Here is a 56,412-nt window from a genome sequence, read left to right as displayed (position 1 = left end):
GCACAGATTCTACGGCTGGAGGACATCCGGAGGTTGGGCGCGGCGGGCCTGGTGGCCAGCGTGCAGCCCACGCACGCCACCAGCGACATGCCCTGGGCCCAGACACGGCTGGGGCGCGAGCGGCTGAAGGGCGCCTACGCCTGGCGCACGTTGAAGGACGCGGGCGCGCACCTGGCGCTGGGCAGCGACTTCCCCATCGAGAACCCGGACGTGCTCGCGGGGCTCTACGCGGCGCGCACGCGGCAGGACGCGAAGGGCTGGCCGGAGGGCGGTTGGTATCCGGAGGAGCGCCTGAGCGCGGCGGAGGCGCTGGAGGGCTTCACGGTGGGGCCCGCGTGGGCGTCCTTCGAGGAGGCGCGGCGCGGGAGGCTGAAGCCCGGCCTGGACGCGGACTTCGTCGCGCTGTCGGAGGACCCGCTGGAGGGGCCCGCGTCAGCGCTGGTGGACGCGCGCGTGCTGGCCACCGTGGTGGCGGGCGCGGAGGTGTTCCGCGCGGACGGGTGACGGGCTTCAGCCGCCGAAGATGTGCGAGCGCGCGGCCTCGGCGATGGCGACGACGGCGGGGTGGCGCAGGCGGCGCTCCACGGTGATGGCGTAGAAGCACTGCTCGATTTCGTCGGTGTGCCCGATGGCGGTGACGTTGAACTGCCTTTGCACCTCGGCGTCGATGATGGAGGGCATGGCGAAGATGCCGTGCCCCTTCTGACCGAAGGCCTGGAGCAGCGCGCTGTCGTCGAAGTCACCGGCGATGAGCGGCCGGATGCCGAGCCGCTCGAACCACAGGTCCAGCGAGCGGCGCACCGACGACTCCTCCGACGGCAGCAGCATGGGCGCGCCGTCGAGCGAGCGCGGGAAGTCCTTGCGCAGGTGCGCGAGCGGCTGGGCGGCGAAGAACGTCACGCCGCACTTGCCCAGCAGGTGGTTGAAGGACCGGACGCTGACGGGCTCGGAGCCGGGCGCGTCCGCGAGCACCACGTCCAGCTCATGCAGCGCCAACTGTGCGAGCAATTGGGGCAGGGGGCTCTCACGGCAGATGATGCGCAGCGAGGGCCCGGCGTCCAGCGCGGGCTTGAGCAACTGCTCGGCCACGAGCTTGGGGATGACGTCCAGCACGCCCACGTTGAGGCGCAATTGCTGGCCGGTGGGCAGGCCGGAGACGACGTTCTTCAGCTCGTTGCCCAGGCGGAAGATCTCATCCGCGTAGCGCATGACGGTGCGGCCCACGTCGGACAGCACCAGCTTGCGGCCCTTGCGCTCGAAGAGCTGGTGGCCCAGGGACTCCTCGAGAAGCTTGATTTGAGCGCTGATGGTCGGCTGGGCGAGGTGCAGCTCTTCACTTGCCTTGGCGATGCTGCCCGCCCGCGCAACCGTCCAGAAATACAGGAGATGGTGGTAGTTGAGCCACGCCATGACTTAGGAATAACCGAAGGTTTTCATCCAAACTAGCTTATTTTTTAAAGTGTCGCCCCCGCTTATCTCTACGTCCGTCACCGCGCGATGGGAGCGCGGGGGACTGATTGGGGAGGTACGCGTCATGGATGCCATCTGCGAGGAGTTCGAGTCCACGGTGGGGGCGGTGGAGGCCGAGGTGGACTCGGCGGAAGTGGAGATGCGGGTGCGGGGGCACCTGGAGCTGGTCCGCCGGCTGGCCTGGAAGTACCGCTGGACGGGCCTGTCGCTGGAGGAGCTGATGTCGGAGGGCAACGTCGGCCTGGTGGAGGCGGCGCGCCGGTTCGAGGAGCGGGGCGTGCCGTTCGGCGCCTACGCGCAGCAGTGGATCCGCGCGCGCATCCGGGCGTACGTGTCCCGCACGTGGAGTGTGGCGGGGGGCCGCGCGCCGTGGATCGTCTTCCAGCTCCGCCGCGAGCGCGCGCGGCTGGAGGCCCGCTGGGGCGAGGGTCACCCGGAGGTGACGAAGCGGCTGGCCGAGGCGCTGGGCAAGAAGGAGGAGGACGTGGTGCGGGGGACGGACGCGCTGGCGAAGGACGTGTCGTTGAACGCGCCGCTGGGCTGGGAGGGGGACGTGACGCGGCTGGACATGCTGGAGTCGGACGAGGACTCGGCGGAGGAGCAGGCGGACCGGGAGGCCTGGGCGGAGAAGCTGCGCCAGAGCGTGGCGGCGGCCTGGCCGGAGCTGGACGCGCGCGAGCGGGCGCTGGTGAAGGAGCGGATGCTGGTGGAGGACGGGGTGAGCGCGGAGTTCCTGGCGAAGCGCTTCGGGGTGACGGCGGTGCGCATCCGGCAGATCGAGCAGGGGCTGCGCCAGAAGCTGCGCCAGCGACTGACGGCGGGGTGCACGGCCTGGGACAGCGAATCCCCCCGGCTGGCGGCCTGAGTGTCGGGCGAGGAGGAGCGATGGTGGAAAGAGGTTGACGTCGCGGGCCAGTAACCGTAAATCGGCGCTGCCGCTCGCGGTGCGCGGTACGCCCAAGTAGCTCAGTCGGTAGAGCAGGGGACTGAAAATCCCCGTGTCGGTGGTTCGATTCCGCCCTTGGGCACACCAGTACGAAGAATCTGAAGGGCGTCGGACTCCGGTCCGGCGCCCTTTTCTTTTGCCCGCGCTGGCGGGCGGCGTCGTTACGGAGGGCTGATGCGTCCGGGGGCGCCATTGGCGCCGGCCACGGTGTGGCAGGAGCCGCAGGCCCCGGTGCCCTGCGGGCTGTTCATGGCCCACTGGGTGCCGCCGTGGGTGACGCGGGCGGTGTAGGGGAGCGCGAAGCCCTTCGCGTCGTCGGCCTTGAGGAAGAAGTTGCCGGAGGCGTTGGCCGTCAGGGTGTAGGCCTTCTGGTTGGCGTCGGTGATGACGACCTGGGCGCCCTCCAGGCCCGCGCAGTCATCCGCCTCGTGCGCGGTGGCCTGGACGGTCCCCGCCACCACGAACTTGGGCCCCTCGCCCCGCTCTGTATGGCATTGGATGCAGTTGCCACCGGGATGCATGAGGGCGTTGCCGCTGTCGCCGCCCGTCCACTTCATGCCCGTGGAGCACTCGGAGGTGCTCACCGCCTCCAGGCTGCCTCCGCCGCATCCAGTGAAAAGACTACCCGCCGACAGACACAGCATGAGTACCGGGGAGATGCGTTGTGACACGTGTCACCTCTGGGAAGACTGTGTTTCATTCGAGGCCTTCGCCGCCCCGCTGTCAACGGCACTCCTGGTACGTGGCCCCGCGGGGTGGGTTGGGATGACGAGAGGGTCCGGGGTGCACATCCGGGCGCGACGCGGTAGATGGGAGTTCCGGAGGTTCATCAACGCAATGGACGCGAACGTGGTGGCGGAGCTGGAGAAGGCGGGCGTGAAGGTGGAGGACCCCATGCGCCTGTTCATCCCCGTGGAACGGGACGAGCAGGGCCAGGTGAAGCCCGTGGGCGACGAGGTGCCCGTGCGCTTCGGTGACGTCACCGCCCACGTGCGCCTGCAGCCCATCTCCGCGCTGTGGACCGGCAACAAGCAGCCCCCCGACTTCACCCGGCCTCCCTTCCCCGAGTACGAGCCGTTCTTCTTCCTCATCGAGGCCACCGCCGCAGGCTTCTGCCGCGACACCCGCCACGCGGAGGTCGATCAGGAGTTCTCCCAGCTCTACCGGCACCTCGCGCGCCGGCCGGACGGCCACCACAAGAACCCGCTCTTCTCCTACCTGCGCGCCGCCGCCCGCCTGTACCTGTCCCTGCGCGACGTCAGCCAGGCGGAGTTCGAGGCCGTGGCCCAGCGCCTCCACCAGTCCGCCAAGCTGCACGCGGGCCACATCGGCAGCACGAACTACTTCCAGGCCGTGCTGCGGCAGGTGCTGGGCGCATAGCGTCCGCATGCCGGGTCGCCAAGCGCCCTTTCGTGGCGGACTGGCGAGATGACCTGAAGACAGGGCTCGCAGGGAGGCCACCCCATGGGTAGCTTTTCCAGCGGATGCCCTCGTCTACCTCCCCCGTGCCAGATGACTTGCTCCAGCAGCGGCTGACGGTTGACCACCTCCGCGAGCTGGCCGGTGCGCAGGTGTTCGAGCAAGCCCGGCGGTGGCTCGCCCGGAGAGCGGTGGACGTGTGGCCCCCTTCCCTGGGCTGCCTCCGGGGAACCGTCACCGAAGGGCGCGTGAACACTTTCAATGCGGCCATCAGCCCGGACCCCGATTCCGAAGAGCTGCTGCTCGGGTGTGAATGCGACAGGTACTGGAACGAAGGGGTCTGCTCGCACGCGATCGCGGTCGGGCTCGCGTGGATCCGCGCCTCCGCTCCCCGTGAGCGAAAGCGCGCGCCCCGTCCTCGACCCACGCAGCCCGCCTCCCCGCGCCTCGCGAAGGCTCCTTCATTGCCCGCCACGCCCGACGCAATCCAGGCGTGGCTCGTGGAGCATCACGCCGAGCGTGCCAGCACGGTGCCCGTGGCGGTGCTGGCGCCCCTGTTGCCCGGGCCCTTCACCCGACGCTGGCTCCCCTTGCTGCGCAAGGCCACGGTGGTGGATGCGCTGGAGCGCACCTCGAAGCTGCGGCGCTTGAAGGGCGCCAATGAGGACGTCCTCGTGAAGGCCGCCTGGCACTGGGTGCGTGACGAAGCAGGACGCGTCTCGCGGGGACTGACCCGTGAAGCCTCCGCGAAGCCCTTGCCGCCGCTGACGGATGACCGCCTCGCGCCGCTGAGAGATGCGCTGACGCGGACCCGCGCGCGGATCCGCACCCAGGCCCTGCCCCGGCTGCTGTCGCCATCACCCACGGTCACCCTCCAGGAGCGCCCCTTGCGGCTGCTCGTGACGGAGCCGGAGCTGGCGGCCTGGACGCCCTCGGGGCCGCGCGTGTCCGGGGAGGACGGGGAGCACGTGGTGCTCGACCCACGCGCCTTGGTGGAGGGACGTCCCGGACTGTCCTGTCCGTGCTCCCCCAACGAGGCGGAGGCCTCCTGCGTCCACGCCTTGACCGCCGTGGACGCGGCGCTGGCGTTCCTGGTGCCGCCGAAGCACGCCGCGAAGCTGTCGGAGGGGCTGTTCGAAGCGCCGGGCCGTGAGCTGCTGTCCACGCTGGAGGCGTCGCTTCTGGACCGGGCGCTTCACGACACGCCCGCGACCGGGGACTTCGTCACCTTCCGGCTGGAGCCCGAGGCCGCTCGCGGCTGGAGGCTGCGGCCCTACCTGCACGTGCCCGCGAAGAAGGGCGGCCTGTCGCAGGGGCGCGCCGTCACCTGGTACGACCGGGACAAGGCGCTCCGGATGCTTCAGGAGCCGGATGAACGCCATGCCTGGTCGCTCCTCGACACGGAAGAGCGGATGGGCAGCAATGGCATGTACCTGGGAACAGGCTTCGATGCGGCCGCGCCCTACGCGCTGCTGCTCCAGGCCCTGCGCTCGCTCGCGCACAGCCCCCGCCTCCGCCTGGCCGGCGCTCCGGACGCGGCCGTGCGGGTGCGGGAAGCGCCGCTGGGTTTCGCCCTGGAAGAGGACGGAAGGGCCCTGCGCCTGCGGCCGGCGGTGGACGGACGCCCCGTGTCCCCAGAGGCCATGACGCCACCTCCCGATGGGCCGGAGGCTCCCCAGCCCTGGCTGCTCGTGGAGCCCGGCGGGCCGAGCGTCACCCTGGTGTCCGTTCCGCTCGCCGCGGTCCCGCTGCTGGAATCCCTGAAGCTCCACGGTGCCTACGTGTCCGAGCGTCAGCGCGACGCGCTGCTGGGCCACCTCTCCGCGCTGGAGGCGGCCTTCCCCGTGGCGCTGCCTCCGTCCCTGGAGCCCCGCTCCGTGGAGGCCAGCCCGGGCCTGCTGGCGCGGCTGCGCGCGGTGGAGGACTCCGCGCTGGAGGTCTCGCTCCTCGTGAGGCCCCTGCCAGAGGCACCTCCCCAGCCCGTGGGCGAGGGCGCTCCCGTGGTCCGCGGCCTGCGCGACAAGGAGCGCGTCATGGTGCGGCGCGACCTGGACGCGGAGCGGAGGGAGGCGGACGCGCTCCTCTCACGTCTGTCATTGCCGGCCGGGATGTATCACTTCACGCGAGACACCGCCGAGGACGCGCTCCCGTTCCTGGAGGCGCTGGAGCCGCTCACGGGGCCCCGCGTGCGCGTCGAGTGGGCGGAGCAGCCGTGGACGGTGACGCGCCCGGAGACCGCGAACGTGCGGGTCCAGGTCCTGCGGGAGCATGACTGGTTCGGCGCGAAGGGCGGCGTGGAGCTGGAGGGCGCGCGCGTGGAGCTGGCGGTCCTGCTGGACGCCGTGCGCCGCCGCCAGCGCTACGTCCCGCTGGGGAAGGGGCGCTGGATGCGCCTGACGGAGGCGCTGCGCGAGCAGCTCACCCCGCTGGCGGACGTGGCGCACCCGGGGCGCAAGGGGCTGGAGGTGAGCGCCGCGGCGGCGCCCGTGCTGGACACGCTGGAGAAGGCGGGCGCGAGCGTCCAGGCGCCCCCGGACTGGCTCCAACTGGCGAAGCGCATCCGCGCTGCCCACGCGCGCGCGGTGCGCGTGCCCCGGGGCCTGAAGGCGGAGCTGCGCGACTATCAGCGCGAGGGCTTCACCTGGCTCGCGCGGCTGGCCTCGTGGGGCGCGGGCGCGTGCCTCGCGGACGACATGGGCCTGGGCAAGACGCTCCAGGCGCTGGCCCTGCTGCTGTTTCGCGCGGCGGCGGGCCCCGCGCTGGTGGTGGCGCCCACGTCCCTGCGCGGCAACTGGGTGCGTGAGGCCGCCCGCTTCGCGCCCTCGCTGCGCGTGCACGTCTGGCAGGACGCGGACCGGGACGCCCTGCCGGCCCGGCTGGGGCCCCGGGACGTGCTGATCATCAGCTACGGGCTGCTGACCCGGGACGCCGCGAAGCTCGCGGACGTGACGTTCGCCACGCTGGTGGTGGACGAAGCGCAGGCGGTGAAGAACCCGGACACGGCCCGGGCCCGCGCGCTGCGCGGCGTGAAGGCGGACGCCCGCGTGGCCCTCACAGGCACGCCCGTGGAGAACCGCCTGTCCGAGCTGTGGAGCCTCTTCCACCTGCTCTTCCCCGGCCTGCTGGGCGGGCGCGAGTCCTTCCATGCGCGGTTCGCCGTCCCCATCGAGCGGGACCGGAGCGCGGACTCGCGCGCGTCCCTGGCCCGGCTGGTGCGCCCCTTCCTCCTGCGCCGGACCAAGGCCCAGGTGGCGCGTGAGCTGCCCCCGCGCGTGGAGACCGTGGTGCCTGTCACCCTGTCGGACGCGGAGCGGCGCGTGTACGACGACGTGCGGCTCGCGGCCCTGGCCCGGCTGGGCGAGGGGACTCCTGGCGGGGACCAGCGCTTCGAGATGCTGGCCGCGCTCACCCGGCTGCGATTGGCCGCCTGTCATCCCCGCCTGGTGGATCCGGACACGGGGCTGTCCTCCTCCAAGCTGGAGCGCGTGCTGGAGCGGGTGGACGAGCTGCTGGCGGAAGGAGGCCGCGCGCTCGTCTTCAGCCAGTTCGTGCGCCATCTGGCGCTGGTGCGAGACGCGCTGGAGGCCCGGGGCATCTCGTTCCAGTACCTGGACGGGCGGACGCCCGCGGCGGAGCGGCAGGCGCGCGTGGAGGCCTTCCAGCGAGGGGAGGGCGCGCTCTTCCTCATCTCGCTCAAGGCGGGCGGCACCGGCCTCAACCTCACCGGCGCCGACCACGTCCTCCATCTGGATCCATGGTGGAACCCCGCGGTGGAGGACCAGGCCTCCGACCGGGCCCACCGCATCGGGCAGACGCGCCCCGTCACCGTGTCGCGGTTCGTGTCGGAAGGCACCATCGAGGAGGCCATCCTCGCCCTGCACGCGGAGAAGCGGGACCTGGCGGACAGCCTGCTGTCGGAGGCGGACGGCGCCGCCGCGCTGTCGCCGCAGCAACTGCTGGGGCTGCTGCGCTTTGGTGGAAACCGCGAGGATGGAGCCCACCTGGAATAGGGTGCGCTTTCGCCCGTTCCCGGGCGCCGCCGTGGTCCTTCCCCAGGAGCAAGGATGTTCCGTCCGCCGTTGTCGTGGTTCGCCTGTCTGGCCCTCCTGGGTGCGCCCCAGGCCGGGGCCCAGGCCGTCTCCGAGTCCTCCGCGAGGCCCGCCGCCTCCACCCCCGCCGCGAAGCCAGGCTCGGACATCCAGGCCCGCACGCTGAAGAACGGGCTCACCGTCATCGTCTGGCCGGACCACGACATCCCCAACGTGGCGCTCGCCAACTGGTTCCGCGTGGGCAGCCGCAACGAGCGCCCCGGCATCACCGGCCTGTCCCACTTCTTCGAGCACATGATGTTCAACGGCGCGAAGAAGTACGGCCCCGGCGAGTTCGACCGCGTCATGGAGGCCAACGGCGGCGCCAACAACGCCTTCACCTCCGAGGACGTCACCGTCTACCTGGACTGGTTCCCGGCCTCCGCGCTGCCCCTCATCCTGGACCTGGAGCAGGACCGGCTCCAGTCGCTCGCCTTCGACCCCAAGGTCATCGAGTCCGAGCGCGGCGTCGTCTACTCCGAGCGCCGCTCGGGCGTGGACAATGACAACAACGGCGCGCTCCAGGAGCAGCTCCAGGCCACCGCCTTCGTCGCGCACCCGTACCAGATCCCCGTCATCGGCTGGCCGTCCGACATCGAGTCCTGGCGCATGGAGGACCTCCAGCGCTACTTCAAGACGTACTACGCCCCCAACAACGCCACGCTCGTCCTCGCGGGAGACCTGGACCCGGACCGCGTCTTCGAGCAGGTGGAGGCCACGCTGGGCACCATCCCCTCGCAGCCCGCGCCGGAGCCCGTGCGCACCAAGGAGCCCGAGCAGCAGGGCGAGCGGCGCATCGTCGTGAAGAAGCTGGCGCAGTCCCCGCTGCTCCAGGTCGCCTACCACGGCCTCGCCGCCAACGACCCGGACATGGAGACGCTGGAGCTGCTGGGCCTCATCCTCACGTACGGGGACTCGTCGCGCCTGCACCGCAAGCTGGTGGACGAGACGCGCATGGCCATCCGCGTCCGCGGCTCCACCGCCGGGGGCTTCGACCCGTCGCTCGTCTGGCTCGCCGTGGACCTGCCGCCGGGCGGTGACCTGGCCAAGACGGAGGCGCTGCTCACCGCGGAGCTGGCCCGCGTGGTGAAGGACGGCGTCACCGACGCGGAGCTGCGCAAGGCGCGCAACGTGGCGCTGGCCACCTTCTGGCGCAAGCTGGAGACCAACAGCGGCCGCGCCCGCGAGCTGGGCAACGCCGCCACCTTCCGGGGAGACTGGAAGACCCTGTTCGACGCGCCCTCGCGCTACGAGCAGGTCACCCGCGACGGCGTGAAGGCGCTGGCCGCCCGCATCTTCAACCCCGACCACCGCACCGTGGGCTGGCTCGTCCCCACCACGGCCCCCGCCGCTCCCGCCAACAAGGAGGCCGCGCGATGAGTGCTCCCTTCCGCCTGCGTTCCGCCGGTCCCCTGATGATGCGCTCCACGCTCGCCGCGCTGCTGTTCACCTCCGCGTGCGCGACCACGCCGGCGCCCGCTCCCACGCCTTCGTCCACGCCGCCCCCCGCGGCGCCGGAGGCCCCGGCCACGCCCGCGCCCGTCACGCCGCTGTCCACGAAGGGTGTGACGCTGCCGGAGACGGCCTCCGTCACGCTGAAGAACGGCGTGCGGCTGCTGCTCGTGGAGAAGCATGAGCTGCCGCTGGTGTCCTTCAGCGCGTGGCTCAAGGGCGGCGCCGTCACCGACCCCGCCGGCAAGGAGGGCCTGGCCGCGCTCACCGCCGAGCTGCTCCAGAAGGGCGCGGGCTCCCGCAACGCCCAGCAGTTCGCCGACGCCGTGGACGGCGTGGGCGGCGAGCTGGAGGTCGTGCCCGCCCGCGAGGCGCTCGTCCTCAACGGCAGCTTCCAGTCCCGCGACACCGCGCTGATGGTGGAGCTGCTGTCGGACATGCTCGTGCGCCCGCGCTTCGACGCGCAGGAGCTGGAGAAGGCCCGCGCGCTGCGCGTGTCCGAAATCGCCTCCGCCAAGGACGGCGACCCGCGCGCGCTCATCGGCGTGTACTTCAACGCCTTCCACTTCCCCTCGCACCCGTACGGCGGCTCCCCGGTGGGCAGCGAGGCGTCGCTGCCGGGCATCAGCCGGGCCGACGTGCTCGGCTGGGCGAAGGCGAACCTGGGCGGGGATCGGCTCATCCTCTCCGTCGTGGGCGACTTCGACGCGAAGCAGCTCGCCGCGAAGCTGGAGGCCGCGCTGGGCGGATGGGCCCCGGCGGCGCAGCCGCTCGCGGCCGTGCCCCCCACCGCGCCCACGAAGGGCCGCCACGTGCTGCTGGTGGACAAGCCCGACGCCACCCAGACCTACTTCGCCATCGGTAACACCGGCATCCGCCGCACCGACCCGGACCGCGTCGTGGCGGAGCTGGGCAACACCGTGCTGGGCGGCCGCTTCACCTCGCTGCTCAACACCGAGCTGCGCGTGAAGACCGGCCTCACCTACGGCGCGCGCTCCTCGCTGGCCCCGGCCCTCCAGCCCGGCACCGTCGTCCTCACGTCCTATACCCAGACGGACTCCACGGGCCGTGCCATCGACCTGGCACTGGACGTGCTGGCGCGCTACCGCCAGGACGGCATGGACGACGCCACGCTCGCCTCCGCCAAGGCCTACGTGCTGGGGCAGTTCCCCCCGACGCTGGAGACGGGCGAACAGCTCGCCATGAAGCTGTCGGAGCTGGCCTTCTACGGCCTGGACGCACAGGACGTGAACGGGTTCGCGGACGCCGTGTCCGCGGCCACCCGCGGCAGCGTGCACACCGTGCTCCAGCGCGTCCTGCCCGCCCGGGAGGACCTGACGTTCGTCCTCATTGGCAAGGCGGAGGCCCTGCGCGACGTGGCCCGGAAGTACGGCCCCGTCACGGAGATGAAGATCTCCGACAAGCGCTTCGCCCCGCCGGCCGCGCCGGGCCGCTAAAGGCAGAGGCAGGTGGGCGCAAGCCTGGAATTGCGCCCACCAGAATTATCCTCCAAAAAGTAAATAATCAGGAAGTCAGACGCTTCGCGTATAGAAGGCAGCGTCTGGTTTTGGCCGGGATCGGACAATCATTGCGATTGCTTGTCACGAAGGCCCATCATGTCCTTGCGACGTCTGTCGTTGTTGCTCGTCCCCACCTGCGCGGCCTGGCTGGGCTGCGGGGATGCCGCGCCTCCCTCCGAGGAGGTGAACCCTCCCGAAATCGCCATGGACCCCCGCGAGGGGACCGCGGTCATCGCCAACGAGGACATGCTGCCGGGCTGTGGCGAGCCCGACGGGGGCACGGGGCCTTTGGACGCGGGCACGTCCGTGCTGGTGACGGCGGACTCCCGCTTCCACTCCAGCGCCGGGGTGACGGTGGTGCCCCAGAGCCTGGCCGGCCGCGACCTGGAGATATTGGTCCCCAACGGCATCGCCTTCGACCGGTACTCCGGCACGCCGGTGGCGGGGGGCATGCGCTTCGACACCGTTCCGGAAGGTGAGTACTTCCTGCGCTCCGGCCGGAACTACTACCTGACGCGCGAGCGCCACTTCGACCTGGGCGTCAACCGCATTGGCCGGCCGGACGCGGTCTACCTGTCGGCGTTCGTGGATTCCCCCGCGTCGGTGGAGCTCTTCAACCTGGAGCCCTGGCAGGACTATGTGTCCATCTCCGAGCAGGGCAGCTCCGTGCAGCTCAGCAGCGCGGACGTGGACCTGTTCAGCGCGTTGTCCGTGTGGGCCCCGGCCGGCGACACGTCCATCGTCGACCCGTACGCCTCCGCGTACCTCAACAACGGCTACGGGGCCCCTGTCCTGGATGCGTCGAAGGGCGACCGCATCTACGTGAACCAGCTCAACTCCGTGCAGGCCGGGACGCTGCCGAGCGGCGGGACCCTGGCGTACCAGTCGGTGGTGAGCAGCGCGCACCTGCCGTCGTTCTCGTTCACCCCGGACGGCACCACCCCGCTGCCGCTGACGGCCACGCTGCAGCCCGTGAGGCAGACGCCCTTCTCCCTGGAGTGGCGCCTGAGCGAGTTCACCCGCTGGCGCTCGGACGCGAACCCCAGCGGCACGCTCAACTACCCGTCGTTGTCGCTGGTGCCCGCGCCGTTCGGCTACCAGGACGGCTGGGTGGGCTATCAGGGGGAGCTGTTCAACATGTGGCTGCCGCGCGGCGAGGACGGCGTCATCGCGAGCCGGCTCGCCTACGGCAATCCCTATCCGTCCAACTGGGGCGTGGTGGGCACCGCGGGCTATTCGTTCCGGGCCGCGACGCCCGTCGTCATCGGGAGCCGGATCCACTACCCCAGCGGCAACATCTACGTCACCGACCGGCTGGACCGCCTCATCGCCGGTCCCATCCAGCCGCCGGTGTCGCCGCCGCGGGAGCTGCGCATCGACGGCGTGGACGCCTATGTGTCGCGCGTGGTGGGCACCAACCAGCCCGTCATCTCCTGGCGGCCTCCCGTCCTGGGCACGGCCCGGAACTACGTGGTGTCCGTCATCCAGTTGATCAGCACCTACGCCGCCAACCCCACGCTGCGCTTCTATGTGCCCGGTGACCGGACGCATGTCCGCCTGCCGCCGGACCTGCTGCTGCCGGGCACCACCTACTACGTGCGCGTGATGGCGGAGGGCTCGCCGAACTACGAGCCCTCGCGCGCCCCGTACGTCACCGCGGAGCTGCTGCCCATCATCACCGCGGACACGTTCAGCGCCGCCTTCACCACGCCGTAGTCCCGGCGTGGCGGCCCGCTACCGCGCCGGCTGGCGGTGGCGGGCCATGCACTGCTGGTAGCGGGCGTCCACCGACTTCGCGAACCACGCGGTGGAGCGCTCCCCGCTCAGCTTCACGCTCTTGAGCGTCACCTGGGGCAATTGGGCGTAGGCGGGCGCCTGGCCCGTCCGGTTCGCGTACACGCGCTTCACCGCCAGGTACGTGTCCGTCTTCTCGAAGTCCGCCGTCTTCTCCTCCTCCACGTCCCGGCGCACCCGGCGCTCGCTCAGGTCCGGCGCGTAGCGCTGACGGAAGAGGAGCAGCGCCTGGAGGCTCTGGCTGTCCTCGCCGCGCGGCTCACCGTCCTTGTCATAGAGCTGGAGGTCGCCGTCGGCCGCCAGGGGGACGCCGGTGAGCCGGCTGACCTGGGCCTGGAGCGCGGCGTTGCGCGAGCTGTAGACGCCGCTGTTGTAGTCCGCGAAGCGGTAGAGCGGCGCGTCGTACGCGGCCTGGAAGCCCAGAAGCCGCGCGGTGCCGTAGCGCACGCCGCCCGCGCGCGTGTAGAGCGACTCGCGCACCGCCACCGGATCCGCGTCCGGGCCCGCCTTCTCCACCGCGTAGCGCACGCTGACCTGCATGGAGCCCGCGGTGGTGACGGGGTTCTGCCCCGCGAACGAAGACGGACCGAACAGCGAGCTGGCCAGGTCCGCGGCCGCGTACGCCGCCGGGTACTCCGCTTCGTAGTACGCCAGCATGTCCCGGAAGAGCCGGTCCAGGTCCCGCTCCGTGCGCAGGGTGTCCAGCCGCGCCCCGAAGGTGCGCTTCGCCCCCTTCGGCTTCGCCGCGAGGACGTCATCCAGAAGCCGCCGCCCCAGGGGGCCCAGCCGCCCCGCGGTGCTGTCCAGCTTCTGACGCACCATCCTGGGCAGCCCCGGCACCGCGGGGTCCGCCTGGAATCCGGACTCCTGCTCGATGATGGCCAGCACCTGGCACACCTCCGGCGCCGCGGCCGGAATCGCCTCCGCGTCCAGCGCCGCCAGCACGTCGCCCGCCCACCCCTCGCGCTCCGCCGCCCCCTTCACCTTCGCGGGCAGCAGCCGCGCCACCTGCGCCACCGACAACGTGGGCGGCGCTGGCACCTGCGTCACCACCGGGGCTCGGGACGCGCAGGCCGTGAGCGCCAGCAGCACCCCCACGCACAGCCGCTCCGCCCACCGGCGTTCGCCGTTCCGCGTCATGTCAGACCCCTGAGGCATCCTTCCGCCCGTCTCATGAAACATTTTTTGAGACATCCTGGATGCAGGACCGTTGTCTCCTGAGATAAGCTGAAGAACAGCAAGATGGCTCAGGTTCGCTAAAGCTGTAATTCCAGCTATTCATGCTTGTTGTGTAGGGCGCGAGAAAGTGACCAAACGTACTTTCTGCAAAAAGTAGTTGATCTGATGAATTCAAGTGTGTCACGTAGCACCCCGCTGTTTCTTCATGGAGGTATCGCGTTGGCTCATCGACTGTTGAAGACGATTGGCGCGGCCTGGTTGGGCGTGGCTCTGACGGCGTGCGGTACGCAGGGTCCCTCGGGGGAAGAGGCTCAGGCGCCTGAGCAGGAGAGGTCGGGCGAGGACATCCAGAGCACGCTGAACGCGCTCGGCGGCGCCCAGGTGGTGGGCGTGCACGCGGACGGCATCCCGGACAGCATCCAGGGCGAGCTCGGCCGCGTGGAGCGGACGCTCAACACGCTGGACGCGAGCCGCCAGGCGGTGGCGCGCGTGGCGCCGGCGTTCCGGCTGAACGCGGAAGACATGGTGCTGCGCAAGTCGAGCACCGACGAGCAGGGCAACCAGCACCTGCGCTTCACGCAGACGAAGAACGGCCTGGAGGTCGTCGGCGGTGAGCTGGTGGTGCACGTGCGTCCGGACGGCACGGTGTTCCGCGCCAACGGCTCCGCGCGTGACGGCGCGAACGTGTCCGCGCTGCCGCGCATCGCGGCCGCGTCCGCGCGTGAGGCGGCGCTGAGCGCGACGGTGGGCACGGGCCTGGAGGCCCAGGGTGCTCCCCGCCTGGTGTACGTGCGCACCGAGGAAGGCGCGCTGCGCCTGGCGTACGAAGTGACGGTGACGGGTGAGAGCAACCTGATGCCGCTGCGCGACCGCGTGTACGTGTCCGCCCAGGACGGCTCCATCGTGCTGCGCGCGCCGCAGATCCACTCCGCGCTCAACCGCAAGGTGTACAGCGCGAACAACGGCACCTCCACCCCGGGCACGCTCAAGCGCAGCGAGGGCCAGGCGGCCATCGGTGACTCCCATGTCGACACCAACTACGACATGCTGGGCTACACCTACGACTGCTACAAGGTGCTCTTCAACCGCGACTCGCTGAACAACGCGGGCGCCACGCTCATCAGCACGGTGCACTACAGCACCAACTACGTGAACGCCTACTGGGACGGCACCCAGATGGTGTACGGCGATGGCGACGGCGTGAACTCCATCGAGCTGGGCAAGGACGCGGACGTCACCGTCCACGAGCTGACCCACGCGGTGACGGAGTACGAGTCCAACCTCACGTACTCCGGCCAGTCCGGCGGCCTCAACGAGGCGATGTCCGACACGTTCGGCGCCGTCTGCGAGAGCCGCGTGAACAACTGGAGCACGGCGGCGGCCATCTGGATGGTGGGCGAGGACGTCTGGACGCCGGGCACGGCGAACGACGCCTTGCGCTACATGGATGACCCGGCGAAGGACGGCGTGTCCAAGGACTGGGCGCCCAACGTGACGTCCAGCACGGACGTGCACTACAGCTCCGGCGTGCCGAACCTGGCGTTCGCGCTGCTCTCCAAGGGCGGCGTGCACCCGCGCGGCCGCAGCAGCATCAACGTGCCGGCCATCGGCGTCGAGAAGGCCGCCCGCATCTGGTACAAGGCCAACACCGACCTCTTCACGGCGAGCACCACGTTCGCGCAGGCGAAGACCTGGACCATCCAGGCCGCCGCGGACCTGGGCTACGACGCGGCGACGCAGGACGCGGTGAAGGCGGCCTGGGAAGCGGTGGGCGTGGGCGTGACGGTGCCGCCCCCGACCTCCACCCCGCTGTCCAACGGCACCGCGGTGACGGGCCTGAGCGACAGCGCGGGCAACGCCAAGTACTTCTCGCTGGCGGTCCCCACGGGCGCCACGTCCCTGTCGTTCACCACCTCCGGTGGCACGGGTGACGTGGACCTGTACGTGCGCTTCGGCGCCGCGCCGGACTCGGCCACCTACGACTGCCGTCCGTACGCCAGCGGCAACGCGGAGACGTGCACCATCACCAACATCCAGGCGGGCACCTACTACGTGATGCTGAACGCCTACTCGGCGTACTCGGGCGTGTCGCTGACGGGCACGTACACCACCGGCGGTGGCGGCGGCAACGTGCTGCAGAACAACGTGCCGGTGACGGGCATCGCCGGCGCCTCCGGCTCCTTCACCAACGAGTGGATCACCCTGGACGTGCCGGCCGGCCGCTCGGTCACCATCACCACCTCCGGTGGCACGGGTGACGGCGACCTGTACGTGAAGTTCGGCTCCTCGCCGACGACCAGCTCCTACGACTGCCGTCCGTACCTGTCCGGCAACACGGAGACCTGCACCCTCTCCAAGACGACCGCGGGCAAGTACTACGTGAAGATCCGTGGCTACAGCGCCTACTCGGGCGTGACGCTCAAGGCCGTCTGGTAGTCGCATCCGCTTCCAGCCCGGCTCCCTTCGTGTGAGGGGGGCCGGGATGAAGACAGGCACCCGGGGAGCCCTCATGGCTTCCCGGGTGTCGTCGTTTCCGGGCCTAGCGCCGGACCTGCACGTCGCGCGCGACGGTGCGTCCGCCCATGAGGACGAACTGCGCGCGCACCGGGGTGCCCTCCTGGATTTCCTTGAGGGGCACGCGCTGGCCCTGGCGCAGGCCGCGGCTGCGCTGGTCGAGCTGGAGCTCGTAGACGGTGCCTTCACCGTCGCGCACGTGCAGGGTGTTCCTGCCCACGCGCGTCACCCGGCCGCTCACCGTGCTGGACGCGATGATGACCTGCTCCAGCGGCCGGTTGGCGGAGGTGTCCGTCACCGCCGCCTGAGCCGCCTTGGCCGCGCCCTCGTACCAGGCCTCGTCGTCGCTGGCCTGCACGGCCTGGGCGCCAATCATCACCCGGCCCTCGGCGGGGGCCTGCGTCGCGGGCTGCTGCCGCGCGTTCGCCTGGGCCGGGGTGCCCTGTGCGGGCTCGTTGACGCGGGGGCCTGGCAGCGGCCGGGCTCCGGGCGGAGGCGCCGCGTCCGGAGGCACCTGCGCGTTCGCCGTGGGGCTCGCGTCGCCGCCGGGGGCACGGTTTCCGTCCACCGTGCTTCGCGCCAGCGCGGGCGTGGCCGGCACCATCCGTCCGCCGCTCGCGGAGTCCCGGGTCCGCAGCGTCGCCGGTTCCGCCGGCACTGCGTCCACGGTGTCGTGCTCCCAACAGCCGGAAGCGAGCGAGCACAGCCCCACCATCCCCCACCACATCCACCGTCCACCCATCCGCCAACCCTCCCGCAGGCGAACCTGCGGACGACCCCCTGCCGTTGCAAGCGGCCCACGTGCGACGGGGTGTCGGGTTCTGGATGGCGCGGGCTCAGGCGGGGAAGGTGGCGGCCACGGCGCGCACGTGCTCGCGCACCCGCGCCCTGGCGGCGAGCAGCTCCGCCGCATCCGAGGGCGTGTAGCCCAGGCACAGCACCACGTCGTCCTCGGGGGCGGCGCGCGTGCCCAGCGCCGCGTAGTCCAGCGAGCGCGGGGTGGGTTCGCCTTCGGCGTCATGGGCGAAGCGGCCGAACACGGCGGCCTGCCCGTCGCGGCCGGGCGCCGTCTCCTTGAGGGCGAAGAGGCTGCGCACGGCGGCGAGCGAGTCGGGGCGCTCGCGCAGCAGGTCCGGGGACGCGGGGCCTCCCAGCTCCCACTCGAGGAGCTTCAGGCAGCCGCGCACGAACTCCACGTCGGTGATGACCAGCCCGTACAGGTACCAGTCCGCGCACGCGGCCTGGACCAGGCGGGCCTGCGCGTCGGTGAGCCAGCCGAAGGACGGACAGGTGAACGTCTCACAGGTGGTGGCGCGGTAGACGCCGCAGTCGCGCAGGTCCGTGCCGCCCGTCACCAGCGGGTGGCCCAGGCAGCCCACGCGCTGGTGCTCCGCGTCCAGGAAGCCCAGCAGGGGACACACCCGCACGATGGGGAAGAGGGCGGGGGCGTCCCGGTTCGCGGTGAGCTCGCGCGCGGCCTCGCCGTAGGCCTCGGGGGTGTGGGGCGTGCGGGAGAGCCGCTCCGTCTGCGCCGTGAGCCTGCGGGTCAGCGCCGCGCGCGAGTGGTCGCGGAAGTTGTAGAGGCCGCAGCAGGCGCCGCACGACGCGCCCTTGCCGGGCTGGCACAGGTGGAAGGAGACGGACATGTCAGAACCAGTCCGGGCGCATGCGCGCGTACGAGTCCTCGCCCGTGCGGCACAGGTGGGCGAGCAGCGGCACGCGCGGCACCTCCACCGCGAACCAGTACTGCGCGGCGGCGAGCTTGCCCTCGTAGAAGGCGGTGTCCTCCGGTGAGGGCGCGCGCGAGAGCCCCCCCTTCGCGGCGGCGGCCTGCTCGAGCCAGCGCCACGCCACGGCCACCACGCTGAAGAGCTCCAGGAAGTCCGTGCTGTGGCGGAGCATCACGTCCACCTCGCCGGCCATGCCGCGCGCGCCCAGCTCCAGCGTGAGGGTCGTGGCCTGCTGGAGCGCGTCCTCCAGCGCGTCGCTCCACGCGGGCTCCACGCCGGCGGCGCGGGCGCGGGCGGCGGTGGCCCGCACCTCCTCGTCGAGCGCCTGGAGCGCGGCGCCGCCCTCCGCCACCGCCTTGCGCCCGAGCAGGTCCAGGCCCTGGATGCCGGTGGTGCCCTCGTGGATGCTGTTGAGCTTCTGGTCGCGCAGCCACGCCTCCGGGAGGTACTCGCTGGAGTAGCCGTAGCCGCCGTGGATCTGCAGCGCGAGCGCGTTGGCCTCGAAGCCCTTCTCCGCGGGGAACGTCTTGGCGATGGGCGTGAGCAGGTCCAGCAGCAGCCGCGCGCGCCTGCGCGTGGCTTCGTCCGGGGCGTGGTGGGCGAGGTCCGCCTGGGTGGAGGTGGCGAGCAGGAGCGCGAGGCCGCCCTCCACGATGGCCTTCTGGCGCAGCAGCATGCGCCGCACGTCCGCGTGTTCGATGATGGGGGACTGGGCGCGCGCGGTGTCGCGGATGCCGGCGGGGCGGCCCTGGGGGCGCTCGCGCGCGTAGGCGAGCGACTCCTGGTAGGCGACGGCGGCGGTGGACACGCCGTTGAGGCCCACCATGATGCGCGCCTCGTTCATCATCTGGAACATGCACGCGAGCCCGCGTCCGGGCTCGCCCACGAGCCAGCCGTGGCAGTCGTTGTTCTCACCGAAGTTGAGGACGAGGCTGGGCAGGCCGCGCCAGCCAATCTTGTGGATGACGCCGGCCACCTGGACGTCGTTGGGGACGAAGGCGTCGCCCTGGGGCCTCTTCGCGGGCACGGCGAAGAGGGACACGCCGCGCGTGCCGCCCTCCGCGCCCTCGATGCGGGCGAGGGTGAGGTGCACGACGTTGTCGGTGAAGTCCTGGTCGCCGCCGCTGATGAAGATTTTGGAGCCCTGGAGGCGGTAGGCGCCGTCCGGCGCGGGCGTGGCGCGCGTCTTCACGTCCGCGAGGCTGCTGCCGGCCTGGGGCTCGGTGAGGGCCATGGTGCCGGTCCACTCGCCGCTGTAGAGCCGGGCCATGAAGGTGTCGCGCAGGAAGGGCGTGCCGAAGACCTCCAGGAGGTGCGCGGCGCCTATCGTGAGGCCCAGGTAGCCATAGGCGCTCAGGTTGGCGGCCATGAGGTAGGCGCTGGCCACGGCGTGCACGGTGAGCGGGAGCTGCTGGCCGCCGACGTCGGGCGGGCGGGTGGCGGTGAGCAGGCCCAGGTCGACCATGCCGGCGTAGAGCGAGCGCATGGCCGGGTGGACGCGCACGCGGCCGTGTTCGAAGACGGGCGGGGCGGCGTCCATGGGCCGGTAGGTGGGGGCGAGCACCTCGCGGGCGAAGCGGCGGGTGCTGTCCAGCAGGAGCGCGAAGGTGTCGCGCGAGTGCTCCTGGAAGGCGGGCAGCGCGCAGAGGGCGGCGGTGTCCAGCGCTTCGTAGAGCTGGAAGTCCACGTCGCGGTCCGACAGCAGGGGGTTGGGGCGGGGCACGCTCATGCCCGCTTTCCCTACCAGGACGCGATGGGGTCGTCGAAGTCGTCGTGCGGCGGGCATTCACCGCCGGACGTGGGGGGAGCGGCGTCCGGGCGTGGGGGCCGTGGAGGCAGCGGGGGCTTGGGCTTCCAGGTGGGGGGTGGGGGCTTGGGGCGTTGGGTGCCGGTGGTGTCTGGCATTGGCGCACCTCCATGTGGGGTGGTCCCGGCGGCGCTCTGGCAAAGGTGCGTCCCATGTCTGTCCATTGCCAGGCGGGGGGCCCCGGGGTCGCAGACACGGGTGGGGGCGGACAGGGAGACAAGGTCCCGCAGGGCGTGTCGGCTCAGGCCTGCGGGAGGGGCAGGCGCGACGCATCGTTGGGAGGTGGAGGTGGTTCAGATGCTCATCGTCGGCGCGATGGTGGTGGGAATCCTGTTGATGATGCTGGTGATAGGTGGGGTCATCGTGGGGGGGGCGCTCGCGCACAAGAACGCGCGCGAGGATGAGGCGCGGTGGGCCCGGGAGGACGCGGAGCGCGCGGCACGGCGCGACCGGGACCGGTCCGGGCCCGTGGGTGGAGAGCCCGTGCACGCGTGATGCGGTCTCCTCGCGTGGATGCGAGGATTCCGCGCCGTGCGATTCGCGCTGCTGTCATGGCTGGTGTTGCTGGTGGGGTGCGCTGGAGGACCGGGCACCATCGCCGAGGTCGAGCGTGCTCGGGGGCCCTGGTCCGAGGTCCCTGCCGTCGAGATGCCGACGGGTGAGCGGTCCATTCCCATTTCGCTGCTGCGCGACGTGGCGGATGCGCTGCTCCGACTGCCGGGGGCGAAGACGTGCGACCCGGGCACGCGGAGACCCATTCCAGGCCTCTCCACGGAGTACTGCTCGACGGTCTACGTGGCGGGAACGCGTGATTCCTTGTCCTGGCGGGTGACCGAGCCCACACGGGAGCGCCACAACCGATGCACGCCCTTCTTCGCGGTGGAAGATGCGGACCACCCTTCCTCTCGGGTCTGGGTCGTGGGCTACATCCACAACCATCCCTGCGGAGCGGTGCCCTCCTCACCGGACCTGGGGGCCTGGCCCACGGATGCGTTCAGGCCCGCCGTCGCCATGGCGGAGGTCCGATTGATTCCAGGCAACCCCGCACCGGCCCGGTTCCAGGACGCGTTTCTCGAAATGGCCTCGGCCGTGGTCGCGGAGCGACAGGATGGAACCCGCATCTTCCTGCGCTACTTTCCCACGGGTGAGATCGAACAATGGAGCGAGGCCCGGCGGGACTGGGTCCTCCTGGGGCGCTGTGCGCCCGCTCCTGCAGGTGGCCTCAGTGTCGCGCCCCGTTGCGAAGGTGGCGCTCTCCGGTTGCTGCGTGAGTAGGGGACGGTGGATGCGACAGGGACATGGATGGCTGGGGCTCCTGTTGATGCTGTCCGGGTGCAGGCATCCCGCGGCCGCGTGGAAGGGCGTCGTCGAATGGCCGGATGAACGCTCGGCCCGGCCCGTGGAGAGCCCGATGCCCGCGGGCGCGGCACAGGCCGCGGTAGGCGCCGTTCGCGAGTTCGTCAGGACGAACCCGCGCCGGTTGTTTTCCGGCTGCGAACATCCCGAGGACGGCCTCAATGTCTCGCTCTTCACGGGGCCGACGCCCGGGCTCTACTACGTGCTGTTGGATCCCGACTTCGAGCGATGCGCGGGACCGCGCCGCCGCATCCTGGATGGATGGTTCTTCTACGCGGTCACTCCCCAGGGGGACGTGGTCGCGGAATCGCCGGGGCCTCCGGATGAGGGCACACCCGCCCAAGAGGCTCCGGCCCCACCGCCCGCGCCGGAGCCACAGGCTCCGGTTCCTACCGGGGACGCGGCGCGTAGTAGCGGCGCAGCCAGCGGCTGAGGCCGTCCAGGCCGGGGAAGAGGACGCGCTCGGTGATGTTCGCCTGGTCGAGCTTGTCCCTGATTTCCCACTTGAGCTTCGCCGGCACCACCAGCCGGCGCACGCCCTGGTGCTGGTGCCCCAGGAACTCGTTCAGGCTCAGCCCCGGCCCGTTCATCACCGAGAACAGCGCGAACTGATTCACGATGCGCGCGTCCAGCGACGGCGGCTCGAAGAACAACACGAACGGGTGCTCGCCCAACCCGTCGAACGTCGTCAGGTCGCCCGCCACCGTCGCCAGCATCTCCGCCGTGAACACGTCCGCCCCCTCCAACCGCAACTGCTCACGCAGCGGCCGGGGCAACTGCTGGTTCGTCTGGTGATAGTCCACGCACCAGACCGCGCCGTCCTGCTCCAGCAGGTCCACGCGCTCCGTCATGAAGTGCAGCGCCACGTAGGGACTGAACGTCCAGTCCAACAGGCGCGTCGGCATCCCGTGATGCTGCGCCAGCGCCAGCCAGTCCCAGATGGACGTCAGCCGCTCCGTGCCCTCCACGCCTCGCGCGTACTTGCGGAAGGCCCGCAGCAGGTCCCGCTCCAGCCGCACGAACGCGCCCTGGCGGTTGAGCGTCGCCGTCAGGTCCAGCGTCGCGTCCGGGACGCCCCGGAACACGAAGCTCGTCCGGAACCGGCCCAGCGGCTCGTTCCAGGAGCCCGCGAACAGCAGGTCCTGCAGCTCCAACCAGGATGTGACCCGACGCTCCTCCATTCGCTGTCCCCTCGCCGCCTGACAAGGTGGGCCGGGTCCTCCCGGGATGCAGGGGCCGGGCGCCCAGGACGCCCGGCCGGTTCAATCACAGACCCTGAAACACAAGACACCTCAGGGCTGCCCGTAGTTCGCCGGCTGCGTGAAGGCGAACGAGCTGGCGCCCGGCGCCTTGTCCTCACGGAACAGCGGGCACTTGGCGCAGGTGAAGCTCTCCCAGTCCTGACGGACCGCCACGTCGATGCAGCCGCCGTAGAAGCGGCAGTGGACGTTGCGGTGCTCCTCGATGGAGAACGTATCGGCCCGCAGCGGGAGGTGGAACTTGGTGGGACGCGGCTGTGGACAAGGCATTGGATTCTCTCTAGCCCCCCTCGTGGGTGCTGATTCCCTCTACTGACTGGTGCGTCGCGTCATTCCCGGCCGTCCGCCGCCTGGAACCTGAACGCCCGCACCCAGGCTCATCGCTGCCAGCAGAAGACGGTGTGGGTGTGACACATTCAAAAGGCACAACAGCCTAATGACGTCGGGCGCCCCTGGCCCGTCCCGCCAGGATGTCTGCCTTCACGCGGAGCAACCAGCCGGGCGGGCCGCCGGAATCTTCACGCCCGGAGCGCTTTCCCGCGAGAATGCGGCGCGTGAGCTCCCCCGCCCGACCCCCTCGCGATTCCTCCCGCTGGCTGAGCGCCCTGGCCGTGCTGTCGCTCGTGCTGCTCAGCGGCTGTTCCGCCTTCTCCCGCGCGGTGCGCGAGGGCGACGGCGCCGTGAAGGAGCGCCACTGGGCGGAGGCCGAGGCCGCCTACCTGCGCGCCCTGGCCGCGGACCCGGAGGCCTCTGAAATCACCGTGAAGCTGCGCGCGGTGCGCAAGGAGTGGGGCGCGGAGGTGTACCAGGAGGCCGGCGCCGCCCACGCCTCCGGGGACCTGCCGTCCGCCACCAGGCTGCTGGTGCGCGTGCTGGAGCTGGACCCCGACCATGATGGGGCCCGCGCGCTGCTCGCCCAGACGCTGGAGGCGCGCGTGCAGGTGGCCCTGGGGCTGCTCAAGGAGGAGAAGCTCCAGGACGCCCGCGCGGAGCTGGACGCGGTGCTGGCCGTGTCTCCGGAGCACGTGAACGCCCGCAAGGGCGTGGACGCCGTGCAGGTGGCGTGGGCGAAGCGCTTCTTCGCCAGCGCGGAGACGCTGGAGAAGTCCGGCAAGCTGGGCAACGCGCTCGTGGCCTACGTGCGCGCGGACCAGGAGCGCGTGGGCGCCACCGCCGCCCGCGAGCGCGCGGAGGCCGTGCGGCAGCGGCTGCGCGACGAGGTGGCCTTCCTGGTGGTGGCCACGCCCGTGGAGGACAACGCCCAGGCCCCCGACGTCGCCCAGCGGCTGAGCGCGGGCCGGCTGGCGTCCGCGCTGCCCACGAAGCTGCCCCTGAAGGTCGTGACGGAGGCGCCCCCGGGCCGCGTGGGCGTGAAGCTGGATTTGTCCCTGGAGCGCGTGCTGCCGCTCAAGGCGGTGGAGGACTCCCAGCGCAGCCAGCGCTACCTCGCGGGCAACCGCTCCGTGCCCAACCCCAGGCGCGGCGACTACGAGAAGAAGCTGCTGGAGGCCGAGCGCACCCTGGAGGGCGTGGAGCGCAAGCAGGCCGCCGTGCTGCGCGAGTACCTGCGCGCCCAGGTGGAGCTGGGCACGCTGCGCGACGCCGCCGAGCGCTGCCGCGAGCGGGAGAAGCGCGAGTGCCGCGCGGCCATCCAGGAGTGCGGCGAGGAGGCCCGCGACGCGAAGAGCCCGGGCAAGGTGCCTGGCGAGTGCGACCCGGAGCGGTGCTCGGGGCAGTGCACCCAGGACGAGGGCCTGATGTCCCAGAAGGCCAAGGCGACGCGCGTGCTGGAGCTGGCGGTGCAGGCGGCGCTGGAGAAGGCGGAGCTCCAGCGCTCCGAGGTGCAGCGCAACCGCGACGCCGTCTTCCGCGAGCCCATCACCGTGGAGGAGCCCATGTACTCGGACTTCGTCTACGACGTGCAGTTGCACCGGCTCACCGTGACGGCCACCGTGACGTCGGTGATGCGCGACCTCCTGGCGCCCCAGCAGGTGCCCGCGCCCAGCACGCAGGACTACGCGGTGCTGCACGAGGACCTGGCGCACAAGGGCTATGACCGCTACGGCGTGCTCGCGGACCCCGTGCAGCTTCGCAACGAGCTGGAGCTGCGCGTGGACGCGGGCGACAAGGCCGTGGCGGACGTGGCGAAGCACGTGAAGGAGCGCTTCGACCTGTACCGGGGCAAGCGCGTGGAGGACGCCCGGCGCGGCATGGTGCGCCCCGGCGCGGAGGACGTGGTGGAGACCGCCGTGCGCGCGCTGCTGCTGACCGCGGACGCGCCGCCGCAGGACATCCTCCAGCCCGTCGCCCGCGCGCGCGGCCTCACCCGGCCGGAGGCCCTCCTGGGCGTGGGGCAGTAGCCGCCTTCAGTCCAGGCTGGCGCTCATCTCCGGGCGCTCCAGCCGCAGCGTCTCCACCCGGCGTCTGCGCGCGCCCGCGATGGTCAGGTGCCACGCGGCGGCGGCCAGGCCCACGCAGAAGCAGCCCGCCCACAGCGCGGTGGCGCCCACGTGGCCCAGCATCGCGCCGCCCAGCGCCGGGGCGGCGCTGGACGCCAGGCCCCACATCATGTGGTACGCGCCCTGGTAGCTGCCGCGCAGCTCCGCCGGCGCCAGGTCCGCCACCACCGACGGCGCCACCGGCGAGTGGACGATTTCCCCCAGCGTCCACACCGCCACCGCCGCCATCGCGAGCGGCACGGTGGCCGGCAGCGCGTGCAGCCCGAAGCCCACGGCGGTGAGCACGCCCGCCACGGCCAGCGCGGTGGAGCGGCGCACCCGGCCCACGCCTCGCACGACCAGGGGCTGGAGCGCGACGATGAGCACCCCGTTGACGGACATCACCAGCCCGTACTCGGCGGGCGTCAGGCCCTGCTGGGTCAGCGTCACCGGCAGGCTCATGAAGCTCTGGTGGAAGAGCAGGGCCAGCGCGAACACCGGCAGGCAGAAGGCCAGGTACACGCCGTCCCGGAAGGGCGTCAGCACCGCCCCCAGCGGGGAGTGCGCCGCGTGCGCCGCCCGCGCCTCCGGGGGCCGCGTCTCCGGCACGAACGCCCAGACGCAGCAGCCGTAGAGGAACGTGGTCACCGCGTCCGCGATGAAGAGCAGCCGGTAGCCCAGCCCCGCCAGCAGGCCCGCCAGCGGCAGCGCGATGGCGAAGCCCAGGTTGATGACCCAGTAGAGCAGCCCGTACGCGCGCGCCCGGTCCTGGGGCGGCACCAGGTCCGCCACCGCCGCGGACACCGCCGGCCGGTATAAATCCCCCAGGATGCCCAGCAGGAAGGCCGCCACCGCGATGCGGCCCGGCGTCTCCGAGTGGCCGATGAGCAGCATGGCCCCCGACCCCAGCCACAGGCCCCCCGCCAACGTCAGCCGCCGGCCCACCCGGTCCGCGAGCATGCCCCCCAGGGGCGCCGCCAGCACCGCGCCCGCGCCGTTGAGGGCCACGATGAAGCCCGCCTGCTCCACGCTGAAGCCGCGCTCGCGCGTGAGGTAGAGCGCCAGGAACGGCGCGACGAAGGACCCCAGCCGGTTCACGAAGGTGCCCACCCACAGGACCCAGTACGTCCGTGGCAGGCCACCCCCGCCCAGCGCTCTCAACACCGTGGCAACGGGATTCATGGCGTGTGCCCGACGGCCGTGGGGTGGAAGGACTGACCGCGGGCGCCCGTCAGCATGCCCCCGATTCCAGCCGCGCGCGAAACGCGACTTCCCCGGGCGCGCCTTCAAGGCGCTGGACATCGCATCCGGGCTCCTCCAGGTTGCCGCGCCAATCCACACCCAGGAAGGCGGGACGCAAGGCGGGCATGGGGCAGGTCATCGGTCTTTTGGGGGTGTGCCTGGTCCTGGGCGTCCTGGCGCGGCGCAGCGGCCGGTTCCCGGAGGGGACGGCGCCCGCGTTCAACGTCTTCCTGCTCAACGTGTCCCTGCCGGCGCTGGTGCTGCGCGCCATGCACCGGCTGGAGTTCGCGCCGGGGCTGGTGGTGGCCGCCGCGGCGCCGTGGCTGCTCTTCGCGGGCGCGACGCTCTTCATGCGGCTGCTCGGGCCGAGGCTGGGGCTGGCGCGCGAGTCGGTGGCGGCGCTCATCCTCACGGCGGGGCTGGGCAACACGGCCTTCGTGGGCCTGCCCATGGCCGCCGCGCTCCTGGGGCCCCCGGGCGTGCCGGTGGCGGTGGTGGCGGATCAACTGGGCTCGTTCCTGGTGCTGGCGACGCTCGCCACGCTGACGGCGGCGAGGGCCCGTGCCCGGACGGAGCTGTCCGTGCGCACGCTCCTCCGCAAGGTGCTGGGGTTCACCCCGTTCCAGGCGCTGGTGGTGGCGCTGCTCCTGCGCCCAGTTCCCTTCCCGGACTGGCTGGAGTCCGTGCTGCAGCGGCTGGGCGACCTGCTCACGCCGCTGGCGCTGTTCGTCGTGGGCTTCCAGTTGCGGCTGAAGGGGCTGTGGCCGCGCGCGCCGGCGCTGGCGCTGGGGCTGTCCTACAAGCTGGTGCTCGCGCCGCTGGCGGTGATGGGCCTGCTGATGCTCATGCCCGGGCTGGCGCTGGTGGTGAGGCAGGCCACGGTGCTTCAAATCGCCATGGCGCCCATGGTGACGGCGGCCATCCTCGCGGCCGAGCACGACCTGGACGCGGACCTGGCGGTGCTGATGGTGGGCGTGGGCATCCCGCTGTCGTTCTTCACCGCGCCGCTGCTGCTGTCCCTGGTGCACTGACGCCCGTGCGGCGGAGGGGTCGCACGGGCGCTTTCGTCATCGCCGCGCCGGGAAGGAGACGTGCCCCCGGGCGGGCTGTCAGCATGGGGAATGCGCCCGTTGCTTCAGGCGAGCGCCGTGGTCTCGAAGGAGAGCTCGACGCCATTGGGCTTCACGCGCATCTGCGGGCGCGACAGCACATGGCACTGCGGGCAATAGCCGTGGGCACCGGCTGGCGTGGCCCGGATGGAGACCGCGCCGCCACACATCATGCAGCCCTCGGGAAGATCGAAGTCCGCGAACCGCTCTCCGCTCTGGGTCTCGAAGTGGGTCATGCCATTGAGTTAACGCAGGATCCGCCCGACACAAGCAGACCGTCGCCGCGCCGCGAGGACCCGGTGTGGCGCCCTGCCCCACCTTTCAGGGACAGAAGCCCGCCCTCCAGGGCAGCCTGCAAAGGTTACCGGCCGGGCTCCCACTGCTCACCCTTGGACAGCGCAAGCTGTTGGTCGGGCTCGCGGGCGCTGGCACGGGGATTTCATGGCGTACCCCCTCGGACAGCAACGGGACGGGGGAGGCGTGGGATGGGTGCAGGGAACACAGTGAAGGTCATGTGCGACCGGAAGGGCTGGCGCGTGGAGGTGGCGCACGCGGGGGGCGTGCGGCGCTACCGGTACGGCAGCGAGTCCCAGGCGCGCTACTTCGCGGCGGTGTTCGAGCTGGGGCCCAGCGTGCTGCCCCCCAAGAACCATGCGCGAAGGCGGCGGGAGCCCCGCTTGGCTCTACCCAATGAGGTCTCTTTCGGAGAGGCTTGGCTGTATGAGTGATGCTCCCAAGCCCAAGCCCTTCATCCTCCCCAACCGGCAGCACGTCACCAAGGAGCCGGATCCCGGCGGCCGTTGGTCCGCGCAGTTCCCGGACATGATTGGTTACACCAGCCAGGGCGGCGGCAAGGTGCCGGCCGACTTCGGGTGGAACACCAACCCCAAGCAGTGGCAGGAGGAGCTGACGCCGCAGACGCTGGCGGAGCGCTTCGAGGAGCTGCGCATCCTGCCTCCGAAGAAGGACGCCCCCGCGCTGCCCGCGCCGGCCACGCCCGCGAAGCCCTGAGCCGGCCAGCCGTTCGCCTCCTGGGCCCGGTGGCACCCGGGCCTGGTCGAGGCGGGGCTCGCTAGCTGAACGGCAGGCTGGCCAGCCGCTCGCGGAAGCGGGCGAGCAGGTCGCGCGCGCCAGCCTCGTTGAGCCCCGCGGAGGCCTCCTGACGGCCCTTGCGCAGGAACGCGTCGAAGGGCGCCGAGCGGCCCGAGAGCGCGCCCGCCGCGGCCACCGCCTCCTCCAGGACGCGCGCCGCGCCCGGAGAGCCCAGCTCCAGGTGCATCTCCACCTGCTCCAGCCGGACGCCGCTCGCGGCCCACACCTCGCGGTCGTGCACGGTGAGCCACGCGCGGGTCAGCTCCTCCATCGCCTCTTCCAGCAGCGCGAGGAAGGGCTCCACCAGCCCGGGCAGCACGTCCGGCCCCAGCTCGGCGCGCGCGCCCGCTTCGCGCAGCCGGCCTCGCGCCGCGACGATCTCGCGCTTGGTGGGGGTCTTCAGCGCGAGCGACGCGGGCAGGGACACGAACGCGGCCAGGCTCTCCTCGGCCTGCCTCGCCAGCGCGGGCCGCTGGGCGTCCGTGGCCTTCGCGGCGCGCTCCAGCCGTCCTTGCAGTGAGCGGCGCAGGTCCGCCGCCGCGCCCCGCAGGGCCACGCGCGCGCCCACCTGGTTCGCGTAGCCGGGCACCACGTCCTCGCGGCGCACGTCCGCGAAGGCCGCGGCGGTGAGGTACACGAGGTCGCCGATGCGGTTGCGGAAGTCCGCGCGCGACGCGGCCAGCTCCGACATCAGCGTCCAGCGGTCGCTCACCACCTCCGGCCGGCGCATCTGCACGCCCAGCTCCTGCAAGCGCCTGGACAGGCGCTCCGCGCTGGCGTGCAGCACGGCCTCCGCCTCCTGCGACAGGCGCTCGTCGGAGCTCGCGGGCGGCGGGGCCCAGCCGCCGTCGCTGGGCGTGGCGGGGCGCGCGGGCGGCGGGAAGGCGTCGCGGATGGCGGCCACCAGCTTGTTGACGTCCGTCAGCGTCTCGCCGATGGCGGGCGCCATCGTCTCCCAGAGGGACAGGTCCGCGGCGTCGTCGGGCTCGGCGGTGGTGGGCTCGTACTTCACGATGCTCAGGTGCCCCAGCCGGTCGATGGCGACCGCGGCGGCCTGGTAGACCTTGCGCAGCCGCGTCGCGAAGTCGCGGTCCATCAAGGCTTCGAGCAGCGCATCCAGGCGGGGCGGCAGGGCATCCTGCGGGGGGCGGTTCTTCGACACGGCCATGACGCGTCACCCTAGCCCAGCCACCCCACGGATACGTCAACGGGGGGAGGTGGGGACCGGCCCCGCGCTTTCCGGCGTACAGTGGAAAGACGGGGAGAAGACGCATGACAGATGGCATCCAGCGCCGGCGATGGGTGGCCGGAGGGCTCGGGCTGTTGTTCGTGGGGGGAGGCCTGGCCTTCATGGCTTCCGGGCGGTGTCTGTCCGCCTGGATGTTCCAGGGCGTGGAGGTGCCGGCGTGTCCGGACGGCGAGCTCCGCCAGACGGTGAGCGTGTCCACCGGCGCGCTCGCGCGCGGGGTCTCCGGCCGGGTGGATGTGCAGGCGGTGGCGCACGGCGTGGACGCGGAGGGCCGCGAGCTCCGGGCCCCGGTCGGCCGGGGCTCCGCGGCGCTGTTCCTGGTGGACGCGGCCGGCAAGGAGACGCCGCTGCCGCCGGACGCGGAGGGCCGCTGGGAGCGCGAAGGAGACGGCCCCCTGTTCGCGCCGGTGACGCTGCCCGCGGTGCCGGACGGCGACTACCTGCTGCGCGCGCGCGTCACCACGCCGCTGGGCGCCGGCACGGTGGACGCGGCGCTGCCCCTGTACGCGCCCGCGCGGGTGCGCGTGCTGACGGACCGGCCCCTCTACGAGCCCGGGCACCGGGTGCGCTTCCGCGCGGTGGCGCTGCGCGCGAAGGACCTGTCGCCGCTCGACGGGCGGCCGGGGACGTGGAAGGTGACGGACCCCTCCGGCGAGGTGGTGCTGGAGGAGCGCGCGCCCGCGGGCCCCTGGGGCGTGGTGGCGGGGGACTTCCCGCTGGACCGGGGCGCGCCCACGGGCACGTGGACGGTGGCGTGGTCCAGCGGCGGCGCCTCCGGTGACGCGGCCTTCACGGTGGAGCCCTTCACGCTGCCGCGCCTGCGGATGGAGGCGAGGAGCCCCCGGCCCTTCTGGCGCGCCGACGACACGCCGGAGGTGACGGGGCAGGTGTCCTACGCGTCCGGCGCGCCGGTGGCGGACTCGGACGTGACGCTGACGTGGAGCCACGCGGGCGCGTGGCCGCCTCCGACGGAGTGGCTCCGGGGCGAGCTGCCCACGAAGGCGCGCACGGACGCCGCCGGCCGCTTCCGCGTGACGCTGCCGCGCGTGCCCCAGGACCTGCGCGGCCAGGCCACGCTGAGCGCGAGCCTGGAGGCGAAGGACCCCACGGGCGAGCCGGTGCGCGGCGGCGTGTCGCTCCTGTTGTCCGAGGACGCGCTGGCCGTGTCCTCCGTGACGGAGCTGGAGGACGGGCTGGTGGCGGGCTTCAACAACCGCGTCTACCTGCGCGCCACCACCGCGTCGGGCCAGGTGCTGCCGGGCGCGGAGGTGACGGTGACGCGCGCGTGGGACCCGCGCGACCCGGGCGTGAGCGCGGTGGCGGACGAGGACGGCGTGGCCGCCTTCCAGTTGGACCCGGGCCCCGCGGTGAACGTGGTGGTGCCGCCCCTGCCGGTGCGCGCGCAGCCGCGCCCGCCGCCCGTGTCGCTCGTGTCGTCGCGGGACCTGCTGGGCGCGCAGGGAGGGCAGGCGTCGCTGGAGGATCAGCTCGCGCTGGAGCGGCTGCTGCCGGTGCTGCACCCCTGCGCGCGCTTCGTCAGCCCGGCCTCCGGCGCGGCCCTGGCGGAGTTCGCGGTGCGGGTGGGCGCGGCCGGGCAGGTGCTGGACGTGGGCGGCGCGGAAGAGGGGCTGGAGGCGTGCATGGCGGCGGCGCTGCGCGCGAAGGGACTGCCGGCGCGCGCGGAGCGGATGCTCCAGTTGCGCTTCCAGGTCCGGGACCCGGGGCTGCCCTCCTTCCGCTGGGACACGCAGGTCGCCTTCGGGGACGAGCGGGGCGTGAGCGAGGGGCTGACGCTCGCCGCGCTGGACGCGCGCTCGTGCCTGCCGTCCACGCTGGACCGCGCCGTGGCCCTGCCCGGCGCGCTGACGTGGCGGCTGTGGGCGGACAAGCCGGAGCTGGCGCTGTCCTGGGTGGCGGAGCCCGCGCCGGAGGACGCGCTCCCGGCGGCGGCGCTGGCGTGCGTGAAGGAGCGCTTCGCGCGCATCCGCGTCCCGGCCTCGATGCGGGCGGAGCTGCTGGCGGGGCGGCGGTTGCCGGAGGCCATGGGCGTGGTGCGCTTCACCGCGCAGCCCACCTACGGCGGAAGCGGCACGCCCCGGCCGCCGCAGGCCACCACGTTCCTGGGCTACGAGCTGAGGGTCCGGGCGAAGTGGGACGGCCAGGACATGGGGGAGACGAAGTTCGTGCTGCGCCCCGCGAACCTGCGGCCGCTGCGCCTGCGCGCGACGCCGGTGCTGGCGAAGGCGGGCGAGTCCGTGAAGGTGGAGCTGCTGCGCGGCCCCGGCTTCCAGGGCGAGCTGCCCCCGACGCTGGAGCTGGTGGCCGGACAGACGCGGCTGAAGGAGAAGGTGGACCCGGCCACGCGCTCCGCGCGCTTCACGCTGCCCCAGGACTTCGAGGGCTGGGCGCAGGTGGAGGGCGTGCCGGCGACCGCGCGCGTGTACGTGGCGCCCCGCGCGTCGCTGTCCGTGGAGGTGTCTCCGGACAAGCCCGCGTACGCGCCCGGGGAGCTGGCGCACCTCCAGGTCCACACGCGCGTGGACGGCAGGGACGGCGAGGCGGCGGTGGGCCTCTTCGGCGTGGACGAGACGCTGTCCCAGTTGGTGGTGCTGCCGGGCGCGGACGCGCTGGACGGGCTGCGGCCCTCGCCCTCCGTGGCCACGCCGGCCTTCGGCGTGCTGGACGGCCAGGCGCTGGCCATGGGGCGCATCCGGGGCGCGAACGCGGCCGCGGCGGCGCTCCTGCGCGTCACGGCGGTGCCCTCGCTGGAGGACGAGGAGCCGCCCCTGACGGCGAGCGCCACGAGCCCCTTCTCCCCGGACGCGGAGCTGACGGAGCCCTTCTACGCGGTGCTGACGGAGCTGCACGCGCGCACGCGCAAGTGGGAGGAGACCGCGCCCGCGGGTGAGACGTTGGACCCCGCGGGGCTCGCGCGCCTGTGGGCGGAGTCGCTGGCCGCGTGCGAGCAGCGCGGGCAGAAGGTGACGGACGCGTTCGGCCGCAAGCTGCGGCTGTCGCGCCTGCCGCGCGATCTGCTGGCCCTCACGGATCCGCGCGCGGTGGTGGTGAATGGAACGCGGTTGCCGGAGGACGTCGTGAACTGGGACGCGTGGGTCGCCCGGGAGGCGCCATGAAGCAGCGCTCGTGGATGTCCGGGGCCGTGGGCCTCGGGGTGGGGTTCGTGCTGGGCGGAGTCACGCTCGCGCTGGTGGCGGGGGATGTCATCCGCCGCACCATGGGCCAGTCCGCCGCCGCGCTCGCGGGGGAGGACGGCGTCGTCGTCACCATGGCGCAACGCCCCGGCGGTCCGGAGGGCATGAAGCGCAAGGCGATGAAGGGCTTCGGCTCGTCGAACGCCTACGACGAGGCCGTCGGTTCGCGGGGGGGCGGCGGACCGGCCGAGGCTCCGAAGGCCGCGGCGCCCGTGATGGAGATGGCGGCGCCTCCGGAGCCGGAGATGGAGGAGGGGGGCGTCAGCGCGGACAAGGGCGGCGCTGGCGCGCCCACCCGCGCGTGGTTCCCGGAGACGTTCCTCTTCGAGCCCCTGGTGGTGACGGACGCGAGCGGCTTGGCGACGGTGCCGGTGCGCGTGCCGGACCGGCTGACGCAGTGGCGGGTGCTGGCGCTCGCGCACTCGCGCTCCGGCGCGCAGGCGGGGGCGGTGACGTCCTTCGCGGGCACGCTGCCCACGTACGTGGATCCGGTGTCGCCGCCCTTCCTGCGCGCGGGCGACACGGTGCGCCTGCCGGTGCAGGTGGTGAACACCACCGACAAGGCCGTGGAGGCCGCGCTCAAGGTGGACGTGAAGGGCGCGCAGGTGGAGGCCGGCGCGCGCACGGTGCGGGTGCCCGCGCGCGGCAGCGTGGTGGAGTGGGTGACGGTGAAGGCCCGGGGCGCGGGGCCGGTGACGCTGCGGGCGTCGCTGGGGGACACGGACGCGGTGGTGCGCGACTTCGACGTGTGGGCCACCGGCCAGCCCGTGGTCCAGACGCGCGGCGGCTCCCTGGCGGCGCCGCGCACGCTGTCCCTCGCGGTCCCCGCGGACGCGCAGGCCGGCAGCGAGCGGGTGCGCCTGCAGGTGTATCCGGGCGCGCTGGGCATGGTGCGCGCGGAGCTGGCGGCGGTGGAGCGCCGGCCGGTGGACGTGGCGGGGGACGCGTACGCGCTGCTGCTCGCGGGCCAGGCGCCGGAGCTCCTGAGGTCGCTGGGCGAGACGGCGGACCCCGCGGCGCTGAAGGCGCTGTCGCTGGTGGCGACGCAGCGGGTGCTGCGCGCGGCGCGGGCGCCGTCGGTGGAAGTGGCGACGCGGCTCGCGGAGGGCGCGCTGGCCCACCCGGACAACCCGGTGCTCTCGCGGCTGGGCGAGCGGCTGGTGGCGCAGGTGGCCCAGGCGCAGCGGCCGGACGGCACCTGTCTGGGCGGCGAGGGCTGGACGCTCCAGCGCCTGCTGGTGGCGACGGCGGACTGCGCCCGCACGGTGCGCGCGGCGCAGGGCACCCCGGAGGGCAGGCAGCGCGCGGCGGCCTTCACCGTGCGCGCGTCGGGCGTCTTCGAGCGCTACCTGCCGCAGGTGAAGGATGGCTACACGGCGGCGGTGCTGCTGGCGGAGGGCGCCGCGGAGGGCAGCGTGGCGGACGCCCTGCGCGCCCGCGTGCGGGAGGCGCTGAAGTCCGGCGCGGACGGCACCGCGTGGCTGCCGGTGGAGCCGGACACGGTGCGCGCGGACGGGGAGGCGCCCTCGGAGGCGGAGGCCACGGCGATGGCGGTGCTCGCCCTCCAGGGCGATGCGAAGGCGCCGCTCGCGGACCTGGGCGCCTGGCTGCTCGCGCACTACACGCCGGGCCTGGGCTGGGGGGATGGGCAGGCCAACCGCGTGGGGCTGCGCGCCGCGCTGGCCCTCTTCAAGGACCCGCTGCCGGCCCGGGTGCGCGTGACGGTGGCGCGCGACGGACAGGTCGTCACGGAGGGCACCTACGACACGCAGGCGCTGCGCCAGGTGCTGGCGCTGGAGGCCGCAGCGCCGGGCTCGGCGGGCACGCACACGTGGACCGTGCGCGCGGAGCCCGCGGTGCCGGGGCTGGGCTTCTCCCTGGCGCTGTCCGCAGCGGTGCCCTGGAAGCGCGAGGTGAGGGGCGGCCTGCAACTGGCCGTGACGGCGCCGGCGGAGGCGCGCGTGGGGCAACTGACGAACGTGCGCGTCCAGGTGGGTGCGCCGTCCTCGCTGCCGCTGCGCTTCCAGCAGGAGCTGCCCGCGGGCGTGCAGGTGGACCCCGCGAGCCTGGTCGCGCTCGTGGCGTCCGGACAGGTGACGTCCTGGGATGTGCAGGATGGAGCGTTGTCCCTGGACCTTTCTCCCAGGGAGCAGGGCGCGCCGGTGCAGGTGGAGTTCCGCGTGCTGCCCACGCTCGCCGGGACGTTGCAGGCGGGCGCGGCGCGACTGGGCGTGCCTGGCCGGCCGGACATCACCGCGTCGCTGCCGCCCACCACCTGGGCGGTGCGCTGAGGCCCTCCGGCGTCCGTGGGGTCATTCTCCACTCACGGCGCCGGTGCTGGTCCCTTCCGTCCGGCCCCGGAGGCGGGTGGAATGGGCGCCTGGCGCGCGGCAGGGGCCCGTCCCGCCGGGTGCCCCCCGCCCGGTGCAATCGCCGCCCTCATGCGTACACTGCAAGGAGTGCGGCGGAGATGCTTCGTGCGCTGCGGCGAGGAAACCGGATGGAGCTTGAAGGCTCCGAACAGGAGGAACTGACCCACGCCCTCCTGGGCGCGTTCACCTCGGTGGAGGAGCTCCACCGGATGGTCCAGGTGAAATGCGGCCGCAGCCTGGTGCCCCCCGTCGAACGGGAGGGGGCGGCGCGGGCGCGGGCGCTCGTGCGCACCGCGGAGGCGGAGGGGTGGACGGACGTGCTGGTGCGCGGCGCGCACGCGGCGGCGCCGAGCCATCCGCGCATCCGCCGCTTCCTCCAGAGCTACCTGTCCTCCGTGCAGCGCAGCGTGTCCGGCAGCGCCCTGGCGCGCATCGTCCAGCAGTCCCGGCTGGCGCTGACGCCGCAGGTCTGGCGCGACCGGCTGGCCACGTTGTCGCGGCGCGTGTGCCGCGTGGAGCTGGAGGGCGGCCGCGCGCTGGGCACGGGCTTCCTGGTGGCGCCGGACGTGGTGCTGACGAACTCGCACGTCATCGAGCACCGGCTGCTGGAGGCGCTGCGCGTGCGCTTCGACTTGAAGGTGCTGCCGGACCGCATCGCGGTGCACCCCGGCCGGGTGTACGCGGTGAAGGCGTGCCTGGCGCAGAGCCCGCACAGCCCGGCGGACCTGATGCACCCGCGCCCGCGCGAGGCCACGCGCGACGAACTGGACTACGCCTTCCTGCTGATCCACGAGGCCCCCGGCGAGGACCGGCTGGGGGACCAGCGGCGCGGCTTCATCCCGCTGGCCCCTTCGTCGCCCACGGCGTTCGCGCCCGGCGCGCTGGCGCTCGTGGTGCAGCACCCCAAGGGGCGGCCCATGCAGGTGGCGCTGGACACGTTCCAGGCGGTCAACCGCTCCCAGACGCGGGTCACCTACTGCACCAACACGCACCCGGGCTCGTCCGGGTCGCCGTGCTTCACGCCGGACCTGGAGCTGGTCGCGCTGCACCACAGCGGAGACCCGCGCCCCGGCCACGAGTCCGCCGAGGACGACGAGGGCATCCCCCTGGACACCATCCGCGCGAGCCTGTCCGGGAGCGTGCTGCGCCGCCTGGGCTGGGAGTGAAACAAGGCCCCGGTCGAACATGCGGGCGCGGAGGAGGGGGCTGCTATCGTCCGCGCGCATGCGCCTCCCCGCTCGAAGCACCCTGGCCGCGAAGGTCCCGCTCTCCACGGGCGTGACGCTGGCGTGCGCCGTGCTCTGCCTGTGGCCCATGCTCGCGGGCGCGGCGCCGCGCTTCGGCCTCGCGGGCCTGTCCTCCAACAACGAGGTGCGCCTGCGCACGTCCACCGCGCACCTGGAGACGGTGCTGCGCGTGGACCTGCTGCCCACGCCCATGGACGCCTCCCCGGAGTCGCCGCGCGACGCGGGCGCGGAGGCCACGCGGGTGACGGTGCTGGTGGATCCGCTGCTCGCGGCGGACGGCACGCAGGTGCCGGTGGCGGTGCGCGTGGGCGCGGCGGAGGGCGTCGCGGAGGTGCCCATCTCCGTGGGGCAGCCGGTGACGGTGACGCTGTCCGCGGACCTGCCCTCGGCCGGTGACTTCCACGGCCGCGTGGTGCTCCTGGGCGACGGCGTGCGGGAGTCCACCCCGCTCATCGTGCGGCGCGTGGCGGCGGCGCCCACGGTGCAGTTCTATCCGGTGGCCCCCGCGCGCGGTTGGACGCTGGGGCCGTTCTCCGGCAAGGCCACGGTGCGGCTGTCCTTCCGGGAGACGGCGGGCGTGGGCGGCGTGGTGGGGCCCGCGGCGGTGGTGCAACTGGACCGAAAGGCGGGCGGCTCGGGTGACGGCGCCGCGCCCGTGCAGGCGCAGGACGCGACGTGGTCCTTCCGCGGACCGGAGGGCCTCCTGGAGGTGCCCGCCTACGGCACCGGCCTCTTGAGCCTGGACGTGGATGGCCTGCCGGAGTCCGGCGAGTACACCGGCACGGTGCGGCTGCTCGTGCCGGAGGGCGGCGCGGTGGAGCAGGCCTTCACCGTCTGGGTGAAGACGCCCGCGATGTTCGGCGCGTTCCTCATCTTCCTGGGCGTGGTGACGTCCGCGGCGGTGCGCTTCTACGTGCAGCGCGTGCGCCCGCGCGTGAACCTGCGCAGCCGCGCGGAGGCCGCGCGCCAGAAGCTCCAGTCCCTGGTGCCCGCCCGTCCCCTGGAGCGCGAGGCCACCGTGGCCGCGTCGCTGCGCCGCCAGGTGGACGCGCTCCTCGCGGACATCCAGCGGCCCTTGAGCGGGCTCGTCGTGCAGGACTCCGTGCTCGCCCTCTTCGAGGCCCGCCTCCAGTTGTTCTCCCTCTGGTCCGTGCTCCTGCGTCAGTTGGAGGGGCTCAGGGGCGTGGCGCTGCTGGACGCGGAGCGCAAGCTCAAGGCGGTGGAGACGCTGCTCCAGAACGACGAGGCCACGTCCGCGGACTTCAGCGAGCAGGCGCAGATGCTGCGCACGCTCGACCTGGAGGCGGTGGCCCGCGCGGTGCTGGAGGCGCGGCTGACGGAGCTGGAGCAGCAGTCGCGCACGCTGGCCTCCCAGCGCGGGGATGACCCCGTGAGCCGCCGGCTCCAGGGCGAGCTGCCCCTGTACGTGCTGCGCGCGCGCCAGCAGTTGCCGGGGCCCGACCTGGAGGCGTCCCGCCGGCTGGTGGAGACCGCGCGCGAGGCGTTCCTCGAAATCCTCCTGACGGACCTGGAGGACGCCCTCACCGCGAAGGAGCTGCCCGGCGGCTTCACGCAGGAGGAGTGGGCGGCGCTGCGCCTGCGCGTGGGCGAGCAACTGGCCCGGGCGCGGGCCCGCGTGCACGCCAGCGTGGACGAGGCGTACCTCTACTACCAGTCCGCGCACGCGCTGTACCTGCGCGAGCTGGTGGACAACCTGGAGGAGGCGCTGACGCAGCTCCAGGCCCAGGCCGGCGGCGGGCTGAACACCCTGGCGGACGACTGGCGGACCGGGGCGGACGCGCGGCTGGCGGCGGCGCGCGAGCACCTGGACAAGGGCGAGGCGAACCTGGCCGCGGCGGAGTACCGCGCCGCCCGCGAGGACTTCTCGCGCCACGTCACGCTCCCGCCGCCCCCGGTGTCCATGGGCGGCCGGCTGGCCCTGGAGTCCGTCCCCTCCGCCGTGACGCTGGACCCCTTCTCGCAGCCGGCCGCGGAGTCGCCCCCGCCGCCCTCGCCGCTGCCCGGCGGGCCCGCCACCGGGAACCTCTCCCCGCTGCCGCCGTCCTCCACGAAGGCGAGCACCGACGTGCTGGTGCACCTGGACTGGATCCCCCTGCCGCGCTCGCGCGACCTGTGGAAGGTGGAGCTCGCGGTGCTGGGGATGATGTCCATCATCGCGGTGCTGCTGGGGCTCCAGGTGCTGGACGTCTTCGCGCCCACGTGGGGCGGCTCCGGCGCGTGGATGACCGCCTTCCTCTGGGGCTTCGGCCTGCACCAGGTGGGCAACGCCACCTTCGACGGCCTGTGGGGCATGGTGTCGCGGCTGGAGAAGTAGCCTCAGGCCTTCTTGCCACGGATGGCGCGCGCGGCCAGCCGGTCCACCAGCGCGGGCGCCACCAGCTTGAGCACCTGGCCCACGCGGCCGGTGAGCGTCATCACCAGCTCCCGGTCGCGGCGCTCCATGGCGCGCAGGATGAGGGCCACGCAGGTGTCCACGTCCATGGTGGGGCCCGCCTCGTCGCGAGGGCTCTGGCCCAGCGGCCGGCCCTCCGGACCCAGCGCGTGCGCGCGGATGTCCGTGGCCACGAAGCCCGGCGACACCACGAGCACGTCCGTGCCGGTGCCCAACAGCTCGATGCGCAGCGAATCGAAGAAGCCCTGCATGGCGTGCTTGCTGCCGGCGTAGCCGGTGCGCATGGGCACGCCCGTCTTGCCCGTGAGCGACGACACGGCGACGAGCAATCCCTTGCGCGCCTTCACGTGCGGCAGCGCGTGGAAGGTGCAGTGCACCGCGCCCAGGTAGTTGATGCGCATGAGGCGCTCGTAGAGGCCCAGGTCCTTCACGTCCTCGAAGCGCGAGTGCATGGTGATGCCCGCGTTGTTGACGAGCACGTCCACGCCGCCGAACGCCTCCACCGTGCGCTCCACCAGCAGGCGGCACGCCTCCGGGTCGCCCACGTCGGTGGGCACCACCAGCGCCTTGCCGCCCGCGGCCTCGCACTTCGCCTTCACGCGCTCCAGCGCCTGGGCATCCCGCGCCGCCAGCGCCACGTTCGCGCCCCGGCCGGCCAGGGTCACCGCCAGCGCCTCGCCGATGCCCGCGGAGGCACCGGTGACAATCACGGTCTTTGCTTGCATGCCCCCATCCTCTCAGGGGGGCGGCCCTTCAGCCATGGCCTCCCGCGAACCGCTCCGCGAAGTGCAGCCCGCCAATGAGCAGCAGCCCGCACAGGAAGCCCACCACGCGCTGGCGCGTGTCCGGGCCCCGGCGCAGCTCCGGCAGCAGGTCCACCGCGCCGATGTAGAGGAACGAGCCTCCGGCGATGGCCAGCACCGTGCCCTGGAGCGAGGGCAGGTACCGGGTGCCCAGCAGCACGCCCGCCGCGCCCACCGCGGCGGTGAGCTGCACCGCCGCCAGCGCGGCCAGCGACCGCGCGCGAGTCCAGCCCGCGGCGCGCAGGAGCGCGTAGTCGCCCACCTCCTGCGGCAACTCGTGGACGATGACGGCGAACGCGGTGGCGAAGCCCGCCTCCGGCGACACGAGGAAGGCCGCCGCGACTGCCGCGCCGTCACCCACGTTGTGCAGCGCATCCGACGCGAGCAGCGCGCTGGGGAGCGTGGGCGAGCCCGGGTGCCCATGCGCGCCGTGCGCGTGTCCGGCGGCGGCCTCCGCGTCGTGGTGGTGATGGCCCAGGCCCCACTCCAGGAGCGCCAGCGCGACGAAGCTGGCGAAGGCCCACGCGAAGGCGGCGTCGCCCTGGGCCTTCACCGCCTCCGGCAGCACCTCCAGGAACACCGCGCTCAGCAGCGTGCCGGCGGCGAAGGCCACCAGCGCGGGCAGCCTGCGCTGCAGCCACGGCTCGGACAGCACTCCGCCCGCGAGCCCGGCCAGGCCGTCCAGCCCCACCGCGATGAAGACGAGCAGGACGGTGTTCGCATCCATCAGGGCGCCATCAGCCACGCGAGCACGGCCTGGGGACTGTCCACATGCACGAAGTGGCCGGCGTCCGGCAGCAGGGCCACGGGGCAGCCCGCGTCCTCCAGGCGCCGGGCGCTCTCCTCGGGCACGTACCGGCTGCGCCCGCCGCGGATGCAGCGCAGGGGCGGGTGCACGGGGCGCTCCACCGCGGGCCAGAGGTCCTCGCCGTTGACGCGGCGGTGCAGCCGCAGGAGCGCGTCGCGGTCGAAGCGCCAGCGCACGCCGTCACCGTCGGGCGTGAGGTTCATGAGCAGCCAGTCCGACAGCGCCTCCGACAGGCCGTTGCCAATGAGGTTCTCCCGAAGGGCCCTGCGGCTGTCCGCGCGCGGCGGGGCCTTCAGGAGGATGTCCAGGACATAGCCGCTGTCCGACAGGTTCAGCGGCACGGGCCCGGGCGCGATGTCGAGCATCGCCACGCTGCGCACGCGCTCGGAGGCCTCCAGGCTCGCGGCCAGGGACACGCGGCCGCCCAGCGAGTGGCCCACCCAGTCCACGGCGCCGGTGAAGCCCCGCGCCTCCAGCGTGTCCACCACGTCGCGCGCGAGCGTGGTCAGGTCCGCCTCCGGAGGCAGCGCGGGGGAGGTGCCGTGGCCGGTGAGGTCGGGCAGCAGGATGCGGCGGCGCGGGTCGGCCTGCGTCCACGCGACGGCCAGCGAGCGCAGGTTGCGCCCCGTCCCGAGGAAGCCGTGCAGCATCACCGTGGGCACGTCACCCGTGCCCACCTGGAAACTTTCGAGCACCACGCCACCACCGCCTTGTGTCGCATGCCTTGACCTGGGGGCACGCCTGCCGCTTCATACCGCGAACCCCTCTGACGTCGAGGTGAACCCGATGGCATCCGTCTCCTGGTTGTTGCTGGCGCTCGGCGCCAACCCCGTCGCTGCTCCGGCCGCGGCCCAGGCTCCGGCCGACCCCAAGGTCGCGGTGGCCACGGTGCTGGACGACTGGCACCGCGCGGCGGCGGTGGCCAACGAGGCGCGCTACTTCGCCTTCTTCACGCCGGACGCGGTCTTCATGGGCACGGACGGCGAGGAGCGCTGGACGGTGGACCAGTTCCGCGCGTGGTCGAAGCCCTTCTTCTCCAAGGGCAAGGCCTGGTCCTTCAAGTCGGTGTCCCGCAATGTCTTCTTCTCGAAGGACGGCCAGGTCGCCTGGTTCGACGAGGCGCTGGACACGCCCAACCTGGGCCCCGCGCGCGGCAGCGGCGTGCTGGTGAAGGACGCGGCCGGCTGGAAGATCGCCCAGTACAACCTCTCCGTCCCCATCCCCAACGACCTGATGGGCGAGGTGACGAACCGCATCGCCACGTACTCCAAGGCAAAGGCAGCCACACCGCCCGCCCCGGCGAGCAAGCCCGCGCCGAAGCCCTGACGCATGCCTGCCTGCGTCATGGTCCGGGTCCATGACAGAACCATGACAAACGCATGGAGGAGCTGAGGCCCTCCGTCATTTCCCACGCTGTACGTTGGAGTCCTTCGCCGCTCTGTACCGGAGGCCCCAACGCATGCGTGTCATCACCCCCGACCTTCTCGTCGCGGCCGTGACGGAACTCTCCCGGGGATCGAAGCTGGTCCGACTGAAGGACGTCCAGGCGTGGTGTGAGTGGAACGGCGTGGACGCGCAGGGCGACGGTCTGCGGAACCAGGCGCTCTGGGAGGCGGAGCGCGCCGAGGCCCGGGGCCAGCGCCGCCTGCTGAAGTTCAAGAGCGGCGAGTGCAAGCAGTCCCGGCTGGGCTGGGCGCTCATCGCCCACGGGCCCAAGGCGCGCGAGCTGGCCACGGACCTGCGCTGGTGCGAGCAGTCCTGGAACGGCATGGACTGGGAGTGGGTGGGCGGAGTCGCCCCCGTCCCCGAGCGCCGCCCCAACCGCGTGCGCACCGTGGAGGAGGCGCCCGCGTCTCCGTGAGCGTGGGGCGTGCCGGGGCGCGGTTCAGACCGCGTCCTGGATGTTGTCCAGGTACGTGTCGATGCCGTGCTTGCCGTCCACGGCGAAGACCTCGCCGTTGCCGGCGGAGTCGAAGGTGTGGACGGTCGCTCCTTCCGGGTACTGGATGGACGGGCCGCCGTTGAGGATGCCGATGCCCGGGAAGAGGCCGGACACGATGCCGCTGACGATGTCCGTCACCGGGTTGAACGCGTGCGTGCCCAGCCACGTGGGCACGGGGTCCTGCTTGTTCACGTAGAAGGTGTAGTTCGGCCCGTCCGGGAAGGTCTTGCCCGCGCCCGCGAAGGTGGAGACGTTGATGTTGCCGAGCATCGCCTCGCGCTTGTCGCGGTTGCCGTCACCGAGGATGGGCAGGTTCCCCCAGAAGCCGCCCATGTCGTCCTGGATGCGGCGGTCCACCTCGCGCAGCGCGCTCGACACGATGGCGCCACCCTGGCTGTAGCCGGTGACGTTGACCTTCTTGCCGGCCTGCAAGTCATTGTAGATGGCGTCCGCCAGCGTCTGGGCCGCCTTGTTGTCGCCGACACCCAGCCGGTCCAGGCCCGTCTGCGCGACGTCCGCGGGCAGCCCCTCCGTGGCGTTGTAGATGGGCACCACGTTGGTGCCCGTCTCGTTCGCCAGCTTCTGGGCCTCGCCCGTGGCGTTCCCGTCCCCCTGCGGCTGCGTGAGGATGCCGTTGACGTGGTACGTCGTCGGCGTCGGGGAGGCGATGGGCTTCTCCGGCTTGAACGGCGGCACCTCCGAGACGGAGAACTTGTCCGGCGGATAGGCGTAGCCGTCCGAGCCCAGGTACATGCCGTCGTAGAGCTTCGGATCCGCGCTCGGGTCGAGCTTCAGCGCGCCGCGCGCCACCTTCGTCGCCTCATCCAACTGCACCGTGCCGGCCTGCACCGTGCCCGTGTTGGACTGGATGGGCGGCAGGTTCGCGTTGCCCGGGCTGGAGGACGGGGCGCGCTTCGCCTCGAAGACGTCCTTGGAGGCCAGCGGACGCGCGAGCGCGTTCTTCGCCACGGGGCCGGACGGTCCCTCCAGGGGGCGCGGCGCCACCGGCCGGACTCCGCCTCTTCCCACTCCGTCGATGGACATGTCCCGGACCTTCCGTGCTCGCGGTTCGAGAGGGTTATCGGGAGATGAGAAGAAGAGTTGTCCCGGTCAGGGCAGAACGCTGACGTGGATGCCGGGCGTGCGGTGCTCCGCCGCGCGCTCCACCACGCGGCCCAGGCGCAAGAGCAGGTGCTCCTCGTAGGGGCGCCCCATGAGGTGCACGCCCACGGGCAGGCCCGCGCGGTCGAAGCCCGCGGGCACGGAGAGGGCAGGGCAGCCGGTGAGGTTCGCCAGGCGGATGAAGCGCATCAGCGCGTCCACCACCGGCAGGTTCGACTCGCCGGCCGGGAGCGTCTCCTCGGGGATGGCGGGCGCGGTGCTCGCCGTCGTCGGCGTGACGATGACGTCCACGTCCGCCATGAGCGCCAGCAGCTCGCGGGTCAGCCGGTGCCGGTGCCGCAGCGCGTGGATGAGGTCCGTGGCCCGGAAGTGGCGCCCCAGCGCCAGGTTGGTGCGCGAGTCGAGCCCGAACACGGACGCGCCGGCCTTCAGCCGCGGCAGCATCGCCTCCGTCATCTCGCTCAGGATGATGCAACTGTGCGTCCAGAGGATCGTGTTCAGGTCCGGCGCGGGCAGCTCCACCACCGTGGCGCCCGCGTCGGTGAGGGCGCGCACGGCCTCGCGGCAGCGCGCCACCACGTCCGGCTCCGCGTCTTCAAAGTAGGGCGTGCAGATGCCCAGCCGGACGCCCTTCAACGCGCCGTCCTCCAGGCCAGACAGGTGGTGCGCGGGCTGCTGCCGGGAGGCGACGTCGTGTCCGTCCGCTCCCGCGACCAGCGCATACGCCGCCGCGACGTCGTCGACGGTGAGGCCCAGGGGGCCCACGTGCGCCACGTTCCAGCACAGCGGCGGCACGCCCGTCTCCGGGATGCGGCCCCAGGTGGCCTTGAGCCCGACGATGCCGCACAGCGCGGCGGGGATGCGGATGGAGCCGCCCCCGTCCGCGCCAATGCTCACCGGACACAGGCCCGCCGCCACCACGGCCCCGGAGCCGCTGGAGCTGCCGCCGGTGATGTGGCCCCGGTTCCACGGGTTGCGCGCGACGCCGTGGTGCGGGTTCAACCCGATGGGGTTGATGCCAATCTCCTGCATGTTGGCCTTGCCCAGGATGAGCGCGCCCGCGGCCTTCAACCGGGCGGCCACGGTGGAGTCCGTCCGGGCCGGCTCGGTGCGGAACGTGGTGCCCAGCGTCGTGGGGAATCCGGCTACGTCCAGCTCGTCCTTGATGACGACGGGCACGCCGTCGAGCACGCTCAACGGCGCTCCGGCGCGCAGCCGCTCCGCGGACGCCTCCGCCGCGCGCAGCACCTCCTCCGGCTTGCGGGAGATGAAGAGCCCCAGGCGGTCCGCGCCCGAGTCCAGCCGCTCGATCGCCTCGTGGACCTTGCGCGCCACGGCCACCGGATCCGCGCTCCCGTCCCGGTAGGCGCGAGCGAACGCCGCGACCGTCTCCCACTTCGGCGTCACGGGCGACGCGGCGGCGGCGCGGGCGGCCTGCTCCACCGGTGTCTGTGTTTCAGCGGGAGGCGCCCCCGGGGGCAGCGGATACTGGAGGGGCGGAGCATCCCCGGCGGACAGCTCGCGCCACTGCTCGATGCCGCTGTCCCGCATCAGCTTGTCCACCAGCGCCGGGCCCACGCCGCCCCGCTCCAGCGTGTTGACCATGGCCTTGAGGGCCATGCCGGAGAGTCGCGGAGCCTTCACCGGAGCGCGTCGGTAGGTCATGGCCTCCGAGCCTACACCCCGTGCACGTCCACGCAGCAGGTCGTTCCCCGCGCCTGGAACACCCCGTAGATTCGGGTCATGCCCAAGATCGCCAAAGGCACCCGCCCGAAGCGCTTCTCCCATCTGTCCAGGACGGAGAGCCTGGCGAGCGTCGCCACCCTCTCCGAGCGGATCCGCACCGAGTTCGACCAGGTGCTCTGCATCCGCAAGACGCGGCGGGTGGAGGATGAAATCAAATACACCCTCCACCCCAGATACAAATACTACCACCTGGGCATCGACCCGGTGGAGCCCGCGCTGGACAAGAACTACTGGCACGCGGCGTTCACCGTGCTGCGGGGGCTGCCCATCCAGGAGTACGACTCCTTCAAGTGCCCGGGGGTGGTCATCAGCAACCAGGCGGAGCTGGCGGGCTGGGGAAAGACGGACCTGGGGCTGCCCACCAAGAACGTCCTCGAAACCCAGTACCCCGGCGCGTTCCCCCGCACCGCGGCGCCGCAGGCCAACGGGAAGACGCTGGGCACCTGGGACCTGGTCAGCGCGAAGCTCCAGGAGATGCGGGCGCGGGTGAACGGCACCCGGCCCGACGTCAGCTCCAGCGGGAAGGCGCGCGGCGTGGAGCGGATGATCACCCTGGATGACGGTGACTCGTTCCCGAGCGGCGTCATCAAGGCGCCCTACCGGAACGCGGCCTCCATCCCCTACGGCGAGGCCCAGGTGCACTACCTCCCCGAGCACGTCCTGGGCGTCTACGCGGAGCTGCTGAGCCAGCAGCAGATCACCGCGTATCAGCAGGCGGACCACGCGCGCACGGCGGAGCTCGCCCTCCAGGACGCCGTGGAGGCCATCCGGGGGGCGCTGGACCTGCGCTTCTACTTGAAGACCACCTGCAAGCTGGCGGTGCCGCTCGTCGAGTACTCCCTGGGCGCCATCACCCTCCACGCCTCCCCCAAGGCGCTCATGACGGCGGCCGAGGCGAAGTGCCCCGCGGCCGTCATCGAGGCCGTGAAGGCGAAGATCCCCATCGGCATGTACGGCGATGACGCCTGAGCGTCAGGAGTGCTTGGGGGAGGGCGGGATCTCGGTGTCGAAGATCTTGTCCGACCCCGGCTTGCCGTACACCATCGTCTCGTGGGTGGCCGGGAAGGTGACGCCCGGGACGTGCGTGCCGGACGCCTCCCAGTAGTGGCCGAAGGCGTCCGTGGGGAGCACGAGCTTGTCGCCCAGGGTGGCGGAGGCCGCCTGGAGCACCTCGTAGCAGGTCCGGCAGGGCGTCTTCACGCCTCCGATGAAGGCCGGGGACGACGCGCTCAACACCCCCAGCGCGTCCAGGTTCATGAGGATGGGGTAGAACAACTGCTCCGCGTGGATGTCCTTCTTCGTGAAGGTCCCGCGGCCCTGCTCCGGCACGACCAGGTAGATGCGGCCCGCCGTCACCGCGGGCGCCGTCCAGTCCGTGTAGGCGTCGCCGTTCTTCGTGATGGTGAGGACCGAGTGGTTCGGGAAGTCCAGCGCGGCCCGGAGCTGCTTGAAGACGTACTTCCATTGATATTGGAAGTACTCCGAGTAGGCCGACTCGGTGTTCTGGGTGAAGGCGGTCTTGTAGGCCGGAAGGCGCTCGGTGTGGCTCGGCTTCAGGTTGCGCTTGGAGGACTTGATGGAGCCCGCGCCATTGCCAATCTTGATCTGCCCGATGACCTGCTTGAGCGTCCCGTGCGTGGTCAGGGAGTTCTCCAACTCCAGCCCGTAGGAGTAGTTGTTGGAGGAGATGAAGAGCGAGCCGTTCGCCCACAGGGCCTGGAGCTCGATGGGGTTCATCGAGGGGCCGCCGTAGTCGATGGTGTAGAGCAGCGTGCAGAGCCGCCGCATGAAGGAGTTGGGGCCCAGCTCGCGGTAGTCCCAGACGACGTCCCGGCCGACGATCTTCGCGGCGTTCACCACCGTGGGCGCGGACTGGCTCAGGCGGGGGTAGCTGGTGCCGTTGACCGTCTCCCGGTGCTGCAACTGGGCCTCATACTGCTGGAGCGTCACCACGCGGCCCGGATGGGTGGCGGAGGTCAGCGGGTTCTGGTCGTTCTTCAGCGCCCCGAACTTCGTGTCGTAGTCCGTCCGGCGCTTCTTCACCTTCCGGTAGGCCCGCTCGGTGTCGATGCGCGCCTTCGCGCCGTCATCGTCCACGGCCTTCACGCTGAAGGTGGGCTCCTGGTCCTGGAAGCCGTCGTCCATCCGCCGCCGCTTGAGGTTCTTCACCGTCGCTTCAGGGGGGATGTCGAGCGAGCCGGTGACGTCGTGCCGCACCGGGTTGAGCAACCCGGCCTTCCTGCGCTTCTGGGCCTTGGCGGGGCCCGTGGTCAGCGGGACGAAGAAGATGGACTGGTTGTCATTGCAGGTCGGGCAGTCCGGACGGACGGCCTTCTGCTGCGAGTAGGTGCTGGGCGCGGAGTACATCCACTGGCCCTTGCACCGGGAGCAGCCGAAGAAGAAGGCCATCGTCTCCAGCCGGTCGACCTGGCTGCCCCCGTCCTTCGCGCAGTGGTTGCACGTGGGCGTGTCCGACGGCAGCTCGCTCTCCAGGAAGAGGCCGGTGGTGTTCAGGCACTTCTGGCACTTGAAGTAGTAGAGCATCGGCCACCCTGGCTGGGGCGCCCCCGCCGTCCCGCCGGAGCGCCAGGAGTCACATGATACATTACGCGGCGTCATGAGCCCGCGCCGCCGAAGCCTCTCGCTCGTCCTGTGTCTGCTGGCGGCCGTCACCGGCTGCAAGAAGGAGCCGCCCGCCGCGCCGTCCAGGCCCGCCATCGGGCTGGTGTTGGGGCTGGGAGGCCGGGGCGACCACGCCTTCAACGACTCCGCCCTGCGCGGACTGGAGCTGTGGGCCGGAGGCGTGAAGTACGAGAAGGCGGGCTACCAGGAGGCCACCGCGTCCGAGCGGCGGGCCTCGCTGGCCCCGGACCTGGCGCCGCGCGGGGGCGAGCTGATGCCGCTGGGCATCACCCCGGTGGTCCTCCAGAGCCGCGTGGCGGAGGACTACGAGCCGAACCTCCAACTGCTCGCGGAGCAGCGCGTGTCGCTGGCGATGGGCGTGGGCTTCATGCTGGAGAACGCCGTGGAGACGGTGGCCCGGCGCAATCCCTCGCTGCCCTTCCTGCTGGTGGACAGCCCGCTCCTGGACGCGCAGGGCCGGGTCATCACGCTGCCCAACGTGCGCACGGTGGTGTTCCGCGAGGAGGAGGGCTGCTTCCTCGCGGGCGCGCTGGCGGGGCTCGTCACCAGGACGGGCCGGGTGGGCATGGTGGGCGGGATGAAGATTCCCCTGGTGCAGCGCTACGAGGCCGGCTTCCGGGCCGGCGTGGCCGCCACGAACCCGGGCGCCACGGTGCTGGTGAACTACACCGGCAGCTTCACGGACTTCGCCCTGGGCAAGCAGGTGGGGCAGGACCTGCTGCTCAAGAACGCGGACGTCGTCTTCGCGGCGGCCGGCGTGGACGGCCTGGGCGCCATCCAGGCGGTGAAGGAGGCGCGCGAAGCCGGCAAGGCCGTGTCTGTGATTGGCGTGGACTCTGACCCGTCACACCTGGCGCCGGAGGCGGTGCTGTCCGCCGTCGTGAAGCACGTGGACCTGGTGGTCTACGAGGCCATCCGCGAGCAGCGCCAGGGGCGCTTCCAGGGAGGCGATGTCTCGCTCGGCTTGAAGGAGGGAGGCGTGGGGCTCTCGCCCGTGCGGCTGGACTTCCCGGGCAGGGAGGACGCGCTGCGCACGGTGGACGCGCTGCGGGCCCGCATCATCGCGGGCGAGCTGAAGGTGCCCACGCAGCCCGACGCCGCGCGGGCGGCGGAGGCGCGGTAGTCCGTCAAAAGAGCGGCCCGCGCGTCTCCACCTGCAGTTGGCCCTCGTTGATGGCCACGCTGAGCCGGCGCAGCAGGTCCACCTGCTGCTGCTGCGTGAGCAGGGGCACGGACGCCGCCAGCTCGCGCGCCTGGGCATCTCTCCACTGGCGGGCGGAGAGGGCCCGCTCCACCACCTCGTTGCCGCGGGCCCAGGCCTCGGCGTTCCGCGTGTCGGGCGCGGGGGGGCTGCTGGGGGGCCGGGTCCTCCCGTTGCGCGGCGGTGGGCGCCTGGGCCTGGAGCGCGCGGGTCACGGCCTGCTCGATGCGCGCGTCCAGGTCCGAGGGCAGCGCCGGGGCGGGCGCACCGGACAGCGCCACGGCGGGACCCTGGCGCTGCGCGAGCACCTGAGGGGGCCGGTTTTCGAGGAAGGGGGCTCAGCGCGTGTCGCGCTCCTTCCGCGTGAACCATTCAGGGAGCGGGCGGGTCGCTCCACCCAGCCGCGCCACCGCGTCCTCCAGCGCGTCCTGGTTGGCCCAGACGATGTCCGCGTCGCCGTGCCTTCCCACCAGGTCCAGGATGAAGTGGCAGAAGAGGCCGCCATCGCGCGCGGCGGCGAAGCCATACGAGCGGCACGCCAGCGGCCGGTGCGCGTAGACGCGGCACGCCCCCGTCTCCCGGTCCAGCAGCGGGCAGGTGTACGGGCGGGCCTCCTGCCGGGCCATGGCATCGACGCGCTCGCGGATCTCCTCCAGCGCCTCCGGGGAGAGCTGCTGGAGCCCTTCCTCCAGGTAGCTCCACTCCAGTTGTGTCATGGGGAGCGGCGCGGCCAGGTGGCGGCAGCAGTGGTCACACCCCCGGCGGCAGGGCCACCAGTCATGGGAACGGGAGATGTCCGCCGCACGCGCCTCCACGCGTGCGTAGACGGCCTCCAGCGCGCGCCGCGCTTCGTCTGACGTGCTCATCGGCGCGCATTTTTATCGCTCCTCAGGCCCCGGCGGTCCATCCGCCGTCGATGTCGATGACCTGCCCGGTGGCGTACTCGCAGGTGGCGAGGAAGTACGCCGCGTCCGCCATGTCGCGCACGGTGCCCGGCGATGACTACCTCCGCGCCCTCGCTGGCGAAGCCAATGCCTGTCCCACCGCCCGTCACGACCGCGATCTTCCCGTCCAATGCGCCCATGTGCGTGCCTCCCTGCAATGACATACGTACGGCCCGGGCGCGGCGGGTCATGGAGCGCGCCCGGGCCAACATGCGTGACGGCGAGTCTCGTCGCGAGCACCGTTAGGCCGCCATGGCCTGACAGGGCAGCGCCCCTGGGGGAAGCCCGGGCCGTGCGCGGCACCCCCGGACCGGGGTAGACACACGGCATGTCCGCCCTGCTCGACAGCGGCGTGCGTCAGGGCGCGGAGGTTCGCTGCCCCGGATGCATCCGCTTCATCCCCGCTGATGCCGCGTGCCCGCACTGCCTCTGTGGCGCCATCCCGCCGGAGCGCTATGGCTCCGCGCGGGCGTTGGTGAAGTCCGGCGTGGACCGCTTCTCCCTGGCGGCCCGCACCGCCGCGCTGGAGCCCGCCCAGGTGGTGGTGCTGGAGGCGCGCTACGCACGGCAGTGGGGCGCGGTGCGGCGCCTCGCGGAGGACGCCCGGCGCATCGAGTCCCTCCTCATCCAGCGCGGCTTCACGCGGGAGCTGGAGGACGCGTGGGCGGTGATACTGCCCATCGAGGATTCGGCCCTGGAGGAGATGCTCGCGCCCTTCAGCCCCATGCCGGACTCGGTGGAGTGGCTGGCGAACAAATCCCCGGATCCAACCCTGCGCCTGCTGGCCGCGCTCGCCTGCGTGCACCAGGGCTCCGGGATGCGGGACGCACGCTTCTCCGTGAGCAACCAGGTGCTGCACGGGGAGGGGCGCATGGCGGTGGAGGCCATGCTCGCGATGACGCGCTGGCGCAACGGCCTCTCTCCGCGCCTGAGCGCCGAGGAGCGCGAGCGGATCCGCACCCTCGCCCTGGGCGTGCTCCATGTGCCGGAGCTGTCCGCGCGCGCCGCGGTCGCCTGGACGCGGGCCTCGCATGAGCCGGCACCCGCGAACGTCACCGAGGCGCTGCACCGGGGCCTGGATGGCTCCGACCCGGAGGTCCGCTTCGAGTGCGCGCTGTGCCTGCGCGACGAGATGGAGGTCTCCCAGGCGCTGGACTCCTCCGACGCGGACGTCGCCGCCTTCGCGCGGCGCGCGTTGAGCCGGTGGGGTTCGCGCCGGCTGCTCGCGCGCCTGGAGCGGGACGGGGACGCGGCCTTCGCCAGGGAGGTCCTCCGCGAGCTCCCCACCCCTCCGCCCGAGGGCGCCCTGGAGGCGCTGCTCACCGTGTCGCTGCGCACGGTGGGGGCGCTCGCGGACGAGCTGCGCTCCTTCGCGACGCGGCGCCCCTTCCGCGAATGGGGACTGGAGGACCAGCGGCGGTGGTCCCGCTGGGCGCGCTCGGTGCTGCGCGACCTGCCCGCGGAGACCGCGCTCGACTTCTTCGGCTGGGCCGCCACGCCTCCCCGCGACGACCCCGAGCCCCCCGAGGAAGAAGAGTCCGAGGCGATGTGGGCCTTCCTGGAGGAGACCGTGCACGCCATCGACCGGGGCACGACGAAGGACCGCACCGCGTGCTTCGGTGCCCCCGGGTTCGCGCGCTTCCTCCACCACTCGGGCGTGGACGAGCAGCGGCGGCTGAACGACTGGGCCCGCGACGCGTACAGCGGAGAGGCCCTGCTGGAGGCGTTGCTCCTGTTCCCCTCCAGGGCCCGGCACCTGGGCCTCGCTCCGGAGCGCCGGAGCTCGGAGGCGCACCCCGACCCGGGGCACGCGGGCCGGCTGCTGATGGCCGTCTGGGAGGGGCCGGGCCAGTACCTGCTGGTGACGCCGCTGTCCCGCGTGGTGCGCTCCTGGCGCTCCATCACCGGAAGCGAGCTGTTCGTCGAGGCCGTGTGGCGGCGCTTCCAGTCCCACCCCGCCGAGCGCGCGGCCCTGCTCACCGCCTTCGCGGCCTGGCGCGACCGCCTGTGGGAGCACCAGTGCGAAGTGGAGCCGGACGCGCTCGTGCGCTTCCAGACCTGGTGGCGCGTGGATCCAGAAGGGCTCTACCGCCAGACGGAGCAGTTGCTGGACAGCGTCCCGGAGGGGGCGCTGCCCGGGCGGCTGCGCGCCCTCTGGGACGCGGCGGAGGAGCAGGTGGGCACGCGCCCGCGCACGGCGGCCCTCTCCGTGTCGAAGGGCGCCATGGCGCTGCGCAACGGGCTGGAGTCCCGCGACGTCCACGTCCTCGACGTCCTGGACGCGGAGCTGGAGCGCTTCGAGTCGTGGCTCCCCGCCTTCGAGCAGCGCGTGCGCGCCACGCCGTCCCCGCCGGAGGAGTCCAACATCCACCGCGACTTCCTGGACGACACGCACGGCGCGCTGCGGATGATGCGGGAGCGCCGCGAGCGCAGGCGGGAGGACCAGGAGCGCGAGCGGCAGCGAGAAATCGACCGTCAGGTGGCCGAGTCCCGCCGCCGCGACCAGGAGCGCCAGCGAGAGCTCCAGCGCCGCGCCGCGGAGGAGCTCCAGGCCCGGCAGGCCGCGGAGCGCGAACAGCAGGAGACGCTCGCCCGCGTGAAGGCGCAGCGCCTGCTGGTGACGCTCCAGCCCCGCGTGCCGCTGAAAGACGTGGACCGCGAGGTGCTCTTCCCGGAGTCCGCCTTCCCCACGCTCGTGGACTACGCGCGGATGATCAAGGCGATGCAGCAGGGCGGAGACGTGATGAAGCTCTTCGAGACCCTGGGGCTCACCCCCGCCACCTGGGCCGCGCAGGCCACCGCCTGGGGGCAGGCGCTGGTGGGCCGCGTGGAGCTGGGCATGCGCTTCGGAGAGCTGCTGACGGCGCCCTGGGAGTGACGTCCCCGGGCGCTGTCGTGGGGGACTCGCCGCGCTACTGCGCGGTGGCGCCGCCGTCGAGGACCATCTCCGCGCCGGTCATCAGCTTGGACTCGTCCGACGCCAGGTAGACGACGGCGTGGGCCACGTCGTCCGGCTCACCGAAGCGGCCCGCGGGGATGCCCTTGAGCATGCGCGCGCGCGTCTTCTCCGCCTGGCCGCCGGCCTGGGCCAGCGCCTCCACCATGGCGGTCTCCACGTAGCCGGGGTGGATGGAGTTGCAGCGGATGCCATAGCCCTTGTAGGCGCAGTGCAGCGCCACGGACTTGGACAGCATGCGCACGGCGGCCTTGCTGGAGCAGTACGCGGGGAACTGCGGCACGCCCACGAGCCCCGCGATGGAGGAGATGTTGATGATGGAGCCCTGGGACCCGCACTCCCTCATCACGCGGATGCCGTGCTTGCAGCCCAGGAACACGCCGTCCAGGTTGACCGAGTGCACGAACCTCCACTCGTCCAGGGACATCTCCTCCACGTCCTTCACGATGCCCATGCCCGCGTTGTTCACGAGCACGTCCAGCCGCCCGAACGTCTCCACCGTGCGCGCCAGCGCGCTCACCCACTGGTCCTCGCGCGTGACGTCCAGCGGGAGGAAGAGGCCGGAAGCGCCCAGCTCCTCCACCACCGCGCGGGCCTCGCCCTCGCGCCGGTCGGTGACCACCACCTTCGCGCCCTCGCGCGCGAGCATCCGGGCGGACGCGGCGCCCAGGCCCCCCGCGCCGCCGGTCACCAAGGCCACCTTGCCTTCGACTCGCTTCATGGTCGTCGTTCCTTCACGTGAGCGGCGGGTGCTTCACGCCGCGGGGTTGGGGGTGAGCAGGATCTTCCCGTTGCGGCCCGGCTCCAGCGCGCGCTTCACCGCGTCCTGGATGCGCTCCAGCGGATAGGTGCCGTCCACGGGCGCCTGGAGCGTGCCCACGGCCATCAGCTCCGCCATCCGGGCGAGCGTGGCGTTCTGCTCCTCACGGGGCGCGTCGCGCAGCCAGCGCGTCAGCCAGAAGCCGCGCAGGGTGACGTCCTTGAAGATGGTGGCCGCCGCGGACAGTTGGGGGCCCTTGCCGCTCATGGCGCCGTAGTTCACCAGCGTGCCGCCGGTGGACAGACAGTCGCCCACGCGGCGCGCGGACTCGCCGCCCACCGCGTCGATGCCCAGCCGCACCTTCGCGCCGCCGGTGGCCGCGCGCACCTGCTGGGGCAGCTCGTCCGTGTCCAGCAGCACCACGTCCGCGCCCTGGGCCTTGAGCTGGTCGGCCAGCTCCTGGCGGCGCACGACGTTGACGGTCTTCAGGCCCATCACCTGCGCCAGGGTGATGAGGTAGCGGCCCACCGCGGAGTTGGCGGCGTTCTGCGCCACCCACTCGCCGGGCTGGAGCGTCACGAACTGGCGCAGCATCAGATAGGCGGTGGGCGGGTTGATGAGCAGCATGCTCGCCTGGAGCAGGTCCAGTCCCGGCGGCACGGGCAGGAGCTGCGCGGCGGGCGCGGTGAGGTGGGTGCGCCAGGTGCCCGCGCCCAGCGGGAGGAACACCAGGTCCCCCACGGCCACGGCGTCGGTGCCGGACACCTCCACCACGCGGCCCACGCCCTCGTTGCCGGGCGTGGCGGGCAGCTTGGGCAGCACGCCGTATTCGCCGGAGAGGGTGAGCAGGTCGGACGGGTTGATGGGCGTGGCGAGCACGGCCAGCCGCGCCTCGCCGGGCTTCAGCGGCGCGGGGGATTCCTCCACCACCTGGACGACGTCGGGGGGCGGCCCGAAGGCCGAGAAGCGCACTGCTTTCATGGCATTGCTCCCGCGCTGTGAAGGCGCCGCCACCCTAACCGCCTTCCGCCCTGCTGCCGAGCGTGCGCTGGGGTGCCACGCGCGGTGTGCATCCGGTGGTGGATGGATCCGCTCCGCCTGCATTCGTCGCCCCGAGGAAGCGGCGCTCTGTCCACCCCCGGACGCGAGCGGGAGGAGGCTGCCGGCCGGCGACGATCGGGCCTCGCCATGACGGTGGGGGCTGCACAGGTTCTGAAGTGGACCCCTCGGTGGGGCGGGTGGGGACGGGCGAGGAGGGCGAGTGTGAGCAACGTGCACCACGAAGGGGCCCTGGCCGGGCCGGGGGCCGTCGCGGGGGAGGGGCTTTGCGCCTCACCGTGCGCCTGGAGACGCAGGCTGCTGACGGTCCTCAAGCCGGTGTTCGCGATGGGCGGCCTGGGGATGTTGGGGGCCCTGGTGCACAAGGCAGGCGCGGGCGAGCTGAAGACCACGCTCCTGGAGGCGCTGCCGCTGCTCCCCTGGGTGGTGCTCATCGAACTGGGACGGCAGACGTGCGACGCCACGGCGACGCGACTGTCCTATGGCGCGCGCGCGGGGCAGGTGCCGTTGTCGGTGTTGGTACGCGCGCAGTTGATTGGAACCGCGGTGTCGAGCATGGCGCCCGCGGGTCGCGCGGCGGCGGAGGCGACGAAGGCCACGCTGCTGACGCCGTACACGGGGGGCGCGTCCGCGACGGCGGCGGCGGCCACGTCGCAGTCGGCGTCGCTGGGAGCCGGAGGGCTCATCTCCTTTCCGTGCGCGCTGGCGGCCTATCTGATGACGGGGTGGAGCGCGTTCACGGTGGCGATGCTGGTGCACGGCGTCGTGTTGCTGCTCGCGTCGCTGGGCGTGCGCGCGGGGCTGCGGGCGAAGCGGCTGGGCGCGTGGATGCGCAGGCGGTGCGGGAAGTGGGGCGAGCACGCGGAGGCGTTCCAGGCCTCGCTGTGCGCCGGAGGGCTGTGTCCGTGGCGGCCGATGATGGCGTTCCTGGGCAGCCGGGTGTTGCAGGTGATGCAGTACGCGGTGTTGGCGCACGCGGTGGGCATCGACGCGACGGTGGTGCAGGCGCTGTTCACGCAGGGGCTCTACCTGGTGGCGCTGGCGATGGGCTCGCTGGTGCCGGGGCAGGTGGGCGTGACGGACGGGATGTTCTCGCTGGCGGCGGGAGCGATGGGGACGACGGCCGCGAAGGCGATGTCCATCGCGTTGCTCGCGCACACGGTGCAGGCGGTGTTCGTGCTGGTGGGAGCGCTCACGCCGCTGGTGTGGCGCGCGAAGGCGAAGGTGACGGCCGCCGCGCCGGTGGTGCCGCCCGTGCTGCCCGCGCCGGTGTACCGCTAGGTCCTGTTCGTCAGTCGACCAGGGAGGGGAACCCGGCCTCCGAAAGCAGACGCCACGGTGCCGTGGGCCAGCGCCACGCCCCAGGAGCTGGATTCTGTCGCCATGAGAAGGTGAGAACTCTCACAGGGATACCCGGCGGCGGCGAACTCCAGAAACCTGTCGGACAGGAGGTCTGCGCGGAATAGCGAGGCCAGTTGGCCGGCTGCCAAGCGACAAGGGGGACAGGAGCTTCGAGCACA

The 56,412-nt window shown here is 72.5% G+C and carries 47 protein-coding genes and 1 tRNA gene (1 of these 48 only partly in view); 26 read left to right on the top strand and 22 right to left on the bottom strand.

Annotated elements, in window-relative coordinates; genetic code table 11:
• On the top strand, positions 1–504 hold the 3' portion of the coding sequence (locus K8556_RS07475) for an amidohydrolase (RefSeq protein ID WP_223739334.1). The gene continues 1,095 nt to the left of window position 1, outside the view; only the last 504 of its 1,599 coding nucleotides appear in the window; its start codon lies off the left edge, out of view; the stop codon is at positions 502–504.
• 6 nt (positions 505–510) lie between these two features.
• Here the strand turns inward: K8556_RS07475 and nhaR are convergent, their stop codons facing one another.
• Positions 511–1,410 (bottom strand): transcriptional activator NhaR, encoded by a 900-nt coding sequence (gene nhaR, locus K8556_RS07470; RefSeq protein ID WP_014393518.1) that lies wholly within the window; start codon positions 1,408–1,410, stop codon positions 511–513.
• 124 nt (positions 1,411–1,534) lie between these two features.
• On the opposite strand from nhaR, the gene K8556_RS07465 reads away from it, so the two are divergent.
• Together K8556_RS07465 and K8556_RS07460 are read left to right on the top strand one after the other, a co-directional pair.
• A complete protein-coding gene (locus tag K8556_RS07465) occupies positions 1,535–2,335 on the top strand; it encodes a sigma-70 family RNA polymerase sigma factor (RefSeq protein ID WP_223739333.1) in 801 nt (266 codons plus the stop codon).
• Positions 2,336–2,425: 90 nt separating this feature from the next.
• Positions 2,426–2,498 (top strand) — tRNA-Phe (locus K8556_RS07460).
• A 79-nt stretch (positions 2,499–2,577) separates the two neighbouring features.
• Here the strand turns inward: K8556_RS07460 and K8556_RS07455 are convergent.
• Positions 2,578–3,000: a hypothetical protein gene (locus K8556_RS07455; protein ID WP_223739332.1), complete on the bottom strand. Its 423-nt coding sequence runs from the start codon at positions 2,998–3,000 to the stop codon at positions 2,578–2,580.
• A gap of 253 nt (positions 3,001–3,253) precedes the next feature.
• Here K8556_RS07455 and K8556_RS07450 point away from each other — a divergent pair, with 253 nt between their 5' ends.
• The 5 genes from K8556_RS07450 (at position 3,254) to K8556_RS07430 (ending at position 12,611) form a co-directional block, all read left to right on the top strand.
• On the top strand, positions 3,254–3,796 hold the full coding sequence (locus tag K8556_RS07450) for a hypothetical protein (protein ID WP_120551272.1): 543 nt from the start codon (positions 3,254–3,256) through the stop codon (positions 3,794–3,796).
• A gap of 287 nt (positions 3,797–4,083) precedes the next feature.
• Positions 4,084–7,845, top strand: coding sequence for a DEAD/DEAH box helicase (locus K8556_RS07445; protein ID WP_223739331.1), 3,762 nt, complete (start codon positions 4,084–4,086; stop codon positions 7,843–7,845).
• A 54-nt stretch (positions 7,846–7,899) separates the two neighbouring features.
• Positions 7,900–9,303 carry a pitrilysin family protein gene (locus K8556_RS07440; protein ID WP_223739330.1) on the top strand — a complete coding sequence of 468 codons (1,404 nt, stop codon included), beginning with the start codon at positions 7,900–7,902 and terminating at the stop codon, positions 9,301–9,303.
• Positions 9,300–10,832 carry a pitrilysin family protein gene (locus K8556_RS07435; RefSeq protein ID WP_223739329.1) on the top strand — a complete coding sequence of 511 codons (1,533 nt, stop codon included), beginning with the start codon at positions 9,300–9,302 and terminating at the stop codon, positions 10,830–10,832. The genes K8556_RS07440 and K8556_RS07435 overlap by 4 nt, the downstream gene beginning before the upstream one ends.
• Positions 10,833–10,991: 159 nt before the next feature.
• On the top strand, positions 10,992–12,611 hold the full coding sequence (locus K8556_RS07430) for a fibronectin type III domain-containing protein (RefSeq protein WP_223739328.1): 1,620 nt from the start codon (positions 10,992–10,994) through the stop codon (positions 12,609–12,611).
• Positions 12,612–12,629: 18 nt separating this feature from the next.
• Here K8556_RS07430 and K8556_RS07425 read toward each other — a convergent pair whose 3' ends face one another.
• Positions 12,630–13,829, bottom strand: a complete 1,200-nt coding sequence (locus K8556_RS07425) for a DUF1615 domain-containing protein (RefSeq protein WP_223739327.1) — start codon at positions 13,827–13,829, stop codon at positions 12,630–12,632.
• 258 nt (positions 13,830–14,087) lie between these two features.
• Between K8556_RS07425 and K8556_RS07420 the strand changes: the two genes are divergently transcribed.
• Entirely contained in the window at positions 14,088–16,304 is a 2,217-nt protein-coding gene (locus tag K8556_RS07420) for a M4 family metallopeptidase (protein WP_223739326.1), read from the top strand.
• A gap of 103 nt (positions 16,305–16,407) precedes the next feature.
• Here K8556_RS07420 and K8556_RS07415 read toward each other — a convergent pair whose 3' ends face one another.
• The 4 genes from K8556_RS07415 to K8556_RS07400 form a co-directional block, all read right to left on the bottom strand.
• A complete protein-coding gene (locus tag K8556_RS07415) occupies positions 16,408–17,124 on the bottom strand; it encodes a hypothetical protein (protein WP_223739325.1) in 717 nt (238 codons plus the stop codon).
• Between the two features lie 94 nt (positions 17,125–17,218).
• The gene (locus K8556_RS07410; RefSeq protein WP_223739324.1) at positions 17,219–18,028 is read right to left on the bottom strand and encodes a hypothetical protein; all 810 of its coding nucleotides are present in this window, start codon (positions 18,026–18,028) and stop codon (positions 17,219–17,221) included.
• 1 nt (position 18,029) lies between these two features.
• Positions 18,030–19,841 (bottom strand): acyl-CoA dehydrogenase, encoded by a 1,812-nt coding sequence (locus K8556_RS07405; RefSeq protein WP_223739323.1) that lies wholly within the window; start codon positions 19,839–19,841, stop codon positions 18,030–18,032.
• Between the two features lie 11 nt (positions 19,842–19,852).
• The gene (locus K8556_RS07400) at positions 19,853–20,017 is read right to left on the bottom strand and encodes a hypothetical protein (protein ID WP_223739322.1); all 165 of its coding nucleotides are present in this window, start codon (positions 20,015–20,017) and stop codon (positions 19,853–19,855) included.
• Positions 20,018–20,216: 199 nt separating this feature from the next.
• Between K8556_RS07400 and K8556_RS07395 the strand changes: the two genes are divergently transcribed.
• The 3 genes from K8556_RS07395 to K8556_RS07385 are packed head-to-tail and all read left to right on the top strand — an operon-like array spanning position 20,217 to position 21,708.
• Positions 20,217–20,414: a hypothetical protein gene (locus tag K8556_RS07395; RefSeq protein ID WP_223739321.1), complete on the top strand. Its 198-nt coding sequence runs from the start codon at positions 20,217–20,219 to the stop codon at positions 20,412–20,414.
• Positions 20,415–20,450: 36 nt separating this feature from the next.
• Positions 20,451–21,194, top strand: coding sequence for a hypothetical protein (locus K8556_RS07390; protein ID WP_223739320.1), 744 nt, complete (start codon positions 20,451–20,453; stop codon positions 21,192–21,194).
• A gap of 10 nt (positions 21,195–21,204) precedes the next feature.
• Positions 21,205–21,708 (top strand): hypothetical protein, encoded by a 504-nt coding sequence (locus K8556_RS07385; protein ID WP_223739319.1) that lies wholly within the window; start codon positions 21,205–21,207, stop codon positions 21,706–21,708.
• Here the strand turns inward: K8556_RS07385 and K8556_RS07380 are convergent.
• Together K8556_RS07380 and K8556_RS07375 are read right to left on the bottom strand one after the other, a co-directional pair.
• Positions 21,665–22,456, bottom strand: a complete 792-nt coding sequence (locus K8556_RS07380) for an FRG domain-containing protein (protein WP_223739318.1) — start codon at positions 22,454–22,456, stop codon at positions 21,665–21,667. The two genes, K8556_RS07385 and K8556_RS07380, sit on opposite strands and share 44 nt — an antisense overlap.
• Positions 22,457–22,567: 111 nt before the next feature.
• Positions 22,568–22,804: a hypothetical protein gene (locus tag K8556_RS07375; protein ID WP_223739317.1), complete on the bottom strand. Its 237-nt coding sequence runs from the start codon at positions 22,802–22,804 to the stop codon at positions 22,568–22,570.
• A gap of 275 nt (positions 22,805–23,079) precedes the next feature.
• On the opposite strand from K8556_RS07375, the gene traC reads away from it, so the two are divergent.
• Positions 23,080–24,894, top strand: coding sequence for an outer membrane exchange accessory lipoprotein TraC (traC, locus tag K8556_RS07370; RefSeq protein WP_223739316.1), 1,815 nt, complete (start codon positions 23,080–23,082; stop codon positions 24,892–24,894).
• 6 nt (positions 24,895–24,900) lie between these two features.
• Here traC and K8556_RS07365 read toward each other — a convergent pair whose 3' ends face one another.
• The gene (locus K8556_RS07365) at positions 24,901–26,154 is read right to left on the bottom strand and encodes an MFS transporter (RefSeq protein WP_223739315.1); all 1,254 of its coding nucleotides are present in this window, start codon (positions 26,152–26,154) and stop codon (positions 24,901–24,903) included.
• Between the two features lie 185 nt (positions 26,155–26,339).
• Here K8556_RS07365 and K8556_RS07360 point away from each other — a divergent pair, with 185 nt between their 5' ends.
• A complete protein-coding gene (locus tag K8556_RS07360) occupies positions 26,340–27,245 on the top strand; it encodes an AEC family transporter (protein ID WP_223739314.1) in 906 nt (301 codons plus the stop codon).
• 104 nt (positions 27,246–27,349) lie between these two features.
• Here K8556_RS07360 and K8556_RS07355 read toward each other — a convergent pair whose 3' ends face one another.
• Complete coding sequence (locus K8556_RS07355; RefSeq protein ID WP_223739313.1) at positions 27,350–27,559, bottom strand: hypothetical protein; 210 nt, start codon at positions 27,557–27,559, stop codon at positions 27,350–27,352.
• A 249-nt stretch (positions 27,560–27,808) separates the two neighbouring features.
• Here K8556_RS07355 and K8556_RS07350 point away from each other — a divergent pair, with 249 nt between their 5' ends.
• Both K8556_RS07350 and K8556_RS07345 read left to right on the top strand, forming a co-directional pair.
• Positions 27,809–28,051 carry a hypothetical protein gene (locus K8556_RS07350; RefSeq protein ID WP_223739312.1) on the top strand — a complete coding sequence of 81 codons (243 nt, stop codon included), beginning with the start codon at positions 27,809–27,811 and terminating at the stop codon, positions 28,049–28,051.
• Positions 28,044–28,334, top strand: coding sequence for a hypothetical protein (locus K8556_RS07345; RefSeq protein WP_223739311.1), 291 nt, complete (start codon positions 28,044–28,046; stop codon positions 28,332–28,334). The genes K8556_RS07350 and K8556_RS07345 overlap by 8 nt, the downstream gene beginning before the upstream one ends.
• 61 nt (positions 28,335–28,395) lie before the next feature.
• Here K8556_RS07345 and K8556_RS07340 read toward each other — a convergent pair whose 3' ends face one another.
• Positions 28,396–29,583 carry a hypothetical protein gene (locus K8556_RS07340; protein WP_223739310.1) on the bottom strand — a complete coding sequence of 396 codons (1,188 nt, stop codon included), beginning with the start codon at positions 29,581–29,583 and terminating at the stop codon, positions 28,396–28,398.
• A 104-nt stretch (positions 29,584–29,687) separates the two neighbouring features.
• Between K8556_RS07340 and K8556_RS07335 the strand changes: the two genes are divergently transcribed.
• The 4 genes from K8556_RS07335 (at position 29,688) to K8556_RS07320 (ending at position 38,830) form a co-directional block, all read left to right on the top strand.
• Positions 29,688–32,798: an MG2 domain-containing protein gene (locus K8556_RS07335; protein ID WP_223739309.1), complete on the top strand. Its 3,111-nt coding sequence runs from the start codon at positions 29,688–29,690 to the stop codon at positions 32,796–32,798.
• Positions 32,795–35,167: an alpha-2-macroglobulin family protein gene (locus tag K8556_RS07330; RefSeq protein ID WP_223739308.1), complete on the top strand. Its 2,373-nt coding sequence runs from the start codon at positions 32,795–32,797 to the stop codon at positions 35,165–35,167. Before K8556_RS07335 ends, K8556_RS07330 begins: the two co-directional genes overlap by 4 nt.
• A 209-nt stretch (positions 35,168–35,376) precedes the next feature.
• Positions 35,377–36,414 (top strand): trypsin-like peptidase domain-containing protein, encoded by a 1,038-nt coding sequence (locus tag K8556_RS07325; RefSeq protein WP_223739307.1) that lies wholly within the window; start codon positions 35,377–35,379, stop codon positions 36,412–36,414.
• Positions 36,415–36,472: 58 nt separating this feature from the next.
• Entirely contained in the window at positions 36,473–38,830 is a 2,358-nt protein-coding gene (locus K8556_RS07320) for a hypothetical protein (RefSeq protein WP_223739306.1), read from the top strand.
• Between the two features lie 2 nt (positions 38,831–38,832).
• Here the strand turns inward: K8556_RS07320 and K8556_RS07315 are convergent, their stop codons facing one another.
• From K8556_RS07315 to K8556_RS07305, 3 genes are read right to left on the bottom strand one after another with little or no spacing between them, the layout of a single operon-like run.
• Positions 38,833–39,633, bottom strand: coding sequence for an SDR family oxidoreductase (locus K8556_RS07315; protein WP_223739305.1), 801 nt, complete (start codon positions 39,631–39,633; stop codon positions 38,833–38,835).
• A gap of 28 nt (positions 39,634–39,661) precedes the next feature.
• Positions 39,662–40,456, bottom strand: a complete 795-nt coding sequence (locus K8556_RS07310; RefSeq protein WP_223739304.1) for a ZIP family metal transporter — start codon at positions 40,454–40,456, stop codon at positions 39,662–39,664.
• Positions 40,438–41,217, bottom strand: coding sequence for an alpha/beta fold hydrolase (locus K8556_RS07305; RefSeq protein ID WP_223739303.1), 780 nt, complete (start codon positions 41,215–41,217; stop codon positions 40,438–40,440). The genes K8556_RS07310 and K8556_RS07305 overlap by 19 nt, the downstream gene beginning before the upstream one ends.
• 88 nt (positions 41,218–41,305) lie before the next feature.
• Here K8556_RS07305 and K8556_RS07300 point away from each other — a divergent pair, with 88 nt between their 5' ends.
• The gene (locus K8556_RS07300) at positions 41,306–41,845 is read left to right on the top strand and encodes a nuclear transport factor 2 family protein (RefSeq protein ID WP_223739302.1); all 540 of its coding nucleotides are present in this window, start codon (positions 41,306–41,308) and stop codon (positions 41,843–41,845) included.
• Positions 41,846–41,978: 133 nt separating this feature from the next.
• Positions 41,979–42,380, top strand: coding sequence for a hypothetical protein (locus tag K8556_RS07295; protein ID WP_223739301.1), 402 nt, complete (start codon positions 41,979–41,981; stop codon positions 42,378–42,380).
• Positions 42,381–42,404: 24 nt separating this feature from the next.
• Here the strand turns inward: K8556_RS07295 and K8556_RS07290 are convergent, their stop codons facing one another.
• Both K8556_RS07290 and K8556_RS07285 read right to left on the bottom strand, forming a co-directional pair.
• The gene (locus K8556_RS07290) at positions 42,405–43,505 is read right to left on the bottom strand and encodes a PE-PPE domain-containing protein (protein WP_223739300.1); all 1,101 of its coding nucleotides are present in this window, start codon (positions 43,503–43,505) and stop codon (positions 42,405–42,407) included.
• Between the two features lie 66 nt (positions 43,506–43,571).
• Positions 43,572–45,248, bottom strand: a complete 1,677-nt coding sequence (locus K8556_RS07285; protein ID WP_223739299.1) for an amidase — start codon at positions 45,246–45,248, stop codon at positions 43,572–43,574.
• 78 nt (positions 45,249–45,326) lie between these two features.
• On the opposite strand from K8556_RS07285, the gene K8556_RS07280 reads away from it, so the two are divergent.
• Positions 45,327–46,298: a hypothetical protein gene (locus K8556_RS07280; RefSeq protein ID WP_223739298.1), complete on the top strand. Its 972-nt coding sequence runs from the start codon at positions 45,327–45,329 to the stop codon at positions 46,296–46,298.
• Positions 46,299–46,301: 3 nt separating this feature from the next.
• Here the strand turns inward: K8556_RS07280 and K8556_RS07275 are convergent, their stop codons facing one another.
• Entirely contained in the window at positions 46,302–47,873 is a 1,572-nt protein-coding gene (locus K8556_RS07275; RefSeq protein WP_223739297.1) for a hypothetical protein, read from the bottom strand.
• A gap of 73 nt (positions 47,874–47,946) precedes the next feature.
• Between K8556_RS07275 and K8556_RS07270 the strand changes: the two genes are divergently transcribed.
• Positions 47,947–49,095 (top strand): BMP family protein, encoded by a 1,149-nt coding sequence (locus tag K8556_RS07270; protein WP_223739296.1) that lies wholly within the window; start codon positions 47,947–47,949, stop codon positions 49,093–49,095.
• Positions 49,096–49,099: 4 nt separating this feature from the next.
• Here K8556_RS07270 and K8556_RS07265 read toward each other — a convergent pair whose 3' ends face one another.
• Both K8556_RS07265 and K8556_RS07260 read right to left on the bottom strand, forming a co-directional pair.
• Complete coding sequence (locus K8556_RS07265) at positions 49,100–49,267, bottom strand: hypothetical protein (RefSeq protein ID WP_223739295.1); 168 nt, start codon at positions 49,265–49,267, stop codon at positions 49,100–49,102.
• 244 nt (positions 49,268–49,511) lie between these two features.
• Entirely contained in the window at positions 49,512–50,039 is a 528-nt protein-coding gene (locus K8556_RS07260; protein WP_223739294.1) for a YkgJ family cysteine cluster protein, read from the bottom strand.
• 406 nt (positions 50,040–50,445) lie between these two features.
• Between K8556_RS07260 and K8556_RS07255 the strand changes: the two genes are divergently transcribed.
• Positions 50,446–52,995, top strand: coding sequence for a hypothetical protein (locus tag K8556_RS07255; protein WP_223739293.1), 2,550 nt, complete (start codon positions 50,446–50,448; stop codon positions 52,993–52,995).
• Between the two features lie 34 nt (positions 52,996–53,029).
• Here K8556_RS07255 and K8556_RS07250 read toward each other — a convergent pair whose 3' ends face one another.
• Positions 53,030–53,794, bottom strand: coding sequence for a glucose 1-dehydrogenase (locus K8556_RS07250; RefSeq protein WP_223739292.1), 765 nt, complete (start codon positions 53,792–53,794; stop codon positions 53,030–53,032).
• Between the two features lie 33 nt (positions 53,795–53,827).
• On the bottom strand, positions 53,828–54,814 hold the full coding sequence (locus tag K8556_RS07245; protein ID WP_223739291.1) for a zinc-dependent alcohol dehydrogenase family protein: 987 nt from the start codon (positions 54,812–54,814) through the stop codon (positions 53,828–53,830).
• A 282-nt stretch (positions 54,815–55,096) separates the two neighbouring features.
• On the opposite strand from K8556_RS07245, the gene K8556_RS07240 reads away from it, so the two are divergent.
• Positions 55,097–56,173: a lysylphosphatidylglycerol synthase domain-containing protein gene (locus tag K8556_RS07240; protein ID WP_223739290.1), complete on the top strand. Its 1,077-nt coding sequence runs from the start codon at positions 55,097–55,099 to the stop codon at positions 56,171–56,173.
• Positions 56,174–56,412: the final 239 nt, after the last annotated feature.

Origin of the sequence: Corallococcus sp. AS-1-12 (genome assembly GCF_020036995.1) — a bacterium.
Classification (GTDB): domain Bacteria; phylum Myxococcota; class Myxococcia; order Myxococcales; family Myxococcaceae; genus Corallococcus.
Note: the sequence above shows the minus strand (reverse complement) of the source record. Positions and strands in the feature narration are given on the sequence as shown.

Bases quoted from the DNA above. Each gene is read 5' to 3' on its own strand.
- K8556_RS07435 (WP_223739329.1), top strand. From the start codon at position 9,300: ATGAGTGCTCCCTTCCGCCTGCGTTCCGCCGGTCCCCTGATGATGCGC.
- K8556_RS07345 (WP_223739311.1), top strand. From the start codon at position 28,044: ATGAGTGATGCTCCCAAGCCCAAGCCCTTCATCCTCCCCAACCGGCAG.
- K8556_RS07355 (WP_223739313.1), bottom strand. From the start codon at position 27,559: ATGACCCACTTCGAGACCCAGAGCGGAGAGCGGTTCGCGGACTTCGAT.
- K8556_RS07440 (WP_223739330.1), top strand. From the start codon at position 7,900: ATGTTCCGTCCGCCGTTGTCGTGGTTCGCCTGTCTGGCCCTCCTGGGT.
- K8556_RS07405 (WP_223739323.1), bottom strand. From the start codon at position 19,841: ATGAGCGTGCCCCGCCCCAACCCCCTGCTGTCGGACCGCGACGTGGAC.
- K8556_RS07425 (WP_223739327.1), bottom strand. From the start codon at position 13,829: ATGACGCGGAACGGCGAACGCCGGTGGGCGGAGCGGCTGTGCGTGGGG.
- K8556_RS07360 (WP_223739314.1), top strand. From the start codon at position 26,340: ATGGGGCAGGTCATCGGTCTTTTGGGGGTGTGCCTGGTCCTGGGCGTC.
- K8556_RS07315 (WP_223739305.1), bottom strand. From the start codon at position 39,633: ATGCAAGCAAAGACCGTGATTGTCACCGGTGCCTCCGCGGGCATCGGC.
- K8556_RS07250 (WP_223739292.1), bottom strand. From the start codon at position 53,794: ATGAAGCGAGTCGAAGGCAAGGTGGCCTTGGTGACCGGCGGCGCGGGG.
- K8556_RS07395 (WP_223739321.1), top strand. From the start codon at position 20,217: ATGCTCATCGTCGGCGCGATGGTGGTGGGAATCCTGTTGATGATGCTG.
- K8556_RS07400 (WP_223739322.1), bottom strand. From the start codon at position 20,017: ATGCCAGACACCACCGGCACCCAACGCCCCAAGCCCCCACCCCCCACC.
- K8556_RS07365 (WP_223739315.1), bottom strand. From the start codon at position 26,154: ATGAATCCCGTTGCCACGGTGTTGAGAGCGCTGGGCGGGGGTGGCCTG.
- K8556_RS07245 (WP_223739291.1), bottom strand. From the start codon at position 54,814: ATGAAAGCAGTGCGCTTCTCGGCCTTCGGGCCGCCCCCCGACGTCGTC.
- K8556_RS07340 (WP_223739310.1), bottom strand. From the start codon at position 29,583: ATGGCCGTGTCGAAGAACCGCCCCCCGCAGGATGCCCTGCCGCCCCGC.
- K8556_RS07285 (WP_223739299.1), bottom strand. From the start codon at position 45,248: ATGACCTACCGACGCGCTCCGGTGAAGGCTCCGCGACTCTCCGGCATG.
- K8556_RS07300 (WP_223739302.1), top strand. From the start codon at position 41,306: ATGGCATCCGTCTCCTGGTTGTTGCTGGCGCTCGGCGCCAACCCCGTC.
- K8556_RS07335 (WP_223739309.1), top strand. From the start codon at position 29,688: ATGACAGATGGCATCCAGCGCCGGCGATGGGTGGCCGGAGGGCTCGGG.
- traC (WP_223739316.1), top strand. From the start codon at position 23,080: ATGCGGCGCGTGAGCTCCCCCGCCCGACCCCCTCGCGATTCCTCCCGC.
- K8556_RS07320 (WP_223739306.1), top strand. From the start codon at position 36,473: ATGCGCCTCCCCGCTCGAAGCACCCTGGCCGCGAAGGTCCCGCTCTCC.
- K8556_RS07450 (WP_120551272.1), top strand. From the start codon at position 3,254: ATGGACGCGAACGTGGTGGCGGAGCTGGAGAAGGCGGGCGTGAAGGTG.
- K8556_RS07410 (WP_223739324.1), bottom strand. From the start codon at position 18,028: ATGTCCGTCTCCTTCCACCTGTGCCAGCCCGGCAAGGGCGCGTCGTGC.
- K8556_RS07350 (WP_223739312.1), top strand. From the start codon at position 27,809: ATGGGTGCAGGGAACACAGTGAAGGTCATGTGCGACCGGAAGGGCTGG.
- K8556_RS07415 (WP_223739325.1), bottom strand. From the start codon at position 17,124: ATGGGTGGACGGTGGATGTGGTGGGGGATGGTGGGGCTGTGCTCGCTC.
- K8556_RS07270 (WP_223739296.1), top strand. From the start codon at position 47,947: ATGAGCCCGCGCCGCCGAAGCCTCTCGCTCGTCCTGTGTCTGCTGGCG.
- K8556_RS07275 (WP_223739297.1), bottom strand. From the start codon at position 47,873: ATGCTCTACTACTTCAAGTGCCAGAAGTGCCTGAACACCACCGGCCTC.
- K8556_RS07295 (WP_223739301.1), top strand. From the start codon at position 41,979: ATGCGTGTCATCACCCCCGACCTTCTCGTCGCGGCCGTGACGGAACTC.
- K8556_RS07290 (WP_223739300.1), bottom strand. From the start codon at position 43,505: ATGTCCATCGACGGAGTGGGAAGAGGCGGAGTCCGGCCGGTGGCGCCG.
- K8556_RS07280 (WP_223739298.1), top strand. From the start codon at position 45,327: ATGCCCAAGATCGCCAAAGGCACCCGCCCGAAGCGCTTCTCCCATCTG.
- K8556_RS07255 (WP_223739293.1), top strand. From the start codon at position 50,446: ATGTCCGCCCTGCTCGACAGCGGCGTGCGTCAGGGCGCGGAGGTTCGC.
- K8556_RS07465 (WP_223739333.1), top strand. From the start codon at position 1,535: ATGGATGCCATCTGCGAGGAGTTCGAGTCCACGGTGGGGGCGGTGGAG.
- K8556_RS07330 (WP_223739308.1), top strand. From the start codon at position 32,795: ATGAAGCAGCGCTCGTGGATGTCCGGGGCCGTGGGCCTCGGGGTGGGG.
- K8556_RS07375 (WP_223739317.1), bottom strand. From the start codon at position 22,804: ATGCCTTGTCCACAGCCGCGTCCCACCAAGTTCCACCTCCCGCTGCGG.
- K8556_RS07380 (WP_223739318.1), bottom strand. From the start codon at position 22,456: ATGGAGGAGCGTCGGGTCACATCCTGGTTGGAGCTGCAGGACCTGCTG.
- K8556_RS07260 (WP_223739294.1), bottom strand. From the start codon at position 50,039: ATGAGCACGTCAGACGAAGCGCGGCGCGCGCTGGAGGCCGTCTACGCA.
- K8556_RS07385 (WP_223739319.1), top strand. From the start codon at position 21,205: ATGCGACAGGGACATGGATGGCTGGGGCTCCTGTTGATGCTGTCCGGG.
- K8556_RS07325 (WP_223739307.1), top strand. From the start codon at position 35,377: ATGGAGCTTGAAGGCTCCGAACAGGAGGAACTGACCCACGCCCTCCTG.
- nhaR (WP_014393518.1), bottom strand. From the start codon at position 1,410: ATGGCGTGGCTCAACTACCACCATCTCCTGTATTTCTGGACGGTTGCG.
- K8556_RS07430 (WP_223739328.1), top strand. From the start codon at position 10,992: ATGTCCTTGCGACGTCTGTCGTTGTTGCTCGTCCCCACCTGCGCGGCC.